The 57,671-nt window shown below is 69.8% G+C and carries 50 protein-coding genes (2 of these 50 cut by a window edge); 26 read left to right on the forward strand and 24 right to left on the reverse strand.

The features are described 5' to 3' along the window. The 3 genes in view from JCR33_RS22240 to JCR33_RS22250 are tightly spaced (at most 45 nt apart) and all read left to right on the forward strand, a layout consistent with a single transcriptional unit that may run on beyond the window. Positions 1–1,622 carry the 3' portion of a DNA/RNA non-specific endonuclease gene (locus tag JCR33_RS22240; RefSeq protein WP_198884337.1) on the forward strand. 331 nt of this gene lie to the left of the window's left edge, so the window shows 1,622 of its 1,953 coding nt (coding positions 332–1,953); its start codon lies beyond the left edge, outside the window; the stop codon is at positions 1,620–1,622. Positions 1,623–1,667: 45 nt separating this feature from the next. Beyond that, positions 1,668–3,776, forward strand: a complete 2,109-nt coding sequence (locus JCR33_RS22245) for a C1 family peptidase (protein WP_198884338.1) — start codon at positions 1,668–1,670, stop codon at positions 3,774–3,776. 11 nt (positions 3,777–3,787) lie between these two features. Then, the gene (locus tag JCR33_RS22250) at positions 3,788–5,248 is read left to right on the forward strand and encodes a hypothetical protein (protein WP_198884339.1); all 1,461 of its coding nucleotides are present in this window, start codon (positions 3,788–3,790) and stop codon (positions 5,246–5,248) included. Between the two features lie 22 nt (positions 5,249–5,270). Here the strand turns inward: JCR33_RS22250 and JCR33_RS22255 are convergent, their stop codons facing one another. Next, positions 5,271–7,751, reverse strand: coding sequence for a mechanosensitive ion channel family protein (locus tag JCR33_RS22255; protein WP_211110515.1), 2,481 nt, complete (start codon positions 7,749–7,751; stop codon positions 5,271–5,273). A 173-nt stretch (positions 7,752–7,924) separates the two neighbouring features. Here JCR33_RS22255 and JCR33_RS22260 point away from each other — a divergent pair, with 173 nt between their 5' ends. The 4 genes from JCR33_RS22260 (at position 7,925) to JCR33_RS22275 (ending at position 11,722) form a co-directional block, all read left to right on the forward strand. Beyond that, positions 7,925–8,662, forward strand: a complete 738-nt coding sequence (locus JCR33_RS22260; protein ID WP_198884340.1) for an MBL fold metallo-hydrolase — start codon at positions 7,925–7,927, stop codon at positions 8,660–8,662. Between the two features lie 201 nt (positions 8,663–8,863). Continuing rightward, positions 8,864–10,306, forward strand: a complete 1,443-nt coding sequence (locus JCR33_RS22265; RefSeq protein WP_198884341.1) for an ATPase domain-containing protein — start codon at positions 8,864–8,866, stop codon at positions 10,304–10,306. Then, a complete protein-coding gene (locus JCR33_RS25580) occupies positions 10,303–11,334 on the forward strand; it encodes a sensor histidine kinase (protein ID WP_198884342.1) in 1,032 nt (343 codons plus the stop codon). Before JCR33_RS22265 ends, JCR33_RS25580 begins: the two co-directional genes overlap by 4 nt. A 46-nt stretch (positions 11,335–11,380) precedes the next feature. Further along, complete coding sequence (locus JCR33_RS22275; RefSeq protein WP_198884343.1) at positions 11,381–11,722, forward strand: response regulator; 342 nt, start codon at positions 11,381–11,383, stop codon at positions 11,720–11,722. A 34-nt stretch (positions 11,723–11,756) separates the two neighbouring features. On the opposite strand, the gene JCR33_RS22280 is transcribed toward JCR33_RS22275, so the two are convergent. After that, a complete protein-coding gene (locus tag JCR33_RS22280; protein ID WP_198884344.1) occupies positions 11,757–12,683 on the reverse strand; it encodes a hypothetical protein in 927 nt (308 codons plus the stop codon). A 352-nt stretch (positions 12,684–13,035) separates the two neighbouring features. On the opposite strand from JCR33_RS22280, the gene JCR33_RS22285 reads away from it, so the two are divergent. From JCR33_RS22285 to JCR33_RS22330, 10 genes are all read left to right on the forward strand, one after another. Beyond that, on the forward strand, positions 13,036–13,755 hold the full coding sequence (locus JCR33_RS22285; protein WP_198884345.1) for a response regulator: 720 nt from the start codon (positions 13,036–13,038) through the stop codon (positions 13,753–13,755). Next, entirely contained in the window at positions 13,755–15,071 is a 1,317-nt protein-coding gene (locus JCR33_RS22290; protein ID WP_198884346.1) for an ATP-binding protein, read from the forward strand. The genes JCR33_RS22285 and JCR33_RS22290 overlap by 1 nt, the downstream gene beginning before the upstream one ends. A gap of 59 nt (positions 15,072–15,130) precedes the next feature. After that, entirely contained in the window at positions 15,131–15,469 is a 339-nt protein-coding gene (locus JCR33_RS22295) for an ArsR/SmtB family transcription factor (RefSeq protein WP_198884347.1), read from the forward strand. A gap of 132 nt (positions 15,470–15,601) precedes the next feature. Beyond that, positions 15,602–16,639, forward strand: a complete 1,038-nt coding sequence (arsB, locus tag JCR33_RS22300; protein WP_232372761.1) for an ACR3 family arsenite efflux transporter — start codon at positions 15,602–15,604, stop codon at positions 16,637–16,639. A 12-nt stretch (positions 16,640–16,651) separates the two neighbouring features. Then, positions 16,652–17,044, forward strand: coding sequence for an arsenate reductase (glutaredoxin) (gene arsC / locus JCR33_RS22305; RefSeq protein ID WP_198884348.1), 393 nt, complete (start codon positions 16,652–16,654; stop codon positions 17,042–17,044). A 66-nt stretch (positions 17,045–17,110) separates the two neighbouring features. Next, entirely contained in the window at positions 17,111–18,268 is a 1,158-nt protein-coding gene (locus JCR33_RS22310; RefSeq protein WP_198884349.1) for an iron-containing alcohol dehydrogenase, read from the forward strand. A gap of 93 nt (positions 18,269–18,361) precedes the next feature. Beyond that, complete coding sequence (locus JCR33_RS22315; protein WP_211110516.1) at positions 18,362–19,168, forward strand: putative hydro-lyase; 807 nt, start codon at positions 18,362–18,364, stop codon at positions 19,166–19,168. Positions 19,169–19,183: 15 nt separating this feature from the next. Beyond that, positions 19,184–20,221: a TRAP transporter substrate-binding protein gene (locus JCR33_RS22320; protein WP_198884350.1), complete on the forward strand. Its 1,038-nt coding sequence runs from the start codon at positions 19,184–19,186 to the stop codon at positions 20,219–20,221. Then, positions 20,222–20,752, forward strand: a complete 531-nt coding sequence (locus tag JCR33_RS22325) for a TRAP transporter small permease subunit (protein WP_198884351.1) — start codon at positions 20,222–20,224, stop codon at positions 20,750–20,752. Between the two features lie 3 nt (positions 20,753–20,755). Beyond that, a complete protein-coding gene (locus JCR33_RS22330) occupies positions 20,756–22,033 on the forward strand; it encodes a TRAP transporter large permease (protein WP_198884352.1) in 1,278 nt (425 codons plus the stop codon). Positions 22,034–22,046: 13 nt separating this feature from the next. On the opposite strand, the gene mmsB is transcribed toward JCR33_RS22330, so the two are convergent. The 7 genes from mmsB to efeU form a co-directional block, all read right to left on the reverse strand. Next, on the reverse strand, positions 22,047–22,961 hold the full coding sequence (mmsB, locus tag JCR33_RS22335) for a 3-hydroxyisobutyrate dehydrogenase (RefSeq protein WP_269751248.1): 915 nt from the start codon (positions 22,959–22,961) through the stop codon (positions 22,047–22,049). Between the two features lie 182 nt (positions 22,962–23,143). Further along, complete coding sequence (locus tag JCR33_RS22340) at positions 23,144–24,241, reverse strand: SufD family Fe-S cluster assembly protein (protein WP_198884354.1); 1,098 nt, start codon at positions 24,239–24,241, stop codon at positions 23,144–23,146. Between the two features lie 64 nt (positions 24,242–24,305). Then, complete coding sequence (locus JCR33_RS22345; protein ID WP_198884355.1) at positions 24,306–25,028, reverse strand: ABC transporter ATP-binding protein; 723 nt, start codon at positions 25,026–25,028, stop codon at positions 24,306–24,308. A 157-nt stretch (positions 25,029–25,185) separates the two neighbouring features. After that, positions 25,186–26,007 (reverse strand): iron uptake system protein EfeO, encoded by an 822-nt coding sequence (gene efeO / locus JCR33_RS22350; protein ID WP_198884356.1) that lies wholly within the window; start codon positions 26,005–26,007, stop codon positions 25,186–25,188. Between the two features lie 21 nt (positions 26,008–26,028). Then, positions 26,029–27,357 (reverse strand): iron uptake transporter deferrochelatase/peroxidase subunit, encoded by a 1,329-nt coding sequence (gene efeB / locus JCR33_RS22355; RefSeq protein ID WP_198884357.1) that lies wholly within the window; start codon positions 27,355–27,357, stop codon positions 26,029–26,031. 1 nt (position 27,358) lies between these two features. After that, positions 27,359–28,540, reverse strand: coding sequence for an iron uptake system protein EfeO (gene efeO / locus JCR33_RS22360; RefSeq protein ID WP_198884358.1), 1,182 nt, complete (start codon positions 28,538–28,540; stop codon positions 27,359–27,361). After that, positions 28,533–29,387, reverse strand: a complete 855-nt coding sequence (gene efeU / locus JCR33_RS22365) for an iron uptake transporter permease EfeU (protein ID WP_198884359.1) — start codon at positions 29,385–29,387, stop codon at positions 28,533–28,535. The genes efeO (JCR33_RS22360) and efeU overlap by 8 nt, the downstream gene beginning before the upstream one ends. Before the next feature lie 216 nt (positions 29,388–29,603). Between efeU and JCR33_RS22370 the strand changes: the two genes are divergently transcribed. Further along, positions 29,604–30,653 carry a linear amide C-N hydrolase gene (locus JCR33_RS22370; RefSeq protein ID WP_198884393.1) on the forward strand — a complete coding sequence of 350 codons (1,050 nt, stop codon included), beginning with the start codon at positions 29,604–29,606 and terminating at the stop codon, positions 30,651–30,653. A 3-nt stretch (positions 30,654–30,656) separates the two neighbouring features. Here JCR33_RS22370 and JCR33_RS22375 read toward each other — a convergent pair whose 3' ends face one another. The 8 genes from JCR33_RS22375 to JCR33_RS25585 all read right to left on the reverse strand — a co-directional run bounded on the left by JCR33_RS22375 (position 30,657) and on the right by JCR33_RS25585 (position 40,922). Then, a complete protein-coding gene (locus JCR33_RS22375; RefSeq protein ID WP_198884360.1) occupies positions 30,657–32,216 on the reverse strand; it encodes a TolC family protein in 1,560 nt (519 codons plus the stop codon). Further along, a complete protein-coding gene (locus JCR33_RS22380) occupies positions 32,217–34,103 on the reverse strand; it encodes an FUSC family protein (protein ID WP_198884361.1) in 1,887 nt (628 codons plus the stop codon). It abuts the gene before it with no gap. Further along, complete coding sequence (mdtN, locus tag JCR33_RS22385) at positions 34,087–35,133, reverse strand: multidrug transporter subunit MdtN (RefSeq protein WP_198884362.1); 1,047 nt, start codon at positions 35,131–35,133, stop codon at positions 34,087–34,089. Before mdtN ends, JCR33_RS22380 begins: the two co-directional genes overlap by 17 nt. 4 nt (positions 35,134–35,137) lie before the next feature. Beyond that, positions 35,138–35,383: a YtcA family lipoprotein gene (locus tag JCR33_RS22390; RefSeq protein ID WP_198884363.1), complete on the reverse strand. Its 246-nt coding sequence runs from the start codon at positions 35,381–35,383 to the stop codon at positions 35,138–35,140. A gap of 266 nt (positions 35,384–35,649) precedes the next feature. Then, positions 35,650–36,504: a hypothetical protein gene (locus tag JCR33_RS22395; protein ID WP_198884364.1), complete on the reverse strand. Its 855-nt coding sequence runs from the start codon at positions 36,502–36,504 to the stop codon at positions 35,650–35,652. Positions 36,505–36,552: 48 nt separating this feature from the next. Next, positions 36,553–37,947, reverse strand: a complete 1,395-nt coding sequence (locus JCR33_RS22400; RefSeq protein WP_198884365.1) for a glutamate decarboxylase — start codon at positions 37,945–37,947, stop codon at positions 36,553–36,555. Positions 37,948–38,042: 95 nt separating this feature from the next. Beyond that, positions 38,043–39,158: a linear amide C-N hydrolase gene (locus JCR33_RS22405; RefSeq protein ID WP_198884366.1), complete on the reverse strand. Its 1,116-nt coding sequence runs from the start codon at positions 39,156–39,158 to the stop codon at positions 38,043–38,045. Between the two features lie 225 nt (positions 39,159–39,383). After that, positions 39,384–40,922 carry an ATP-dependent DNA helicase gene (locus tag JCR33_RS25585; RefSeq protein WP_198884367.1) on the reverse strand — a complete coding sequence of 513 codons (1,539 nt, stop codon included), beginning with the start codon at positions 40,920–40,922 and terminating at the stop codon, positions 39,384–39,386. A 192-nt stretch (positions 40,923–41,114) separates the two neighbouring features. Here JCR33_RS25585 and clcA point away from each other — a divergent pair, with 192 nt between their 5' ends. Further along, on the forward strand, positions 41,115–42,458 hold the full coding sequence (gene clcA, locus JCR33_RS22415) for a H(+)/Cl(-) exchange transporter ClcA (RefSeq protein ID WP_198884368.1): 1,344 nt from the start codon (positions 41,115–41,117) through the stop codon (positions 42,456–42,458). 3 nt (positions 42,459–42,461) lie between these two features. Here clcA and JCR33_RS22420 read toward each other — a convergent pair whose 3' ends face one another. From JCR33_RS22420 to JCR33_RS22445, 6 genes are all read right to left on the reverse strand, one after another. Next, positions 42,462–43,238: an SDR family NAD(P)-dependent oxidoreductase gene (locus tag JCR33_RS22420; protein WP_198884369.1), complete on the reverse strand. Its 777-nt coding sequence runs from the start codon at positions 43,236–43,238 to the stop codon at positions 42,462–42,464. A 1-nt stretch (position 43,239) separates the two neighbouring features. Next, positions 43,240–44,304 (reverse strand): branched-chain amino acid ABC transporter permease, encoded by a 1,065-nt coding sequence (locus tag JCR33_RS22425; protein ID WP_198884370.1) that lies wholly within the window; start codon positions 44,302–44,304, stop codon positions 43,240–43,242. Continuing rightward, the gene (locus tag JCR33_RS22430; RefSeq protein ID WP_198884371.1) at positions 44,304–45,200 is read right to left on the reverse strand and encodes a branched-chain amino acid ABC transporter permease; all 897 of its coding nucleotides are present in this window, start codon (positions 45,198–45,200) and stop codon (positions 44,304–44,306) included. Before JCR33_RS22430 ends, JCR33_RS22425 begins: the two co-directional genes overlap by 1 nt. Positions 45,201–45,232: 32 nt before the next feature. Further along, positions 45,233–45,946 (reverse strand): ABC transporter ATP-binding protein, encoded by a 714-nt coding sequence (locus JCR33_RS22435; protein ID WP_198884372.1) that lies wholly within the window; start codon positions 45,944–45,946, stop codon positions 45,233–45,235. Next, positions 45,947–47,122, reverse strand: coding sequence for an ABC transporter substrate-binding protein (locus JCR33_RS22440; RefSeq protein WP_211110518.1), 1,176 nt, complete (start codon positions 47,120–47,122; stop codon positions 45,947–45,949). It abuts the gene before it with no gap. A gap of 99 nt (positions 47,123–47,221) precedes the next feature. Then, positions 47,222–48,013: an ABC transporter ATP-binding protein gene (locus tag JCR33_RS22445; protein ID WP_232372762.1), complete on the reverse strand. Its 792-nt coding sequence runs from the start codon at positions 48,011–48,013 to the stop codon at positions 47,222–47,224. 480 nt (positions 48,014–48,493) lie between these two features. On the opposite strand from JCR33_RS22445, the gene JCR33_RS22450 reads away from it, so the two are divergent. Genes JCR33_RS22450 through JCR33_RS22465 form a run of 4 tightly spaced genes read left to right on the forward strand, consistent with a single transcriptional unit; the run spans position 48,494 to position 52,387 of the window. Then, positions 48,494–49,837, forward strand: a complete 1,344-nt coding sequence (locus JCR33_RS22450; RefSeq protein WP_198884375.1) for an aminotransferase family protein — start codon at positions 48,494–48,496, stop codon at positions 49,835–49,837. 2 nt (positions 49,838–49,839) lie between these two features. Next, on the forward strand, positions 49,840–50,607 hold the full coding sequence (locus JCR33_RS22455; protein ID WP_198884376.1) for an SDR family NAD(P)-dependent oxidoreductase: 768 nt from the start codon (positions 49,840–49,842) through the stop codon (positions 50,605–50,607). After that, the gene (locus JCR33_RS22460) at positions 50,607–51,632 is read left to right on the forward strand and encodes a hypothetical protein (protein WP_198884377.1); all 1,026 of its coding nucleotides are present in this window, start codon (positions 50,607–50,609) and stop codon (positions 51,630–51,632) included. Before JCR33_RS22455 ends, JCR33_RS22460 begins: the two co-directional genes overlap by 1 nt. Continuing rightward, positions 51,629–52,387 carry a type 1 glutamine amidotransferase gene (locus tag JCR33_RS22465; RefSeq protein WP_198884378.1) on the forward strand — a complete coding sequence of 253 codons (759 nt, stop codon included), beginning with the start codon at positions 51,629–51,631 and terminating at the stop codon, positions 52,385–52,387. The genes JCR33_RS22460 and JCR33_RS22465 overlap by 4 nt, the downstream gene beginning before the upstream one ends. Here the strand turns inward: JCR33_RS22465 and ubiG are convergent. Further along, complete coding sequence (gene ubiG, locus JCR33_RS22470; RefSeq protein WP_198884379.1) at positions 52,362–53,096, reverse strand: bifunctional 2-polyprenyl-6-hydroxyphenol methylase/3-demethylubiquinol 3-O-methyltransferase UbiG; 735 nt, start codon at positions 53,094–53,096, stop codon at positions 52,362–52,364. The genes JCR33_RS22465 and ubiG overlap by 26 nt on opposite strands. A gap of 81 nt (positions 53,097–53,177) precedes the next feature. Here ubiG and JCR33_RS22475 point away from each other — a divergent pair, with 81 nt between their 5' ends. The 3 genes from JCR33_RS22475 to prfA form a co-directional block, all read left to right on the forward strand. Further along, a complete protein-coding gene (locus JCR33_RS22475; protein ID WP_198884380.1) occupies positions 53,178–54,416 on the forward strand; it encodes an aspartate kinase in 1,239 nt (412 codons plus the stop codon). A gap of 141 nt (positions 54,417–54,557) precedes the next feature. After that, complete coding sequence (gene ptsP / locus JCR33_RS22480; protein WP_198884381.1) at positions 54,558–56,822, forward strand: phosphoenolpyruvate--protein phosphotransferase; 2,265 nt, start codon at positions 54,558–54,560, stop codon at positions 56,820–56,822. An 8-nt stretch (positions 56,823–56,830) separates the two neighbouring features. Then, positions 56,831–57,671, forward strand: partial view of a peptide chain release factor 1 gene (gene prfA / locus JCR33_RS22485; protein WP_198884382.1) — the 5' portion only. Its footprint extends 218 nt past the window's final position; only the first 841 of its 1,059 coding nucleotides appear in the window; the start codon lies at positions 56,831–56,833; its stop codon lies off the right edge, out of view.

A 57,671-nucleotide genomic window follows, 5' to 3' on the forward strand; every position in this document is an offset into this window, starting at 1 on the left:
CCATCGCCGGCGTCGGCCGGGTGGAGGTCAGCGGCTTTCCCTACGGCAACTGGCTCGGCACCGGCTGGATGATCGACGAGGACATCGTCGTCACCAATCGCCATGTGGTGAAGGATCTCGCGGCCCGGCGCGGCAACACCATCGCCATCCACGCCGGCTACGGCATCGCGCTCGACTACAGGGAGGAGCACGGCAGCCCGCTCGCCGAGGAGATCGAGGTCAGCGAGGTGATCCACATCGACGATCGCGTCGACCTCGCGATGCTGCGCCTCGGACGGAGCGCGCTCGCCACCTTCGGGATCGCCCCCCTTCCCCTCGCCGCGACGGTCCCGACCGACGGCTACATCGCCGTGATCGGCTATCCCGCCTACGACCCGCGCAACTCGCCCGACGACCAGTCGCGCCTCTTCGACGACATCTACGAGAAGAAGCGCCTGTCCCCCGGCAAGGTGATCGCCGGCGGCGAGCGGGCGGACACCTTCTCGCACAACTGCACGACGCTCGGCGGCAACTCCGGCTCCTGCGTCATCGACGTGTCGTCCGGGAGGGTGGTGGGGCTCCACTATGGCGGGCGCGAGGGCGAGGAGAACAAGGCGGTGCGGGTGGAGGAGATCCGCGAGCGGGCGACGCGCCTCGGGATCCGGATCGGCCGCCCCGCTCAGTACAGCGCCGCCAACGACTCCCGCCGCGAGGACACCGCCGCGGCGGAGGCGCGCCCCCACCCGATCGAGTACTACAGCGACCGCGAGGGCTACGACACCGGCTTCCTCGGCGGCCCGTCCCTCGCCGTGCCGCTGCCGCGCCTCAACGCGCTGCAGGCGCGCGACGTCGCCCGGCTCGCCGACGGGTCCATCGACCTCAAATATCAGAACTTCTCGGTGGTGATGAACGCCGCCCGGCGGCTCGCCTTCTTCACTGCCGTCAACATCGACGCCACCGACCTCTGGAACAAGCCCCGCCCCGCCGACGTCTGGCGGCTCGACCCGCGGATCGACGACGCGGCGCAGGTGGGCGAGCCGCTCTACTACGCCAACGACTTCGACAAGGGCCATCTGGTGCGCCGCCTCGACCCGGTGTGGGGCGACAAGTCCAGCGCCGCGCGCGCGGAGGCCGACACCTACCACTTCACCAACGCCGCGCCGCAGCACCGCCGCCTCAACCAGGCGATCTGGCTGCGCCTCGAGGACCACATCCTCAAGCACGCGAGCGACAGCGACGCCAAGATCAGCGTTCTGTGCGGCCCGGTGTTCGGCTACGCCGATCCGCGCTCCCAGCGGGCGGATCTGGAGGAGGTCGGCGTTCCCCTCGGCTTCTGGAAGATCATCGCCTCGATCGGGCGCGATCGGCGCCAGAGGAGCCGCCTCGAAGCGCAGGGCTTCGTCATCTGGCAGCACGACTTCATCCGCCCGTCGGACTTCGAGGCGGTGTTCGGTGCCGGGTTCGAGACCTACCAGCTGCCGATCGCCGCGCTGGAGCGGCTGACCGGCCTCGACTTCGGCGCGGCGCTGCGCAAGGCCGACACGCTCGGCGAGGAGCCAATGCCGGCGGGCGACAGCGAGGCCGTGCGCAGCGCCGTCGACACCACGGTGGTGCGCCTTCGCCAGCTCGACGACATCGTCTGAAACCGGTCGGGCCGCCGCCCGGCCCGCTTTCGCCGGAGTGCCGCCATGCCGCTCAACGACGCTGGCCGCCCGCTCGACGCGATGCCGGATCCGCCCGACGCGCGCGATGCGATGTATGTGCCCTCGGTCCGCGCCCTGCGCCCCACGCTCGATCCGCGCAAGGCCGGCGGCTGGTGGTCGCCGGGCCTCGTCCGCGACCAGGGCCGCGACCCCTCGTGTACGGGTCACGCCGTGGCGGGCGCGACCGACCTTCTCCTCAACCGCGAGGCCGAGGACAACGGTCACGCCACGCCGCGCCACGGCTTCGCGGTCGGCGCGCCGTTCGCCAGCGCCATCATGATCTACGGCAACGCGCGGCTCCACGACGAGTGGCCGGGCGAATCCTACGCCGGATCGTCGCTGCGCGGCGCGCTCAAGGGGTTTCAGCACAACGGCGTGTGCTCCATCGTCGACGCCCGCACCACCGGCTGGCGCGAGGGGATCGGCGATCGCGCCGCCTGGCGCTGGCACGCGCGACGCGAGGTGCAGGAAGCCGCCTTCGAGACCATGCTCGGCAGCTATCGCCGGGTCGAGACCCGCCTCGACGATCTCCATGCCGCCCTCTCGGAGGTGGGGGTGGTGGTGGCGACGGCCGCCGTCCACGACGGCTGGTACGCCCCGCGCGGCGGGGTGATCGGCGCGCCCACGGCGACCGACCCCGCGGCGGCGGAGCGCCGGCACGCCTTCATCCTCATCGGCTTCACCGCCGACGGCTTCATCGTCCAGAATTCCTGGGGTCCCTCCTGGGGCGAGGGCGGCACCGCGCTGTGGCCCTACGACGACTGGGCCGCCACCATCTACGACGCATGGGTGCTGAAGCTCGGCGTGCGCGCGCCGAAGGCGTTCCGCCACTCCTTCGGCCCGCAGGGCTTCGCCGCCCTCGCCGAGGCGGAACGGGTGAAGGAGCAGCGACCTTCGCGCCTCGACGTTCTCGGCCACCTCGTGCCGGTGGAGAACCAGCGCCTTCTGGCACACGGGCGCTTCAACATCGACCGAGCCGAGATCGGCCAGATCGCCGAATATATCGCGGGCGAAGGCCTCCGGCCCGGCACGCCCGACACCGCGCGCTATCGCCACGTGGTGCTGTTCTTCATCGGCGGCTGCCGCTCGCTCGACGAGACCGCCCGGGCGGTGCGCTCCCGCCATCCCGAGTTCACGCGGGCCGGGATCTACCCGATCTTCATCACCTTCGAGGCGGTGATGTGCGGTGCGCTGCTGCGCGAGGTGAAGCACGCCGTCGCCGAGGTCCACCAGCAGGTCGGGCCGACCTCGGTACGCAACACCATGTCGGCCCGCCTCGTGGAGCAGGCCGTTTCCAACGTGCCGGCGCGCATCCGCCTCGCCCTGATCCGCTCGATCCCGGTCTTCCTCGGCACCGACGCCGATGCCGGGGCGGAGACGACCGACGGCGCCGCCCTCTTCCACATCCTCTTCCAGACGCTCGCGGCGCGCTATCTCTCCGGCAGCCTCTCCTTCCACATCGTCGCCTATGATCTCGGCGCCCGCCTCGCGGCCGAGTTCCTCTCCGCCGCGCTGCCGAACTGGCCGACGCCGATCTTCTCCACCGCCCACTTCGTGGCGCCGATGGTGTCGGCCCCGATGTTCGCCCGCACGGTGCTGCCGCTGGTGCGTCCGCGCGGCTCCGGCCCCGCCGGGCGCCATGCTCCGACCGATGCGCCGGCCATCGAGCGCGCCTTCCTCTACCACCTCGACGACCGCATCGCCGCCGGCGACCTCTTCGGCGAGGGCTACCCCCACTCCTGGCCCGATCTCTGGGCTCGCGCCGAAGCGACCATGGTCGCCGGCGAGGCCCACCCCGACGAGATCGACATTCTGCCCGGCAACGAGGGCCGCCGGGTGCGCAGTCTCGCCCTCGGCGCCTATCAGCGCGACCTCGCCGCCACGCCCGCCGCGAGCGCGGCCGACCTCACCGTCACCGCTCTCGGCGACCTCGACCAGGAGCGGCTCGAGGGCCTCACCCACTTCGACCTCCACTTCTGCGAGCGGCTGACGACCTGCGTCGTCGAGGAAATCGGCCGGACCGCGGCTCAGGAGGTGCCGCTCCGCCGCCCTCGACGATCAGCGAACGGCGCTCAGCCGTCGATCTTCACCTGAAAGGAAACGCCATGGATGACCGCCCCATCCCACCGCGCAGGAACAAGCGCACCCTCGCCGAGGCGACACCCCGCCGCCTCAGCGCCGACGAGCTGCAGTCGATGATGCTCGACGTCGACATTCCCGACAGCCAGATCCGCCCCTATCTGCAGCTCGACCTCGCGAGCTCCCGCGCCTTCGGCCCCGTCGTCCGCGTCGACCCGAGCACCATCACGGAGAGCGTCGAAGAAAGCGCCTTCGCCCTCGCCCAGCTCAACAGCATCGCCCGCTGGCGCCGCCATCGCGTCTATCGCCGCCGCATCGAGAACTGGAGCGGTCCGGTCGCCGTGTCCGAGGGCGACAGCTGGTTCCAGTTCCCCTTCCTGCTCGACGACGTCATCGACGTGCTCGGCATCGACTACCCGATCTTCTCGCTCGGGGCCGCCGGCGACCTCCTGTCGGAGATGGTGCAGCAGGACGAGCTCGTCGGCGCGATCAAGGCGGAGAATCCGGACATCGTGTTCCTCTCGGGCGGCGGCAACGACCTCCTGGGCGGCGGCCGGCTGGTGAACTATCTGCGCCGCTACCGCGAGGGGCGCCCGGCGTCGGAATATACGCGCAGCACCTTCGACACGCTGCTCAACCAGACGCTCGAGGAGTACGGCACGGTGTTCGAGGCGGCGCTGTCGGCCGGCGCGCCCCGCATCGTCTGCCACGCCTACGACAACGCCATCCCCGACGGCGGGCGCTGGCTCGGCCGCCCCTTCGCGGCGCTCGGGATCGTCGACCAGCCTCTGCAGCGCAGGATCATCGCCCACCTCATCGACCGCTTCCATCTCGGCCTGTCGGAGCTTTCCCGTCGCCAGGGCTTCGCGGGGCGGATCGTGGTGGCCGACGCCCGCGACGCCGTCGGCGAAAAGGACTGGTGGGACGAGCTGCACCCGAACGACGCCGGCTTCGCCCGCGTCGCCGCCGCGATCAAGCAATCGATCGCCGAGGCCGACGAGACCGAGACGCCGATCTTCCACACCGCCGCCGCGCTGCCGATCGCCCTCGCCCGCAGCGACGCCATGGCCTTCGCCGATCATGACGAGGCCGTGCTGATCGCCGAGCTCGGCCGCCGGGTGAAGCTGATGGGCGGATCGCCCGAGATCGCCGGGCTGATGAATGTCGAGGTCACGATCACCGAGGACGAAGGCCTCTTCGATCCGTTCTACCAGATCGGCCGGCGTATCCTGCGGCGCCTCCACCGGGAGCTGCACGACCTCATGTGCGGCACCGGCGAGGACGACGTCGCCGACCGCAAGAAGCTCGCCGACGCGTTCGGCCTCGGCGAGGCGGCGGTGACCGCGGCGATCGCCAGCGTGCTGGTGGGCAGCCTCGGCGTCGCCCCCTACGTCGCGCCGGTGGTGGCGGCGATCCTCTACAAGCGCGGCGTCAAGCCGACCATCGCCGAGGTGTGCGTGATCTGGGGCGAGGCGCTCGAGGCCTGAGCGGACGGCAGAAGAGCGGGGCCTACTCGCTCTTCTGCGCCTCGGCCTCCAGGATCGGCTGCACCGCGCCGAGGGCGGCCTGGCGCCGCTCCTCCGGGGTGTAGTTGTGGTGCGCGTCGGCGTCGTCGGCGATGCGCACCGTCACCTGGCGGCTGGCGAAGCGGATGCCCTCCTGCTCGAACAGCTCGTTGATGCGCATATAGACGTGCCGCCGGGTGACGAACTGGTCGCCCGGCCGGGTCATGAACTTCACCCGCAGGATCATCGCCGAGTCCTCCATCTGAACGACGCCCTGCGACTTCAGCGGCTGGAGGAACATCGGCCCCACCTCCGGATCCTCCAGGAGCTCCTGGCCGAGCTTCTTGATGAGCTTGCGCACCTGCTCCACGTCGGTGCCGTATTCGAGGCGCAGGGGCAGCTTCATCACCACCCAGTCGCGCGAATAGTTCGTCAGGCGCTTGATGTCGCCGAACGGCACGGTGTGCAGCGGGCCGTTCTGGTGGCGCAGCTGGAAGGAGCGGACGGAGATCTTCTCCACCGACCCCATGACGCCGCCGACGTCGATATACTCGCCCTTGCGGAAGGCGTCGTCGGCGAGGAAGAAGGCGCCGGAGAAGATGTCGCGGATCAGCGTCTGGGCGCCGAAGCCGACGGCGAGGCCCACCACGCCGGCACCGGCGAAGAGCGGCCCCACGTTCACCCCGAGCCCCGAGAGCACGATCATGCCGCCGATGGAGGCGATCGACACGAGGAGGAGATTGCGCAGGAGCGGCAGGAGCGTCGCGAGGCGGGTGGAGCCGGTGCCCATCCCGTCCTCCGACTGGCCGTGGCCGGGGCCGGGCTCCTCCTCCGCGATCTTCCCGTCGATCCAGGTGCGGACGATCTGGTAGAGGGCGTAGGTCGCGAACAGCACCGCGAGGTAGCCGACGAACTGCACCGTCCCCTCCCGCAGGGAGAGGCGGCCCCACACGGCGAGCAGCGTCATCACGCCGACGATCGCGGCGAGGATCGCCGCGAGATGCTCGCCGAGCCCCTTCCAGCGGAGCTGCCAGATGGTGACCGGGTTGACGAGGGGCGCCGCGGGGGTCTCGATCTCCTCGCCTTCCGCGAGCACCTCCGCGGGCGTCTCGGCGACGGGCGCGCTCTCGGCTTCCAGGACCTCCTCGGCGGCGGCCTCCTCTTCTTCCTCTTCGTCCTCGTCGTCCTCCATCATGGCGGCGGCCTCGGCGACGGCGGCCGCACGCTCGACCGCCGGCATCGGCAGCGCCTCGGGCGGCATCGCCGCCGTGCCGCCCGAGGCGCGGTGAAGGTCGGCCTGCTGGGCGCGGAAGCGCCGGTCGATCAGGATGACGCAGACGCCGAACAGCGCGATCGCCACCACGAACGCCACGATCGGGCCGAGGATCGGGCCGACCAGGAAGCCGCCGCGGAGCAGGATGGTGGCGATGTTCGACGCCGTCGTGGCCGCGAGATAGACGATCGCCAGGATATGCCAGGTGCCCGCCAGCACCTTGCGCAGCAGGCCCGGCCGCGGCGCATTGCCCCGGATCAGCACCGCGACCACCTTGCGATGGGACAGGACGTAGGCCCCCATCAGGATGCTCGCCACCAGCGACGCGACGATCCGCATCACCGCATGCGCGTCGGGGTCGATCTTGAACCAGGCGAAGCACACGCTGATGCCGACGAAGACAATCGAGACGGCGAACACCAGCAACAGCTCGCGCGTCATGTGCACGGCCGTCGCATCGTCGATCGGCAGGAGGCGCAGCTCGGGCGACTCCGGCTGGAAGACGTTCACCGTCAGGTCGCGCAGCACGAGGTAGAGCGTCATGCCGATCAGGAGCACCAGCGAGGTGGTACGGGTCGGGCCGAACTCCGGCGTGACCGCGATGACGATCACCGCACCGACCGCGAAGAACACCGCCGCCGAGACCCACAGGATGACGGTGCGCAGGAGGCCGTAGCTGATCCGTTCGGCCCGACGCAGCGTCACCCCCTGGTAGAGCGAGCGGAAGGGCTTGCGCAGCCAGCGCAGCAGCAGGCGTCGCGAGACGAGGCCCGCGGCCACCGACACCACGCCGAGCACCACCGACCAGACCATCCAGCCGAGCGAGCCGCTCGGATGGGCCGTGTAGAGGGCGGCGGCGACGGCCTCGGGCACCCGCGGCACGCTGGCAAGAATGTCGGTCATGCGGTTGCGCAAGGTGGTCGCGACATCGAGAGCGTCCGACGCGGAGACGCCGCCGCCTTCGGGCTGCGCCGCCGGGGCGCTCGGATCGATGACGACGACGGTGGCGCCGGCCTCCCGGGCGCTCGTCACGATCGACTCGATGGTCGGCGCGGTCTGGCCGCTCGCGGCGGGTGTGGCCTCGCTCTTGCTCGCCGCCCCCATCATGGCTTCCTCGGCGGCGATCTGCGCACCGACCGGTCCGGCGAGCACCATGAGGGTGAAGGTGATCGCCAACGTCGCCGCCAGCCTGTCGTAGAAGCGTTTCTTCATGATCCGTCTGCCTGCTGGTCTCGGTGGCGCGGCGAAGGGTCCGATGGGGGAGACCATCGCCCATAGCTTTTCAGACTACTTCTGCGGTGTTCGACAGTCGCCCGTCAAAGGCTTTCGTGGCGCCCGGTCGACCGCTCGGCTAGGCTTGTGGCAGAAATGAGCGGGAGGGGGCGATGGAGCGCGTCAGGGCCGAGGACTGGTACACCGTCCGCCGTCTCGACGACGACGTGACGCTGATCTACGAGCCCTACGTCATCCCGTTCGCGCGCTGCAACATCTGGCACGTGCGCGGCCGCGACGCCGACCTCCTCGTCGACAGCGGCAGCGGAGTGGTGAGCCTGCGCGAGCAGGTGCCGCTCCTGACCGAGAAGACCTGCCTTGCCGTGGCGAGCCACACCCACTTCGACCACATCGGCTGCCACCACGAGTTCGAGCACCGCCTGGTGCATGCCGCCGAGGCGGAGATCCTCGCCCACCCGGACAATCGCGCCACCCTCGCCGACCCCTATGTCGACGACAAGATGTTCATCAAGCTGCCCCCCGCGCCCTTCACCGCCGACGCCTACGGCATCAAGGGCCGCGCCGCGACGCGCATCCTCGCCGACGGCGACGTGGTGGACCTCGGCGACCGCAGCTTCGAGGTGATCCACACTCCCGGCCACTCCCCCGGCGGCATCGCGCTGTGGGAGGCGGCGACTGGGATCCTCTTCTCAGGCGACATCGTCTACGACGGGGAGCTCCTGGAGAACACCTACCACGCCAATGCGGCCGACTATCTCGCCAGCATGAAGCGGCTTCTGGAGGTGCCCGTGCGCGTCGTCCACGCCGGCCACTGCGCCAGTTACGGGCGGGAGCGGCATCGCCGGATCATCGGCGACTGGCTGGCGCAAAAGGAAGCCGCCGCCCACTAGACCTCGCGTCGGCGCGTTGCATCGGCCGCCGAGACGTGCCCATGGTGTCGCACGAAAGGACAATAGTCCTTTTCAACGGGTTGTGCGTCGACGGACCTTGCATCCGGAAGCAGCAAGCGGATCGCCCGATCCCGCCGACGCATCCGATCGGGCGGGATCGTGCCACCACCTGGGAACGCGGCGCACGATCGGAGGTCATCCATGCTGCCCGAACTCAAGTCCACCGGATCTCCCGGCCTCGACGAGGTGCTGCGGGGCGGCCTTCCCGATTCCAACCTCCACCTCGTGCAGGGCCCGCCGGGGTCGGGCAAGACCACCCTCGCCCTCCAGTTCCTGCGGGCGGGCCTCGCGATCGGCGAGAAGGCCCTCTACATCACCCTCAGCCAGACGAGGGACGAGCTCGCCCGGATCGCCGCGAGCCACGGCTGGGACCTCGACGGCATCGACGTGGTGGAGCTGCACGCCAGCAACGAGGGCGTTCCCGCCGAGCAATCGATCTTCCAGACGGCCGACCTGCGGCTCGACCAGACGCGGCGGGAGATCGAGCGGTCCATCGAGGCCCACGCCCCCTCGCGCGTCGTCTACGACTCGCTGCTGGAGGTCCGCCTCCTCACCCTCGACGACCCGCGCTTCCACCGCGAGCTGATCGGGCTGCGCACGGCGCTGAGCCGGCGCGGAATCACCGCCCTTCTTCTCGACACCGAGCCCTCGGCGACCGAGGCCGCCCTCGGCGCGCGCGACATGCAGGCCCGCGGGATCGTCCACGGCATCATCACGCTCGACAAGGTGCTGCCCAATTTCGGCCGCGCCCAGCGGCGCATCGAGGTGTCGAAGATGCGCGGCATCCCGGTCCACGACGGCTGGCACGACATGGACATCCGCGGCGGCGAAGGCCTCGCCGTGTTCCCCCGCCTGGTGCCGTCCGCCGGCCGCCTCTCGATGCACGCGGCGACGACGCCGGCCCCTCTCATCCGCTCGGGCGTCGAGCGGCTCGACGACCTCTTCGGCGGCGGCATGGAGCTCGGCACGACCACCATGGTGGTCGGCCAGGCCGGCACCGGCAAGTCGACCATCGCCTCGCTCTACGCGACGGCCGCGCTGGAGCGCGGGGAAAAGGTCTCCCTCTTCCTCTTCGAGGAGCGCCCCGAGACCCTCTTCCGCCGCTCCGAGGGACTCGGCATGAAGCTGCGCGAGCAGGCCGCCTCGGGTGCGCTGCGGATGTTCGACTTCAATCCCAACGAGATCACCGCCGGCGAGTTCTCCCAGATCGCCCAGCGCGAGGCCGACATCGACGGCGTCCGCACCATCGTGATCGACAGCTTCACCGGCTACATGGCCTCGGTTGCCAACGAGGCCCAGGCGCTGTTCGATATTCAAGCACTCCTGAAGTATCTTGCGCGAAAGGAGATCCTCACCATCCTGGTCGTTGCGCAGCGAGGGCTGCTCGGGGCAAACGACGAGGTCCGACTCGATCTCAGTTTCTTGGGTGACACGGTGCTATTGTTGCGGATGAAAGAGGACGGAGGCGTGGTGAAGCGGAGTCTCGTGCCGGTGAAGAAGCGTCACGGCCCCCATTCGATGGACATCTACGAGCTCATCATCGAGCCCGGCCGCGTCGAGGTCGGGATGGCGCGGCCGTCGTGAAACAGGAGGAGCGTCCGGCCGAGACGCTGCCGCAGATTCTGGTTGCGACGCCGCTCACGGCGGATGCGAACGTCATCATCGAGGCGCTGGGCGAGGCGGGCATCGACGCCCGCCGCATCGGCGACCACGAGCCCCTCGCGGTGGCCGGCGAGACCGCGGGCTGCCTGCTCGTGCCGCAAGAAGGCCTCACGCCCGCCTTCTCCCAGGCGATCGCCGATTTTCTGGCGAACCAGCCGCCCTGGTCGGAGCTTCCGGTGCTGATCCTCGTCGGCGAGCAGGCCGACCCCTTTGTGGTGCGCGACCAGCTCTTTTCCGACTGGCGCTCGCACAAGATCACCGTCCTCACCCGCCCGATCTCGCCGGTGACGCTGTTGACGGCCACCCAGTCGGCGCTGCGGGCGCGGCTGCGCCAGTTCCGCCTGCGCGATCAGCTCGAGCGCGAGCAGGAGCTTCGCCGCGAGCTGAACCACCGGGTGAAGAACATCCTGTCGACGGTGCAGGCGATGGCGCGCATGACGCAGCGCCTCGGCGGCTCCGACGGCTCCCGCTTCAACGACTTCGAGGCACGACTTGGTGCCCTCTCCACCGTCCATGCGATGCTGCAGGACGATCGGGGGGAGCCGGCCACGCTGCGCCACGTGGTGAGCGAGCTGATCGCCCCCTATGCGAACGGCGAGGAAGGCCGCGTCAGCGTCTCGGCGCCGACCCGACCGCTCGACCCCGAGGCGGCGAAGACCCTCGCCCTCTGCCTCCACGAGCTCGCGACCAACTCGGCGAAGTACGGCGCCTTCTCGACCGAGGCGGGACACGTCGACATCCGCCTCGCCCGGGACGGCGAGGGATGGGCGTTCTCCTGGACCGAGAGCGGTGGCCCGCCGGTGACGCCGCCGCAGCGCCAGGGCTACGGTACGCGCTACCTCAACGGCGCGCTGCAGAGCCTCTTCGGCCACTCGCCGGACTTCGACTATGCCGCCGACGGCTTCCGCCTCCGCGTCGGCGGCGCGCAACCGGTCCTCTTCGCCGATTGAACCACTTCGCCCTCCTCGCCGTTTACTGTGCCGAGGAGTTGGACCCGTGCCCATATTCGTTTGCGACGACAATGCCCTGATCGCCATGATGCTCGAGGATCTCATCGAAACCTTGGGACATCGCTGCTGCGGCGTGGCCAGCGCGTTCTCCCCGGCGCTCGAGGGCGCGGTGGAGAACGGGGCGACGCTCGCGCTCGTCGATCTCGACCTCGCCGACGGGGCCACCGGCCTCACCCTGGTGGGTGCGTTGGCCGAACACGACATCCCCTCGATCATCATCTCCGGTCAGGCACACTCGGTGCCGCCGGGTCACGGCGCCGTCGCTCTCTTCGAGAAGCCGGTGGACGAGGTCGCGCTCAGCGCCGCGATCCAGCGCGTCGTCGGCTGAGGCCCCTCCGGGCCGACGCCGAGGCGGGCGGCAGCTACTCGACCGCTTCGGCGACGGACGCCTCGTCCCCGACCCGCGTGCCGGCGCGCGACAAGGCGGCGAGGAGGCTCGTCTCCGCCGCCGCGAACTCCGCCTCCGACGCGTCGTCGCTGCGCACCGGCGGCAGCGCGTTGAAGCGGTCGCCCCGTTCCGCATTGAGCGCCGCCCGCTCCGCGACCGTCACGGCGATGCCGAAGGCGGCGAGCTTGTCGGCGAGATAGTCCTCCTCCCGGAAGCGCTCGGCCGTCAGCTCCAGGATGCGGGCACCGCACTCGCGCGCACGGGCCGCATAGGCCGCCTGCCGCGCCTCCGTCTCGAGGACGTGCCAGTAGCAGAGCTGGTAGTCGGAGCATCGGCGCCAGTCGGGCAGCGGCACGAGGACCGGATCGTCGGGCCCGACGAGGAACTGGAGGCCGTAGCGGCTGCGCCCGGGCACCCAGTCCATGCGCAGGAGAGAGCGGGCGACGGCCCGCCGGTCGCGGCGCAGCATCACGAGGTCCGGCATCACGCCGAGATGGTCCATCGCCTCGAAGAAGCCCTTGCCGAAGCCGTTGTGCCCCTCGAAGTAGGTGCCGCCCTCGGGGACGGCGGCGAAGACCACCGGCAGCTTGTCGTAGATCAGAAACTCCTCGGCGGTCGCCCGATCGCGCTGCACGGCGCGCACCATCCAGGCAAATTTCGGCTCCGGCTCGTGCACCGACTGCACGGCGGAGACGTGCGCCATCAGCGCGGCGAGCGCGCCCGAGCCCGACCGCCCGCTCGTGATGCAGAAGATCAGGCGGCGCGCAGCGGCCTCGCGCTTGGCCCGCTCGACCGCCGGCCCGCGCCGCCCCAGCGCATTGAGCGCCTTGTAGCGCCCCTTCATCCGCTGCGCCCGCATCGTGCGGCTGAACGAGGTGCGACTCGTCGGACAGAACGCCATCAGTCCGTCCCCCGCGCAGCGATCCGCTGCGCTCCCCACGGGCCGCCTCGCCTCGTGCCGTCCCGTCCGACGCGCACCGGCGGCACGGCGCACCCGCGCCACTCGTCACAACCAATTATCACGCTCGTCCTCGTCAGGGGATTTTGCCGCCCGGGCGGCCTTCAACCGGCTATTCTAGTCAAGCCGCAGTCCGTTCGCGGTCGATCGAATGGCCGCACCTCGCATTTTTTGCGCAAACTCGCCACCGTGATGCGGCAGATATGTAGGCGAGCCGGGGGATCTTCCGTTCAAGCGGCCCTCGCTTACCTATGTATGATCGGTCACATGATGCGGAGAGCGAACTAGAGAGCGCATGTCCAAGATCCCTCGCATTCTCGTCGTCGACGACGACGCCGAAATCCGCAACCTGCTCGACCGCTATCTGAGCGGACAGGGCTTCCGCGTCGCCACCGCCTCCGATCGCCACGACTGTACCGAGCGGATCGCCGAAACCGCGCCCGACCTCATCGTGCTCGACGTGATGCTGCCCGACGGCTCGGGGCTCGACATCTGCCGCGAGCTGACGGCGCGCCGCTCGCCGATCCCGGTGATCCTGCTGACCGCGCTCAAGGAGGACGTCGACCGCATCATCGGCCTGGAGCTCGGCGCCGACGACTATCTCGGCAAGCCCTTCAACCCGCGCGAGCTGACGGCTCGCATCCGGGCGGTGCTGCGCCGCTCGGCGCAGATCGACACCGTCGACGACGAGACGGTGATCCACCACTTCGCCAACCTCTGCGCCGAGCCGCGCCTGCGGCGCGTGACGCGCGACAACGGCGAGGAGATCATCCTCACCGGCGCCGAGTTCGACCTTCTGCGCACCTTCTTGGAGCGGCCGGGGCGGCTGCTCTCGCGCGACCAGCTCCTCGACCTCACCCAAGGGCGCGATCGCGACCCGATGGACCGGTCGATCGACGTTCTCATGAGCCGCCTGCGCCGCAAGCTCGGCGACAGCCCCGACGGTCCGTTCTTCAAGACCGTGCGCAACGGCGGCTATCAGCTCACCGTTCCGGTGCGCAGCGAGCGGACCTGATGCGGTCGTTTCGCGCCCGCATCATCGCTCTTCTCATCATCGCCATCGCGCTCGTCGTGACGCTGGCGACCATCGCGGCGCTGTCGGTGCTCGGCGCGCCCAAGCTGTCCAACATCATCGACCCCCTCGCGCAGGAGATCGCCGCGCTCGCGACGCTCGCCGAGCGCGATCCGGAGGGGATCGCCACCACCAAGCTCACCGTGCGCACCGCCCCGATCCGGGGGCGGCCGGACCCGCCGCTCTCCGACGCGCTGACGGCGGCGCTCGCGGAGCTCGGAAGCGCGCGGACGGCGAAGGTGAGCGAGGTCGATCCCGACGGCCCCCTCGTCGTCTCGGTGGAGCTTTCGCAGGGGCGCTGGCTGATCACCCCCATCCCCCGCCTCGGCCCGCCGCCCGGGGGCGGCATCGTCTTCGTCGGCTGGATGGCGCTGATCGTCATCGGCACGGCGGGGGTCGCGGCCTTCGCGGCGTCCAAGGTCACGCGGCCGCTCAAGATGATCGAGGCCGCCGTCGCGACCGTCAGTCCCGACGGCGTGCTGCCCCACGTCCCCGAGGCGGGGCCCTTGGAGCTGAGGGCCACGGCGCATGCGCTCAACCGCCTGTCGGCCCGGCTGAAGCTCGCCATGGAGAGCCGGGTTCGCCTCGTCGCCGCCGCCGGCCACGATCTCAGGACGCCGATGACGCGGATGCGGCTGCGCGCCGAGTTCCTGCCCGAGGAGGAGCGGCACAAGTGGCTCGCCGACCTCGAGGAGCTCGACCAGATCGCCGACAGCGCCATCCGCCTCGTGCGCGAGGAGGTGACGCAAGACGGCGCCGAGCCGGTGAGGATCGATCGGATCGTGGGTGAGATCGTGGAGGAGCTGACGATCCTCGGCATGCCGGTCGAGGCACCGATCCTGGAGCCCGCGAAGGTCGAGGCGCGGCCGCTGGCGCTGAAGCGGGCGCTGCGCAACCTCATCATCAATGCCGCCACCCACGGCCACGGCGCGACGGTGCGGGTGGAGCTCCACGGCACCCGCGCCGTGATGCTCGTGACCGACGAGGGCCCCGGCATTCCCGAAGCGATGATCGGGCAGGTGTTCGAGCCCTTCTTCCGGGCCGACCAGGGGCGGCGCAAGTCGATGCCGGGGGCCGGCCTCGGCATGGCGATCGCCAAGGAGATCGTGGAGCGTTTCGGCGGCGCGATCGGCGTCACCAACCGCTCGCCGCACGGGCTGATGCAGACGGTTTCCTTCCCCGCCGTCGACGTCGTGTCGGAGCCGGCGGTGCGCCGGACCGTCACCGCCCCCTTGGTCTGGCCCGCCCACACCGGCTGATACGCGCGATCGTCCGGACGGGGGTTGACTCGCTTCAATATATCTGGATATCAAGAATTATGGACGAGACAGAAATCACCCTCGCCTTCGCCGCGCTCAGCCAGCCGACACGCCTGCGCGTCTTCCGGGCGCTGATGCAGGCGGCGCCGGAGGGAATCGCCGCAGGCACGCTGTCGGACATGCTCGATGTGCGCCAGAACACCATGTCGACCAACCTCGCCGTGCTGCTCAACGCGGGCCTCATCCGGCGCGAGCGCCACGGCCGATCGATCTATTATTTCGCCGATCTCGCCGGCATCCGCGCTCTTCTGAGCTACCTGCTGCAGGACTGCTGCGGCAGCCGGCCGGAACTCTGCCAGCCCGTCATCGAGGCGCTGTCCGCCGACGGGTGCCGTTAGGGCCGCTTCCATGGGCACGCGACCGTCGACCCGCTTCCAGCACCGCTTCCGCTCGCGCATTCCGGGCGGAAAGCGGCCTCCCGTCTCCTGAATGCGCGCCGGCCCCGCCGACCTCATCCACACGGTATCGCCATGAGCCTTTCCGAACCCTCGCCGATGGGCATCTTCGAGCGCTGGCTCACCCTCTGGGTGGCGCTCGCCATCGTCGCCGGCCTCGTCGTCGGCAACCTCGCCCCCGGGCTCGTCGGGCTGATCGCGGCGACCGAGGTGGCGTCCATCAACCTCGTCGTCGCGATCCTCATCTGGGCGATGATCTACCCGATGATGGTGGGCGTGGACCTCGCCGCCGCCGTCGACGTGGCCCGCCGCCCTCGTGGCCTCGTCATCACCCTCGCGGTCAATTGGCTGATCAAGCCGTTCTCGATGGCGGCGCTCGCGGTGCTGTTCTTCGACCACGTGTTCGCCCCGCTCATCTCGCCGCAGGACGCCGCCCAATATATCGCCGGGCTGATCCTGCTCGGCGCGGCGCCGTGCACGGCGATGGTGTTCGTCTGGTCCCAGCTCACCCGCGGCGACGAGACCTACACGCTCGTGCAGGTGGCGGTGAACGACCTCATCATGGTGGTCGCCTTCGCCCCCATCGTCGCGCTGCTCCTCGGCGTGACCGACATCGCCGTGCCGTGGGAAACGCTCGTCCTCGCCACCGTGCTCTACGTGGTGCTGCCGCTCCTCGCCGGCCTCGCGACGCGGCGGGCGCTCGGCAGCGAGGCGGCCATCGCCCGCTTCACCCACCGCGTGAAGCCGCTGTCGATCGCCGGCCTCGTCGCCACCGTGGCGATCCTCTTCGCCCTCCAGGGCGCGGTGATCCTCGCCGAGCCGTTCCGCATCGTGCTCATCGCCGTGCCGATCGTCATCCAGAGCTATCTGATCTTCGCGGTCGCCTACGGCGCGGCCTATCTCCTCGCCGTGCCGCGGCGGATCGCGGCGCCGTGCGCGCTGATCGGCACCTCGAACTTCTTCGAGCTCGCGGTGGCGGTGGCGGTCAGCCTCTTCGGCCTCACCTCCGGCGCGGCGCTCGCCACGGTGGTGGGTGTGCTCGTGGAGGTGCCGGTCATGCTATCTCTCGTCGCTCTTGCCAATCGCACGGGCCATCGCTTCGCCGAGGCCTGAGGGAGAGGACCGATGGTCACGATCTACCACAACCCGAAGTGCGGCACCTCGCGCAACACGCTGGCGATGATCCGCCAGGCCGGCATCGAGCCGGAGGTGATCCTCTATCTGGAGACGCCACCGACCCGCGAGCGCCTCGTCGAGCTGATCGGCGCCATGGGCGTGCCGGTCCGCGAGGTGATCCGCGAGAAGGGCACGCCCTACGCCGAGCTCGGTCTCGACGACCCGGCGCTCTCCGACGACGCGCTGATCGACGCGATGGTCGCCCACCCGATCCTCATCAACCGGCCCATCGTGGTGTCGGAGAAGGGGGTGCGCCTGTGCCGCCCGTCGGAGAAGGTGCTCGACCTCCTCGACGCCGACATCGGCCCCTTCACCAAGGAGGACGGCGAGGTGGTGCGCTGAGGCGACCTTGAGAGACGCCGGCGGGCCGGCCACAGTGGCGCATCCGTCACCAGCGAAGGCCCGTCGATGACCCTGTCCGCCAACTGGAGCTACCCGACCGCGATCCGCTTCGGCGCCGGGCGCATCGCCGAGCTCGCCGGGGCCTGCCGCCGGGCCGGCATCTTGCGCCCCCTCTTCGTCACCGATCGCGGCCTCGCCGCGCTGGCGATGACGGGCGAGGCGATCGCTCTCCTCGAGGCCGAGGGCCTCGCCCCGGGCGTCTTCAGCGAGGTGCAGTCGAACCCCACGGACCGGAACCTTGCGGCCGGCCTCGCCGCCTACCGGGCGGGCGGGCACGACGGCGTGGTGGCCTTCGGCGGCGGCTCGGCGCTCGACCTCGGCAAGCTCGTGGCCTTCATGCCGGGCCAGACCCGGCCGGTGTGGGACTTCGAGGACGTCGACGACTGGTGGCGCCGGGCCGACGCCGACGCCATCGCACCCGTCGTCGCCGTGCCCACCACCGCCGGCACCGGCTCGGAGGTGGGCCGCGCCTCGGTGCTCACGAACACCGAGAGCCACGTGAAGAAGGTGATCTTCCACCCAGAGATGCTGCCGAAGGTGGTGATCGCCGACCCGGTGCTGACGGCGGCGATGCCGCGCCCGATCACCGTCGGCACCGGCATGGACGCCCTCGCCCACGCGCTGGAGGCCTACTCCTCGCCCTTCTTCCATCCGATGTCGGAGGGGATCGCTCTCGAGGGGATGCGCCTCGTCAAGGAGAACCTGCCCCGCGTCGCCGAGGCGCCGGACGACATCGAGGCGCGCGGCAAGATGCTCGCCGCGGCGATGATGGGCGCCGTCGCCTTCCAGAAGGGGCTCGGCGCGATCCATGCCATCTCCCACCCGATCGGCGCCCTCTACGACACCCATCACGGCATGACGAACGCCGTGGTGATGCCCTACGTGCTCGCCGCCAACCGTCCGGCGATCGAGGAGAAGATGACGCGCCTTGCCGCCTTCCTCGGCCTTGCCGGCGGGTTCGACGGGGTGCTGGGCTGGATCCTCGAACTGCGCGACCGGCTCGGCGTGCCCGCCACCCTCGCCGCGTTCGGCGTCGACGACGCCCGCTTCGCCGAGATGGCGGAGATGGCCGTGGCGGATCCCACCGCCGGCGGCAATCCGGTCCCCGTCACCGCCGCGAGCGCCGCCGCCCTCCTGCGCGCCGCCCACGACGGAACGCTCTGACCCGCCGCGGCCGGCGATCGGAGCGAAACGGTACGGATTGACGCACCGGGCAAACCGGCCTTTCCTCTCGGGCACCCAACCTCGGAGGAGACCATGGATCTTGCCCCCGCGATGGCGAAGCTCTCCAGCGTCGAGGCGCGCGCCGCGATCCGCTCCGGTCGCCACCGGCGCCACACGGCCGGCCTCGCGCCCGGCTGCCTCCAGGCGAACCTCGCGATCCTGCCGGAGGCCTACGCCCTCGACTTCCTCCGCTTCTGCCAGCGCAATCCCAAGCCGTGCCCGGTCGTCGGCATCACCGACACCGGCGATCCGATCTTCCGCACCCTCGGCGCCGAGGTCGACGTGCGCACCGACGTGCCACGCTACCGCGTCTTCCGCGACGGAGTGCTCGACGGCGAGGTCGACGATCTCCTCGGCCTCTGGCGCGACGATCTCGTCGCCGTGGCGCTCGGCTGCTCCTTCACCTTCGAGCACGCGCTGGCGGCCGCCGGCATCCCTATGCGCCACATCGACGAGGACATCACCGTGCCGATGTTCCGCACCGACATCGCCTGCGTCCCGGCAGGCCCCTTCGCGGGCACCATGGTGGTCTCAATGCGGCCGATTCCGGAGGACCGCGTGGACGAGGTGAAGGCGATCTGCGCCCGCTATCCGCTCGCCCACGGCGGGCCGGTGCACGTCGGCGATCCCGCCGCCATCGGCATCGCCGACATCGCGGCGCCCGATTTCGGCGACTCGCTGCCGCCCCGCGCCGGCGAGGTGCCCGTGTTCTGGGCCTGCGGCGTGACCCCGCAGAACGTCATCGTCAACGCGCGGCCCGATTTGTGCATCACCCACGCGCCGGGACACATGCTCATCACCGACGTGGACGAAGGGGCAGAGACCCCCATCACCAAATAGCAAGAGGGAGACCCGATGACCCGACTGATGACCGCCACCGCGCTCGCCGCCCTCCTCACCACACCGGCGCTCGCGGAGGAGCTGTCGGTGGTCGGCAGCTGGTCCGGCCTGCCGCTCCACAAGCAATACGAGGCCCCCTACTGGACCGAGACGCTGCCGGACGCCTCCGGCGGCGACATCACGGTCCAGCTCACCACCCACGACCAGATGGGTCTCGGCCTCGGCGACGTGTTCACCCTGCTCGGCCAGGGCGTCTACGATGTCGGCATGACGGTGGCCGACTACGCCGTCGCCGACGCGCCCGAGCTCGAAGGGCTCGACGTGCCGCTCGTCGCCCTCACCGCCGACAAGGCGAAGGCGATGGTCGACGCCGCCCGCCCGATGGTGGAGGACATCTTCCACGACCGCTTCAACTCCGAAGTGCTGGCGATCGCCCCCTATCCGCCGCAGGTGGTGTTCTGCAACGCCGACATCTCCGGCCTCGACGATCTCGCCGGCAAGAAGATCCGCGGCTCCGGCCGCATGACCACGAAGTTCCTGGAGGCGCTCGGCGCGGAGGGCATCAACGTGTCCTTCTCCGAGGTGCCGGGGGCGCTGCAGCGCGGCGTGATCGACTGCGCCGTGACGGGCGCGGGCTCCGGCTACTCCGCCGGCTGGTGGGAGGTCTCCACCCACCTCCTGCCGATCCCCCTCGGCGGCTGGGATTCGGTGGTGACGGCGATGAACCTCGACAAGTGGAACAGCCTGTCGTCGGAGACCCAGAGCCTCATCAAGGACACCATCAAGGCCGACTTCGAGGATCCCGCCTGGGCCTCCGCCCAGGGCGCTCTCGACAACGACATCGCCTGCCTCACCGGCGACGGCGAGTGCGCGTCGGGCGAGGCGCGGTCGATGACCCTCGTGGAGGCCACCCCAGAGGACATGGCGAAGGCGCGGGAGATCCTCGAGAGCGAGGTGCTGCCCGCCTGGGCCGAGCGCGCCGGGGCCGAGTGGGCGACCCGCTGGAACGACACCGTCGGCAAGACGGTGGGCGTGACGGTGCCCGTCAACTAGGTGGCGCTGCTCGCCACCTTGCGTCGACTGAACCGCGTCGTCGCGCTCGTCGCCGGCGGCGCGGTTCTCCTGTGCGCCCTCTTCATCCTGGTGGAAATCGTGCTGCGCCAGCTCGGCCACTCGCTCGGCGGCTCGGACGAGATCTCCGGTTACGTGATGGCCGGCGTCACCACCTGGGGCTTCGGCTTCGCGCTGGTGGATCGGGCGCACGTGCGCATCGACGTGGTGCGCGGCAGGCTGCCGGCGCCGGGGCGCGTGCTCTTCGACCTCCTGGCGCTGGTGGCGCTGTCGGCGGTGGCGGTGCTCGTCGCCTTCCGCGCCTGGCCGGTGCTCGCCCGCTCCATCGCCAACGCCTCGCGCGCCAACACGGTGCTCGAGACGCCGCTGTGGATCCCCCAGGCGATCTGGTTCGGCGGCCTCGTGTGGTTCGCCGTGATGGGCTGCCTCCTCGCCGTGGTCGGAGCGGGCCTCTTCCTGTCGAGCCAATTCGCCGAGGCGGAGGCCGCCATCGGCCCGCCGCACGAAGGATAGACGATGATCACAGCCGTCGCGGCCGGGCTCATCGGCCTCCTCGCCCTCTCGATCCCGGTCGGCGTCGTGCTGTTCCTGCTCGGCGTCGGCGTGTCGGAGTTCTACAGCGCCTTCCCGCTGCTGCGCGGCCTCGGGCAGATGGTGTGGTCGGCGATGAACTCGGCCACCCTCATCGCGATCCCCCTCTTCGTGCTCCTCGGCGAGATCCTGGTGCGCGGCGGCGTCGCGGCCCGCACCTATTCGGCGCTCGACCGGTGGGTCTCGTGGCTGCCCGGCGGCCTCGTCCACGCCAACATCGCGACGGCGACGATGTTCTCGGCCACCTCCGGCTCGTCCGTCGCGACGGCGGCGACGGTCGCCACCGTCGCGATGCCGCAAGCCGAGCGCCTCGGCTACGATCCGCGCCTGTTCTCCGGCGCCATCGCGGCGGGCGGCACGCTCGGCATCATGATCCCGCCGTCGATCAACCTCATCGTCTACGGCTTTCTCACCGAGACCTCGATCCCCCAGCTCTTCCTCGCCGGCCTCGTGCCGGGGCTCCTCCTCGCGGTGGGCTTCTCGGCGGTCACCGTGCTCCTGTGCCTGTGGCGGCCGGCGCTCGGCGGCGAGCGGCGCAGCTACGGCGGGGCCGAGCGGCTCCGGGCGCTCGTCGAGCTCCTCCCCATCATCCTGCTCTTCACCGCGGTGGTGGGCTCGATCTATGCCGGCATCGCGACGCCGACGGAGGCGGCGGCGGTGGGCGTCGCCGCGGCCTTCCTCATCGCCGGAGCGTTCGGCGGGGTCGACCTCGCGATGATCCGCGAGGCGCTCGTCGGCACCATCCGCATCACCGCCATGATCATGCTGGTGGTGACGGGCGCCGCCTTCCTCAACTTCACCCTCGCCGCCGCCGGCCTCGGCAACGAGCTGCGCGCCTTCATGACCGGGCTGGGGCTCGAGCCGCTCTCCACCCTCCTCGTCATCGTGGCGATCTACATCGTGCTCGGCTTCTTCATCGAGACGTTGTCGCTGATGGTCGTCACCATCCCGATCATGGTGCCGATCATCGTCGAGCTCGGCTACGACAAGGTGTGGTTCGGCATCCTCATGATCGTGCTCGTGGAGATGGCGCTGATCACCCCGCCCGTCGGCCTCAACCTCTACGTGGTGCAGGGGGCCCGCCGCTCCGGCTCGCTACGCGAGGTGATGGTGGGGTGCATCCCCTACGTCCTGGTGATGCTCGTGATGGTGGCCGCGCTCGTCGCCGTGCCCGACCTCGCCCTCGTCCTGAACGGTCGATAGGGGCGCCTCGACGTCACGAGACGTCGCGCGTCGCGGTCCTCAGATAGTCGATGATCGCCGAGAAGTCCCGGCCCGCGCCGCCGTGCTCCTCGAAGTACCGGTAGAGCGCCAGGGCGTGCGCGCCCATCGGGGTGGCCTGGCCCGCCTCCGCCGCCGCCTGCTGCGACAGGCCGAGATCCTTCAGCATGAGCTCGGTGGCGAAGCCCGGCTTGTAGCCGTTGTCGGCCGGGCTCTGCGGGCCGGTGCCAGGCACCGGGCAGTAGGTGTTGACCGACCAGCACGAGCCCGACGAGGTCGACATCACGTCGAACGCCGCCTGAGCGGAGAGGCCGAGCTTCTCGGCGAGGGCGAACGCCTCGCAGGTGCCGATCATCGAGATCCCCAGCAGCATGTTGTTGCAGATCTTGGCCGCCTGCCCCGCGCCGCCGTCGCCGCAATGGACGATCCGGCCGCCCATCTCGTCGAGGATCGGGCCGACCTTCTCGAACGCCTCGCGCGAGCCGCCGACCATGAATGTCAGCGTCCCCGCGCTCGCCCCGACGGTGCCGCCCGACACCGGCGCGTCGACCGCCAGGAGCCCCGCCGCCGCGGCGAGCTCATGGGCCTTCTTCGCGCTCGTGACGTCGACGGTCGAGCAGTCGACCGCGACGGCTCCCCGTCGCGCCGCCGGTATCATCTGCGCATAGACCGTCAGCACGATCGGGCCGTTCGGCAGCATGGTCACGACGAAGTCGGCATCGGCGACGGCCTCCGCCACGCTCGCCGCGGTGGCGATCCCTACCTCCCGCGCCGCCGCCATCGCCTCGGGCACGGCATCGAAGCCCGTCAACGCGTAGCCGGCGTTCTTGAGGTTGATCGCCATCGGCAAGCCCATGTTGCCGAGCCCGATGAATGCGACAGTGCTCATATGATGTCCTCCCCCCTTCAAGCGTCTCGTTTTGCGCACCGGAGCGCGGCGCGGGAGGGCCGGCCGAACCGCACGTCACCCGCGAGAGGGCACCCTACACCGGAGCGCACGCAAAGGGTCGCGCCACGGCGACGGGGTGTGAGGCCTGAGGAGGAATCCGCCGCGGGTGCTCTTGTGGCGAGCGCCCGCGGCGACGGGGGTGGTTACATCGAGCCCGACTTCGCGGCCTCGATCATCGCCTTCACGGAGCTGCGCACCTCGCTCGGCAGATCCTGCTCCTTGAGGTTCAGGAAGCCTTCCACGATCAGATCGCGGGCGAGATCCTCGCTCATTCCCGAGGACATCAGGTAGGCCATCTTCTCCTCGCTGATCATGCCGACCGAGGCTTCGTGCGAGAGCTGCGACTTCGAGTGGCGGGCGAGCAGCGCCGGAACCGAGAGGATCTCGCCCTCGTCCGTCATCTTCAGGCCGTCGCAGCCGAGGAAGCCGTAGGTGTCCGCCGCCTCGCCCACGAGCCGGGCCTCGTTGGTGATGCTGCCGCCGGCCGTCACCATCCGCGTCAGGCTTTCGGAGCGGGCGCCCTTGCCGTTGAGGTGGGTCTCGCTCCGCATGATCCGGTTGGCACCCGCCGGCGCGAACACGACGGAGTGGTCGTTCGCCACCGCGTTCTCGCCGAGGAAGCTGACGCTGTTCGAGGCGTGATGCTTCACCGGGGCGACGAGCACCTGGTTGCTGCTCACCCGCGCCCCCGCGCCCACCTTGGTGCGGTTGTAGCTGTGGATGTCCATGTCGACGCCCCACTGCTCGATGGTCAGCGAGCGGCACACGGCACCTTCGTGGATGTAGGCCTCGCCGATCGAGACGTGGTGGCCGGCGCGCACGCTCTCCGGCACCGCCGAGCCGGAGATCATCTCGACCTCGGCACCCTTCTCGATGACGGTGATGTCGTGGATGAACTGGCGACCCTGCGGCGTGCCGATGACGGAGAAGGTCTGCAGCGGGAGACGCACCTTGGCGCCCTCGCGGACACGGACGAAGTGCCCGACGGGGTCTTCGGTGCGCTCGGCGGCGAGCTTCACGTGCTCGTTCTCGTCGGGCGAGATGAGACCGAACATCAGGTCCTGCACCCAGCTATAGAGCCCGAGCGCATCCTTCAGCGGCATGATCTCGACCTGGGGATCCTCGCTGTGCACGTAGCGCACGCTCTGGTCGACGAGAATGCAGGTCCCGGAGCGCCGGGCATCATCTTCGTAGCCCACGGGCGCCAGGAAATTCCGCTCTTCGTTGCTTAGGGCGGGCATTGATTTTTCCGTCAGCATGACTGCCTCCAGTGGTGGGACGGATTATTGGGCAGAACTCAAGCCGTCATGGCTGCATCGTCTTGTAGCCATGCTTTTGAATGCTCTCGAATAGGGCACGTGGCTCACCGGAGCGTACGATGTGCCCGTCGATCATGACATGACCTACATCAGCCTCGATGTAGTCGAGAATGAACCCGGTATGGGTGATGATCAGCGCCGATCTCGCCTCCCCGGCCCGGTTCGGCGTGCGCATGAGACGGTTTATCGCATCCCCCACGGCCGAGATGTGCTCGAGGTCGACGCCGCTCTCGGGCTCGTCGAACAGCAGAAGGCGGGGATCTTGGAGGAAGAGCTTGAACACCTCCCAGCGTTTCACCTCGCCGCCGGAGAAGCCGACATTGATGTGCCGGGCGGCGAAGTCCGCGAGGTCCAGCGACGCCGCCTCGCGGTGCAGGATGTCCGCCGAGCCGAGCGTCTGACTGAAGTCCTCGACGGTGACGCCGTCGATCGCCGGCGGGCGCTGAAACGCCATGCCGATACCGCGGCGGGCGCGCTCGTCGATCGCGAGGCCGTCGATCCTCTCGCCGCCGAGACGGATCTCGCCGGCGCTCACGACGTAGGGCGGAAGCCCCATGATCGCGGACAGCAGCGTGGACTTGCCCGACCCGTTCGGACCGAAAAGGACGTGCACCTCGCCCGCGCCGATCTCCAAGTCGACGGCACGCAGAATGGGCACGCCCTTGGCCGCCACATCGAGACCACGGATCCCGAGAATTTGCTCGGCCACGACGCAACCTCCCTTCGTTCATTGGGATGGAAGTGTCACCATTCCATCCTATTGCGCGCAACAAATAGTCTGCAGTAACGCCGCGCCGACCATCCCGACCGCGTGAACCGGACGATCGGGACGGCCGTCGCAGCGCCACCGCGGCGGCCGGCTCGCCTCAGTCGAGGCCGAGCTTGCCGCGCAGCGTGGAGAGGTCTTCGGCCAGCGTGTTGACGCGGCTCGCGAGCAGCGCGCGGTCCGAGTCGGTCAGCTTCTCGTAGCTCTCGAAACCATGGTCGGTCTTGTACTTCGCCAGAGTCTCGTCGACCTGGTCGAAGTTCGCCTGGACCTTCGCCACGAAGTCCGGGTCCTGCTCGCTCACGATGGGCTTCAGCAGCTCGAAGATCTTCTCCGAACCGTCGAAGTTCGCCTGGAAGTCCCACAAATCGGTGCGGCTGTAGCGGTCTTCCTCGCCCGAGATCTTGGTCGCGGCGACCTCTTCCATCAGCGCCGCGGCACCGCCGACGACCACCTCCGGCGGGAAGGTCAGGCTGTTGATGCGGTCGTTGAGGTCGGTCACGTCGGCCTGGAGCTGATCGGCGTACTCGCCGAGCCCGTCGGTCGTGTTCTGCTCCCAGAGCACGTACTCGATGCGGTGGAAGCCGGTGAACTTCGGATCCTTCTCGCCCTGCTCGTAGTCGTCGGCGCGGGCGTCGATCGACACGTCGAGGTCACTGAACAGCTCGGCGATGGGCTCGACCGCCTCGTAGCTGGTGCGGGTCGGCGCGAACAGCGACTTCGCCTTCTCCACGTCGCCCGCCTTGATCGCGGCCACGAACTCCTCGGTGTCCTTCACAAGCTCTTCGGTATTCTCGGCCACGTAGATCTTGTACTCCGTGATCGGCTCGACGAGTTCGAGCGTCACATCGGCGGCAAGGGCCAGGCCGTATGCGGCGGTGGACGCCACGACGCTGGCTGCGACAACCGGGATCAGTCTCATGGTTGCGTTTCCTTTCTGGTCTCACGATGGAGAGGTTGCGCGGCGACGGACGGCCTCCACGAGGGAGCGTCCGAGGTAGTCGCCGGGATCACGCACGCCAGGCAGAGCGTAGAAGTAGCCGCCGCCGACGGGCTTGATGTATTCTTCGAGAGGCTCGCCGTTGAGGCGGTTCTGGACCGCGATGAACCCCTTCTCGAGGTCCGCCTGGTAGGCGATGAAGAGGAGCCCCTGATCGAGCTGACCGGACGAGGCGACGCCGTTCGAATAGTTGAAGGCGCGGCGCAGGATCAGGTTCTCCTCGCTCGCCCGCGTGCGCGGGTTGGCGAGGCGGATGTGGGCGTCGAGCGGGGTGATCGCGCCGTCCGGATCGCTCGCATAGTCGGGCGTGTCGTACTCGGTGGCGCCCGGTCCCGCGCCGAGCGGGGCCCCGGTCGCCTTGGCACGACCGAAGATCTCCTCCTGCTCCCGCAGCGGCGTGCGGTCCCACCGCTCCACGAAATTGCGAATGATGCGGACGGCCTGATAGGTGCCGCCGTGCGCCCACTCCGGCTCGTCGTTGTGAGGGCCGACCCAGACGATCTCGTTCATCAGCGCGGTGTCGGTGGAATTGGGGTTGGCCGAGCCGTCGTGAAAGCCGAGGAAGTTGCGCGCGGTCGGCTCGCGCCCGTCCTCCATCGGCGCGGCGACGGGCACGCTGCCCTCCTGGCTCCAGCGCAGCACCATGAATTGAGAGAGATTCTTCACGATGTCCCGCAAGGCGTGGATGTTGGTGTCCTGCAGGTTGGCGTTGAACTGGATCGCGAGGTCGCCGTGGCAGATGTCGCGGTCGAGCGCGTCGTTGGGGAACTGCGTCATCCGCACCAGTTGGCGCGGCTTGAGCGGGGCGAGCCACGGCCGCCCTTCGAACAGCGACGCGCCGAACGACACCGTGATGGTGAGGTTGTCCGGCTCGATGACGGGACCGAGGATGCCCGAATCCGGCGGCGGCAGCTTCGGATCGGCCGTTGGCGTTTCGCCGCCGTGCATCAGGAAGGAGATGCGCTCGGTGAGAAGGCGAAGCATCGTTTCCAGATCGTCCGGCGACTGCACGATCAGGTCGAAGGCGGTGACGAGCCCGGCGGCCGGGCGCGCCGTGGTGATGCCCGCCTGGTGGATGCCGTAGAAGGACTGGCGCTGCAGCTGATCCGCGTTGCCCTTTGGCGCGACCGCGACCTGTTCGTCGCCCTCGCTCCCGGCGAGGGCACGCCCGCCGGCGAGGGCGACGGCACCGGTGCCGAAGCCGACGAGGACCTGACGGCGGCTCGCGCCGCGGGGATGGTGTTTCGGTCGGGAGGGTTTGAATGTCGTCATGTCATCCAAGTCCGATCGCGTCAGGGATTTGGTTGAGTGCGGCGGCGAGGTTCTCGAACGCCTCGGTCAGCGCCTTGCGGGAGGCCTCGTCGACCGTGTCGTAGGGTGGGAAGCCGTCCGCCCCGCGGAGGCCGTCGAGCGCGGCACGCACGGCTTCGCGCTGTGCGCTCACCTTGGCGGCGAGCTCCGGCGCCGCCGGCTCCAGCACCGGGTTCAGGAGCTCGACGATGCGGTCGATGCCGTCGAGGTTCGCCTCGAGGTCGGTCAGGTCGGTGTGGGCGTAGTGGTCCTCGCCGGCCATGATGCGGCCCTGGGCGAGCTGATCGGCCATCGCGCCCGGGTTCTCGGTGAGGAAGGCCGGCGAGAGCTTGAGCTGGCGCAGCCGGTCCTTGAGCGTCGTGACGTCGGCGACGAGCTTGTCGGCAACGGCGTCGAGCCCGTCGAGGCTGTTCTCGGCGAAGAGGCCGTACTCGATGCGATGATAGCCGGTGAAGGCCGGATCCTCCTCGCGCTTGGCGAGGTAGTCGGCGACCGGATCGATGGCGTTCTCGAGGTCGGAGAAGCGGAAGACGGCGGGCTCGATGTGCTTGTAGGGCACGCGCGCGGGCTCGTAGAGGGCGCGCGCCTTGGCGAGATCGCCCGCCTTGATGGCGGCGGCCAGCGCCTCCGCCTGGTCGACCATCGCCCCGCTCTGGCGGATCAGATAGAACTTGTACTCCGACAGCGGGCCGAGGAGCTTGCGCAGCGTCGGCGTCGCCGCGGCCTCGGCCGCCTCGTCCGAGTGGGTCACGTGGAGGACGCCGCGCGGGTTGGACAGGAGCCCGCACGTCATCTCGTAGTCGCCCGGAGAGAGGCGCGCCGACAGCGTCTGGCGGAAGCCCGGGGCGATGTTCTCCCGCTCGGCGACCACCATCACGCCGTCGAGGATCTCCCATTCCACCGGCCGATCGGACTGGTTGAGGATCTCGAACGAGCGCTTGCCGGCCGGCACCGTCAGCTCGTTGGGCTCGCACGCCCGCGCGGTGACGGCGACGGTCGCGTCCTGCCCGCCCTGCGGGGCCTGCCGCCCCTGCGAGGCGAAGTAGAAGGCCGCCCCGCCGGCGATCGCGAGCAGCGCCGCCCCGGCGACGCCGGCCCGCAACAACCACGCGGAAGAGGTCGAGGTAGGGTCTTGGTCAGGCATGGGAATCGCTTTGGGTGGTGGAGTGCGTCAGGACCTCGCGTGATGGGGCCATCGGCCAGAGAAACAGCGTCAGCGTGGCGGCGAGGAAGCCGAGATAGATGATCACCTCGCCGACGGTCGGCGCCTCCTCGTAGGAGAAGACCCCCGACAGGATCGTGCCGATGAGGCTCGACACGGGCAGCACGGCGCTGAGGTCGAAGGCGTGCGTCTGGAGGCCGTTCCAGATCCCCGCCTCATGCAGGTGCTTGACCGAGCTCGACAACAGCCCCGCCGCGACGAAGAGGATGAAGATGCCGGTCCAGCGGAAGAAGCGGTGGAGGTTCAGCCGCACGCCGCCGGCGTAGATCGCGAGACCGACGCAGACCGCGACGGCGACGCCGAGCAGCGCGCCGATCGGCGCCGCGGGCCCGGTGCTCTGCTGGAAGATCGCGAGCAGGAAGAAGATCGACTCCAGGCCCTCGCGGGCGACGGCGAAGAAGACGATGCCGATCAGCGCCCAGGTGCCGCTCGAGTGCTTGGCGAGTGCCGCATCGATGGAATCGTGCAGCTCGGACTTGATGGATCGCGCCGCCTTGCGCATCCAAAACACCATCGAGACCAGCACGGCGACGGCGACCACGCCGACCAGCGCCTCGAAGAGTTCCTGCGTCTTCTGCGGAAACTCCGCGCTGACGAGCTGCAGGCCGGTGCCGACGAAGAGCGACATCGCCACCGCCAGGAAGACGCCGATCCACACCGCCGGCATCCACTGCGAACGGCCCGTCTGACGCAGATAGGTCGCGACGATGCCGGTGATCAGTGCCGCTTCGATGCCCTCGCGCAGCATGATGAGAAAGGGTGGGAGCATATCGGTTCACGTGTCGTAGCAACCTCCCCATCCCATAACTGGACTGTCGAAGTCAAATTAATATGTGGCTGAATCGGGACGACTTCGCCGACGTCGTCCGAGACCCGCCCCGTCGCGCGCGTCGCTATGAAATCCGATCCCCGTCCCCTATGGAGGCCGGAGCGAAACGATACGGAGGCTTCGATGTCCGCTCCCATCTCCGCCCGGCTGCGTCGCATGGCGAGCCTCGCGCTCGCCGGGGCCGTCGCCCTCACCAGCACGCTGGCGGCGGATCGAAGCCTCGCCTGCACCCGCTTCGTCTATCTCGGCGCCGGCGACACCGTGATCACCGGTCGCTCGATGGACTGGAAGACCGACGTCGGCACCAACCTCTGGGTCTTTCCCCGCGGCATGGAGCGCAGCGGCGAAGCCGGCGCCAATTCCATCACCTGGACGTCGAAATATGGCAGCGTGATCGCCGCCGCCTACGACATCGCCACGACCGACGGCATGAACGAGGCCGGCCTCGTCGCCAACGTGCTGTGGCTGGTGGAATCGGAATATCCGCCCGAGGACAGCGGCAAGCCCGGCCTCACCATCGCCGCCTGGGCGCAATATGTGCTCGACAACTTCGCCACCGTCGCGGAGGCCGTGGCGGCGCTCGAGGCCGAGCCGTTCGTCATCGTCACCGATCAGGTGCCGGGCGAGACGCGGCTTGCGACGCTGCACCTTTCGATCTCCGACGCCACCGGCGACAGCGCCATCGTCGAATATATCGACGGCAAGCAGGTCATCCACCACAGCCGGTCCTACCAGGTGATGACCAACTCCCCCGCCTTCGAGCGCCAGCTCGCCCTCGACGACTACTGGCAGACGATCGGCGGCACCATCTTCCTGCCCGGCACCAACCGCGCCGCCGACCGCTTCGCCCGCGCCTCCTTCTACACCAACGCCATCCCGAAGTTCGACGACCCGAACCTCGCGGTCGCGGGCGTCTTCTCCGTCATCCGCAACGTGTCGGTGCCCTACGGCATCGCCACGCCGAGCGAGCCCAACATCTCGTCCACCCGCTGGCGGACCGTCGCCGACCAGGCGCGCAAGCTCTACTTCTTCGAATCCGCTCTCACCCCCAACGTCTTCTGGGTGGATCTCAACGCCATCGACTTCGCGCCCGACACCGGCACCACGCTGAAGCTCGACCTCGGCCCGAACCAGACCAACACCTTCGCCGGCGACGCGACGGCCGACTTCGTGCCGGCCAAGCCTTTCAAGTTCCTGGGGAAATAGGCCTCAGCGGGACAGCTTGGCCGGGGCGTCGCGCGACGTCATCGCGCCCAAGGCGAAGCCCAGGGTGGAGGCGGCCACCAGCGCCGCCGCATGGGCATCCGCCTCGGCCACCCGGGCGTCGAGGAGGCCGCTGTTCGCGATCGTCGCGTCCGTGATGGTGCCGACGCCGCTTTGATAGGATTTCAGCGCGGCGTCGTAGGTCACGCCCGCTGCCGCGGTGAGCTCGCTCGCAGCCGCATGGGCGGCGAGCGCGGTGCGCAGCGTGTCGCTCGCGATGACGATCTCGCGCGCCGCCGCGTCCTGCGTCTCGACGAACGCCTCGCGGGCGGCATTGCTCAGCGAGCGCGCCTCCTGAAGCTGCGCCGCGCGCAGCCCGCCGGAGTAGATCGGCACGGTGATCCCCACGAGCACCCCGGCCGAGGTCGACTGCTGGCCGAGGCCCGGCAGCCCGCTCACCGAGAGGCTCGCCTTGTCGCTCGCCGCGATGGCGCTGAGGTAGATTTTCGGCCGGAACGACGCCTCGGCCGCGCGGATCCCCGCCTCGCTCGCCTGGAAGCGCGAGTAGGCCGCCAACACGTCCGGCCGCTGCGCCAGCGCCTCTTCGATCATCTTCACCGTCGGCTCGCCGAGGCGGCGCGGCAGGCGCCGAGCCGACACGTCGCTCACCTTCACCTTGGTCGTCGGCGACACGCCCATTGCGCCGAGGAGGCCCTGGTAGGCGTCGCGTCGCGCCCCCTCCGCCTCGACGAGGCGCAGCTTCGCCTGCGCCACCATCTGGCGCGCCTGCGCCACCTCCACGCTGGTGCCGATGCCGCGGGCCATCCGCGCATCGGCCGCATCGGCGATCCGCCGGCTGTTTGCGAGGGTGCGGCGGGCGGCCCTCTCCTGGCTCTCCGTCGCGCCGTAGCGGTAGTAGGCGACCGCGACGTTGTAGATCACCCGCTGATGCATGCCGTTGAAGGCGATGTTGGCGGCGAAGGCGTTGTGGCGGGCGAGGTCGGCGTTCGCCCGGCGCTGGCCGAAGTCGAACACCAGCCATTCCAGAACCAGCGCCGGCACCACCGCTTCGGCGGTGGTGGAAAAGGAGGAGCGGCCGGTCGCGTTGTCGGGCAGCGGCGTGCGCACCCGCTGGGCTCCGGCGATCACGTTGGCGCTGATCGACGGCAGAAAGGTCGCCTCCACCATCCCCACCGCGAGGGCGGCCTGGCGCGCCTCTTCCCAGGCGATACGCGTCTGCGGGTTGTTGCGGGCGGCAATGTCGATCAGCGCCGGCAGATCGTAGCTGCGGTCCGCCACGATCTGCGGCGGCGGCTGCAGGAGGCTCGCGGCCGGATTGGCGGGCACCACATAGTTCGCCGGTCCGGTCGGCTGCGGCGTTTCCGCGTCGGCCGCGGGCAGCAGCGAGGAGGTGGTCATCGCGTCGGACGGCGCCCAGGGCTCGGAGGCCGAGCCGGAGGCGAGCTTCACCGCGTTGGCGGCGCACCCCGCCATCGCGAGCGCCAGAAGCGCCGGCATCGCCGCACGGCGCCCCACACGGCGAAGATGCTGCTCGACGATCCCCATTCAGGTCACAACGAGGGTTTCGATGCGCGCCATCGGGCCCGCGATCTCGGCCGAAGGGATCGGAGGCACCGCTCCCGCCGCAGGGTGCGTGGCCGCCTCGCCGGGCTCGGACGCCTCCAGCGTCGCCGCATTTGCCTCGAGCGCGGCGGCGACGGGCTTAAGGCTTTCGGCCGACACCGCGACCGCCGGCGTCAATGCGCTCGCCGCGGTCACGAGACCGGCGAGCCGCTCCACCTCCGCCCGCGCCGGCTGATCGCGCCGCGGCTCGAACGGCAGCATGAACATCACCTCGCGCGCCCGGCCGAGGGCGACGGCCGCGCTCGCCACCTCCGCCGTCGCCACGGGCCGGTCCGACGGCGCCGTCGCCGCGAGCCGCGCCAGCGCCCGGAGCGCCGCCGCGAGCTGCCGGCGCACCTCCTCGGCCGCGCTGCGCGGCCAGATGCCGGTGAAGATCAGGTACATGATGGTGTTGCCGAGCAGGATACCGGCGATCCGATCCCAGGCGTTTTCCATGGAGGTGCTCGGCCCGAAGCCGTCGAGGATCGTGAGCAGGAAGGCGAGCCCCACCTGCACGCCGGCGTAGGAGACGCGCTCGTTGCCCGCCGCCACCCAGCCCGCCACCAGAATGCCGACGAACACCAGCACCATCAGCGCGCCCACCGATTCCACATGCGGGATGACGAAGAGGATCGACGCCACCCCCATCGCCGCCCCGACGAGGCAGCCGACGATGCGCAGGGCGAGCTTGTGCACCGTCTCCCCGGTGGTGCCGAGGGCGGTCACGTAGCAGGTGATCATCGCCGTATGGATCCCCTGCCAGCTGATCCCGGTATAGATCAAGTAGCAGATCATCGCCGCCGCCGTGGTCTTCAGCGCATAGCGCTGGTGCACCGGGCTCGTGAACGCATCGGCGGTGAGGAAGGGCGCCTTGGCGGGCGACGGATCGGCCCCGCCATTGGGCGCGGCGAGCCCCGTCAGGAGGCGCCACGCCTCCACCTCGGCGAGCGAGCCCGGCGCCTCGGCACGCTCCGGAGCGAGCGGCGCGTCGCCCGTCTCGATCCGCCGACGGGCCGCCCCGCAGGCCGCGGCGAGACGCCGGCGCGCCGCGGCCGCGCCGCGCGGCATCGCCGCCACGGCGACGAGCAGGCGATAGCTCGTCTCCGAGGCTCCGGCGAGCCACCCGGTGCGGGCGGTCGGCACGAGGTGGAGGAGCCGCGCCATCTTCACGCGCTTCAGGAGGTCGTCGTTGCCCTCGTGGAGACGCTCCAGGAGCTCTTCGTCGTCGTCGGCATCGGTCAGCGCGCGCTCTGCCGCCGCGAGCCGGCGGGCGATGGTCTCGGCCACCAGCCGCTGCGGCCCGCGCCCGCACACGAGCAGGAAGGCGACCATCAGCCCCATCGGCATCATGACCATCTGCCAGGCGTAGCTGAGCCCCTTGGTCGCGATGAACCCGTCGGGCACGCCGCCGATGAGCGACAGCACGAACGCGATCACGAGCCCGATGATCGCCCCGCTCTCCCCGAGCGTGCTCGCCGAGGCGAGATAGAGCGTGGCGAAGGTGGCGCCGGCCATGATGAGGAGGCGGGCGAAGGGCAGGTCCACCGTGGCGTTCGCCAACGGGACCATCGTCGCGACGATCACCGTCACGAGCACCATCAGCCCCACCGCCTGGCCGATCGTCTCGCTGGCGTCCGGCCGCATCAGGAAGATCACCAGGTAGCAGCTGATCGCCGACTCGGGGATCTCGTAGAGCATCGCCGTCGCCGCGACGAGCGCGCAGAGCGCCGCCATCCGCCAGGTGAGGTCGAAGCGGCCGGGAAAGGGGGCGAGGTCGCGCACCGTCTGCGCGTAGACCGCGGGCCAGGTGGCTTCAGCAACGGGTGTCATCGTGCACCGTGACGGTGGCCGACGCGCCGACGCGCATCAGCGCCTCGGGCGGATCCTCGAGGCGAATGCGCACCGGGAAGCGCTGGGCGACGCGCACCCAGTCGAGCGAGCGCGGCACGAGGGGCAGGTTGTAGGGAATGTTGACGGTCTGCTCGGAGACGACGCCCCAGCCGATCCCCTCCACGCGGCCGCGGATCGGCGTGCGCCGGTCCGACAGCACGAACACCGTGGCGCAGCGCCCCGCCGCGATGCGGTCGAGCTCGGTCTCGACGAACGTCGCGCTCGCATACCAGTCGGAAGTGTCGATCAGGGTGAAGATCGACTGTCCCGGCAGCACGAACTCGCCCGCCGCGATGGCGAGCCCCACCACGCGCCCGTCGTGGGGCGCACGCACGACGGTGCCGTCGAGCGCATGCTCGGCGATCGCGAGCGCCGCCTCGCGCGCCGTGACCAGCGCCTCGGCGGCCGCGGGATTGCCCACCAGCGCATCCGCCGCCGCGGCCTGGCGCTGCGCCTCGCGCAGGCTGATCTCGGCGTCGCGCTTGGCGGTCGCGGCGGTGTCGACCTCCTGGGCGCTGACATAGCCCTTGGGGCGCAGCGGCAGCAGGCGGTCGAGCGTCTGGGTGGCGAGGCTCAGATTCTCCACCGCCCGCGCCACCTGACTGGCCGCGATCGCCGCATTCTCCCGCTCGGCGCGGATCTCGCGGTGGCGATCGGCCAGCGCGGCCTGCGCCATCGCGAGATCGCTCGCCACCTGGTTCACCGCGAGCCGGTAGGGCTCGGGATCGACGCGGAAGAGAACGTCGCCCCGCTTCACGGCGGCGTTCTCCTTCACCGCGAGCTCCACGATGCGGCCCGACACGGTCGCGGCCACGTGCACCACCGGCGCGGTCAGCACGGCTTCCTGCGACAGCGGGTGGAGGCCCGCGATGCGCATGTGCCGCCAGCCGAGGAGACCCGCCGCCACCACGATCCCGATCGCCACGATGGCGCCGCCGACGCGGGCAGGATGGATGTGATGCGCGCTCATCGCCTCACCGCCCGAAGACGGCGATGGAGACGAGGAAGCCGACAGCCGCCGCGAGGCTCAGGTAGACGAGGAGACGCATCGGCAGCACGTCGTCGAGCCCGATGCGCACGAAGATCGCCCGCACCACGAGCGCCGCCGCGATGCCGGCGAAGCTCGACAAGAGCCATGAGGGAAAGTAGGCGCCGAGAAAGGGCACGGCCGGCGCCGCGGCAGGCGAGCAGCCGGCCAGCGCACAGGCGGCGACCGCCATGCCGCTCCATCGCCGCCACGCCACAAGGCGATCGACGAAGGCGCCGGCCGGCCTCCTTCGTTCCGACGCACCGCGAAGCCGATCCCCACACCGTCCCGAGAGCCTCTGTCTCCAACCCATCCACATCAGCGCCGTCTTCCCGCCCGCCGACGGACGACCGACCATCGCGGCCGCGCGCGACCTCGCCGAGGTCGATTGTCGATCGCGGCAACCCCCACGATGGTCACGCCGGCGCATTCGGGGTGCATTGTCTGCGAATCGTCTTTCTACTTCCTTGTCTTCAAGCGGCTTTCACGCATCAGGAGCACCGCTCCGACGAAGAAGCCGAGCGCGCCGATCCAGAGCTGGACGGTGGCGGCGACCGGCACCCAGCCGGCTTCGGGATGCCGCGGCACGTAGTCGAGAATTCCGGACGTCATGAAGAACACGCAGCCGACGAGGTTCACGAAGACGATCCACCAGTCGAGCGTCTTCGGCCGCCAGCTCCAGTAGGCGTGGCCCGCCTCGATGAAGGCGAGGTAGCCGGAGAACAGGAAGAGGGTGCAGCCGATTAGGTCCGGCAGCCAGATGACGAGGTTCTGCATCAGCCACCCGGCCGGCGGCCAGAGGGCGTCGAAGGTGTTGAAGTTGAACGCGATGGTGCCGATGAACTGGGTGAAGGTGCTGAGCCAGCCGGGATTGTGCGGCCGCCAGCCGATCAGCGCGATGCGGCGGGGCTGCGCCGCGTTGGGGTCGGTGCTGAACTCCCCGGCGTTCGCCGACTGGAAGTGCTGCAGATAGGCCGCCGTGGTGAACGGGATCGAGCCGGCGAAGAAGATTACCGCGATCCTGAACGCCGACGGCCCGCCGTCGCTCGCCGCCGTCAGCGTGTCGACGCATCCGAGCATGAAGAAGAAGGCGCCGATGGCGAACAGCGCCCCCGTCGCCCAGTTGTAGGCGGCGGTCTGCCAGACCGGGATCGCCTCGATGTCCACCGCCCCCACCGTGGGCAGCAGGCCCTTGCGGTGGTCGCGCGAGCGCCACACGAGCCGCCGCCCGTGGTGGGTGTAGTGGCGCAGCGTCACGAACGGCCACGGCCCCACGCTGTGGACGCCGAGACCGTGGGGGCGGGTCTGGTTCATGGAGGCCTCGCGCGACGACGGGAGAACGATGGAGAGGACGGGCGGGCGTCAGTGGTGGAAGCCCGACGCCTCCTCGCTGGTCAGCGGCGCCGCGATCGGATGCGCCTCGATGTGGGCGAGCGCCGCCTTCATGTCGTCGATCAGCAGCGAGCAGAGGTCGTGGCTCACCCCGTTGCGCACCAGGATGCGCTGGATCGCCTGATCCTCGCAGTGCGCCGGCAGCGTGTAGGCCGGCACCTGCCAGCCGCGCACCCGCAGCCGGTCGGCGAGGTCGAAGAGGGTGAAGCCCGGATCCTCCCCCGCCTTCAGCTGCCACGACACGGCCGGAATGCCGCGGCCCATGTCGCCGTCGAACACCACGTCGAACGGACCCATGGCGGCAATCTCGCCGGCGAGGTAGCGGGCGGAAGCGTAGCAGGCGGTGTGGACCTTGCGATAACCGCTCCGCCCGAGCCGAAGAAAGTTGTAGTACTGGCAGACGATCTGGCCGCCGGGGCGGGAGAAGTTCAGCGCGATGTCGCGCATGTTGCCGCCGAGATAGTTCACCCAGAACACCATCTCGTCGGGAAGATCCGTCTCCTCGCGCCACATCACCCAGCCGACGCCGAGCGGGGCAAGGCCGAACTTGTGGCCCGAGGCGTTGATCGAGCGCACCCGCGGCAGGCGGAAATCCCACTCCAGATCCGGAGCGCAGAAGGGGGCGAGGAAGCCGCCGCTCGCCCCGTCGACGTGGATCGGGATGTCGAGCCCGGTCTTGACCTCGAACGCGTCGAGCGCCTCGCTCACCGCCTTCACCGGCTCGTACTCGCCGGTGAAGGTCACGCCGAGGGTCGGCACCACGCCGATGGTGTTCTCGTCGCAGCGCGCGAGCACCTCCTCAGGCGTCATCAGGAGGCGGCCCTTCTCCATCGGGATCTCGCGATGCTCGATGTCCCAGTAGCGGGTGAATTTGTGCCAGCAGATCTGCACCGGGCCGGTGATGAGGTTGGGCCGGTCGGTGGGCTTGCCCTCGGCGCGCCGCCTCGCCTCCCAGCGGCGCTTCATGGCGAGGCCGCCGAGCATCGCCGCCTCGCTGGAGCCCGTGGTGGAGCAGCCCACCGCCGCCGCCCCCTTCGGCCCGTTCCACAGGTCGGCGAGCATCCGCACGCAGCGCGCCTCGATCTCGGCGGTCTGCGGATACTCGTCCTTGTCGACCATGTTCTTGTCGATGCAGTCGTCCATCAGCTGATGGACCTCCGGCTCCTCCCAGGTCTGGCAGAAGGTCGCGAGGTTCTGCCGCGAGTTGCCGTCGAGCATCAGCTCGTCGCGCACGGCGGCGTAGATCCGCCGCGGATCACGCTCGCCGTCGGGGAACGACGCCTTCGGCAGCACGGTGGAGAGCTCCGCCGCCCCGTAGGTCTCGTCGTCGACGCCGTCGTCCGTTCCGGAAAGATCGCGAGTCATCTCAATCCCCTCGTTTCTTCTTGATCGTGACGCGGGGCCTGCGCGGCCCCCGGTGGCCCGTTCATCGCCTCGTCGCCGGCGGCGTCGCCGACCGCTCAGGCGTGCGTTGCCGCGATCAGCATCGCCGAGGCGTCGAAGGCGGCCGTCCCGAGATGGCTGAGCGGCAGGACGCAGGGCGTCGACGCTGCCGCCAGCGCACCGAGATCAAAGGAGGTGAAGTTGAGGCTCTTGTAGTCGCGCACGAAGAACAGCCGCCGGGAGAGATCCGACAGGTTGGTCCACGAGGTGTACTCGGTCGCGTAGGCCGTGGCGCTGTCGGAGGAGAGACCGGCGACCTCCATGTGACCGCCGCCCTCCGAGGGATAGTCGATGGTCACGCCCCGCGGCCGGTCGAAGTTGTTCATGATGTGGGCGAGCGTCTTCACCGCGAGATCCGGCGTCGTCGCCTTCTCGGCATATTGGGCGTAGAAGGCGGCCCGCACGAAGCGCCCCACCGAGGTGTTCGAGGCCGGCAGCCCGGCCGTCGCGATGCCCGAGTCGGGCTGCGCGGCCTGGTAGGTCCCGAAGGTCGCGCTCGACCGATCCACGTTGGTGAGGAAGGTGTAGTTGTTGAGATTGGTGAGATGCCACGGGAAGTCCGGCCCGTTGGTCATCACCCCGACCGGATTGTCGTAGAGGTGCATCTCGCCCTCGTGGAACTCGATGACGAGCGCGGCGCCGGAGGGATCGTGCACGACGTAGTGGAAGGGTGATTCCACGCCGCCGAGAAGGGCGAGCGCCTCGAGCATCACCGGCTGTGCGCCGAGCCCCGCCTTCACCTCCGCCACGGTGGCGAACAGGCTCAGCGCCCAGCTGCCGAGGTCGGAGGCCGACAGCACCGCCTGCGTCATCTCGGCCGAGCGATGCCCGCCGCTCGCCGCCGGGTAGGAGAGGAGGCTGAAGGTCAGACCCTTGTCGTTGAGCCCTTCGAGCGCCTTGAGGTCGGTCGGCCCGAGCGGCGCGTCCGCCGTCGGCATCCGCCCCGGCATCGTCACCGCGACGAAGGCGTGGCGTGCGGTGTAGGCGAGCGCCGGATGCCCCTTCAATTCGGAGGAGAAGGCGAAGCCGGCTGGGAAGTAGGCCACCTGATAGGGCAGGTCGACCGTCAGCTCGAGCGTCCGGCCGAAATAGACGTTGTCGGCGGTGTCACGGTAGGCGAGAGAGGTGCACATTCGATCCGGGTCTCTTGCTGTTTCGCGGCTTTCGGTCCGTGGTGCCGTCGATGCCGACCCGCGTCGACCGGCTCGCGGATCGACGGCGAGGATCGACCGGCCGCACGCGCGTACTGATGGGCAAAGGCCGCTGTAACTCGCCCGGCGTACGGGGTGAATCGAACATCAATGGCCTAAAATATTGTTTCCAATGCGGATCATTCCTGGAACCACTCGCACTCTACGTCACCCGGTGACGATCCCCTCCCCGGCGAACAGGGATTGCTCGGGCGATGCGGTCACCCCGGCGAGATCATCGACGGTGAGCGGCGCGGCAGGGCGCGACAGGCGCGGCTGGCGCACCCAGAGAAGGCGGTGCTGCGCCCGCGTCAGCGCCACGTAGGCGAGCCGCTTCCACAGCGGCACGCCCGCCTCGGCGAGGCCGGAGCGGGCGGCGGCCCAGAGGTCCGGCGCGAACACCTGCACGTCCTCCCACTGCGAGCCCTGCGCCTTGTGGATCGTCAGCGCCGCCCCGTGCACGAACGTCGCCCCCATGTTGGCGACGAAGGGCAGAAAGGCTTCCTCCTCGTCGGGCGACTCGATGCGCACGATCGCCCGGCAGCTCACCACCGGGTCCTCGGAGCCGACCACGAACACGCGCGCGAAGCCGGCTCGCCGCCCCGGCCCGAGATAGACGGTCTGCGCCCCGCGGATGAGGCCGCGCGCCTCGAGCTCCACCCGCCGGCTCTGCATCTTCGCCGGCAACTCCAGGCCGTCGCACACCAGCGGCTCGCCCGGCAGCAGCCGGTTCGGCGGCGCGTCGAAGGCGGTGCGGAAGGCGCGGATCAGCCGCATCCGCGTCTGGTTGCGCCAGACGAGCACCGGCGAGCGAGGCATCAGCGCAGCGTCGACCCGGCCCGCCACCACCACGCGCTCGTCCCGCTCCGCCGCCTGCTCCACCAGGCGCTCGAACTCGCCGAAGCCGAGATCGGGGTCGCCCAGCGCATGGGCGAGGTCGAGGATCGGGCTGTCGGCGGCCTGCCGATGCACCCGCGACAGGCTGACGCGCTCGCCGTCGGGCAGCGCGTCGAACACCATCGCCCCGCCCTTCACCGGGGCGAGCTGGGCCGGGTCGCCGAACAGCACCAGCGTCGGAAACAGCGTGGCGAGGTCCTCCAGATGATGCTCGCCCAGCATCGAGGCCTCGTCCACGAAGCCGATGTCGAGCGGGTCCTTGCGGGCGGTCCAGCCGGCGATGAAGTCGCTGCCGCGCATCCCCGCCATCGCGAGGGCGACCACCACCGACTTGTGGGCGGCGTAGGCGGCCTTGGCGCGCAGGAGCAGCGCCGGTTCCATCGCCGGCTCGTCGCTGCGCTCGCCCGTCAGCCACTCCACCAGATGCTGATAGTCGGGATGGAAGTTCGGCCGGTAGAGCATGCGGTGGAGCGTCGTCGCCGGCACGCCGCGCTGGCGCAGCACGCTCGCCGCCTTGTTGGTGGGCGTCACGACGGCGAGGGTGCGCCGGCCGGGCCGCGTCTTGCCCTCCTCCGGGGCGGCGATCTTGACGCCCGACGCCTCGAGATCCTTCACCAGGCGGGCGAGCAGATGCGTCTTGCCGGAGCCGGCCTTGCCGAGCACCGCCACCTTGGCCCCCGCCCCCTCGGCGCGCCCGGCGACGCCGGCCGCAAGGTCCACCCCGCGCGCCCCGATCGCCGCCGCCACGCGCGACCAGGCCGCCGCCTGATCGTCGGAGAAGTCCACATGCGGGCAGGCGGGAAGGGTCACGGCGAAAGGCGCTCCTCGGCGGGTCTCCGACACTGTGCCCGCGGGTCCGTTAAGGCGGGCTCAACCCTATGGCCGAAGGGCTCGGCCATCCAGCGCCCGCCTCTCCGTGCGGCAACTGCCACCTTGCGCCGCGTGGCGCGCCATCGCAGGAGTGGCCCGCCCGCAACCCGTTGAACGACCGAGCACCGCGCGATGACCGAAGGCGTCCCCACGCCCACCCCCGCCCCGGCGGAGGAGACCGACGACGGCGGCAGCTACCTGCCGCTGATGCTGCTCGCCCCCGTCGGCGGCGCCATCGCCGGCCTCGTGTGCGCCCTCTTCCGCCTCGTCCTCACCGAGGCCGACGATTGGCGCGTCGCCACCGTCACGGGCCTCAAGGGCGACGGCTCCAACGGCCTTCTCCTCGTGGTCGGCGCGTCGGCGGCGGCCGCCGGCCTCGCCACCTGGCTCGTCCGGCGCTACGCCATCGAGGCCGGCGGCAGCGGCATTCCTCACGTCGAAGCGGTGCTGCGCGGCGAGTTGAAGGCGTCGGGCCTCCTCCTCGTGCCGGTGAAGTTCGTCGGCGGCCTGCTCGCCATCGGCTCCGGCCTCGCCCTCGGCCGCGAGGGTCCGAGCGTGCAGATGGGCGCCACCATCTCCGAGGCGCTCGGCCGGCTCTACAATCTGAGCCGCGCCGACTGCCGCGTCCTCCTCGCCGCGGGCGCGGGCGCGGGCCTCGCCACCGCCTTCAACGCACCGATGGGAGGCGCCATCTTCGTGCTCGAGGAGCTCGTCCGCCGCTTCGAGACCCGCATCGCCATCGCCGCGCTCGCCGCGTCCGCGTCCGCCATCATCGTCTCGCACGCGATCCTCGGCTCGGCGCCCGACTTCCGCTTCCCGGCCGTCACCGTCCCGGAGCCCACCGACATGTGGCTCTATGTCGTGCTCGGCACGCTCGCCGGGTTCGCGGCGGTCGCCTACAACAAGGCCGTGCTCGGCGCCCTTGCCCTCAACGACAGCCTCGCCGCCGTGCCCGCCTCGGCGAAGGCGGCCGTCATCGGCGGCGTCGTCGGCGTGATCGGCTGGTACGCGCCGCGCCTCATCGGAGGCGGCGACACCCTCACCCAGAGCGCCCTCCTCGGTGAGGGGATGATCCTGTCGCTCGCCCTTCTCTTCCTCGCCCGCTTCGCCCTCGGCGCCCTCTCCTACGCGGCGGGCACGCCGGGCGGCCTGTTCGCCCCGCTCCTGGTGCTCGGCGCCCAGCTCGGCCTCGTGGTCGGCGTCGCCTTCGACACGATGATGCCCGCCGCCGCCCTCGAGAAGGCGGGCTTCGCCGTGGTCGGCATGGCCGCCCTCTTCGCCGGCGTGGTGCGCGCTCCCCTCACCGGCATCGCCCTGGTGCTCGAGATGACGGCGAGCGCCACCATGCTCCTGCCGGTGCTCGCCGCCTGCTTCATGGCGATGCTGGTGCCGACGGCGCTGCGCAACCCGCCGATCTACGATTCGCTCGGCCTGCGCACGGCGCGCCTCGCCGCCCGCCAGCGGGGGTCGAGGTGAGGCTCAGTCGGTCGGGCAGAGATAGGCGGCCGTCATGCCGCCGTCGACGGAGAGCGCCTGGCCGGTGATGTAGCTCGCCTCGTCGCTGCACAGATAGGCCGCGGCGTCGGCGATCTCGGAGGGCTCGGCGAGGCGGCCCATGGGCATGTGAGCGCGGCGGAAGGCGAAGCCTGCGGCGTCCTTCACGATCGCCTCGCCCATCGCGGTGCGGGTCACGCCAGGGAGCAGCGCGTTGGCGCGAATGCCCTGCCGCGCGTAGGCGACGGCGATCTCCCGCGTCATCGCCACGACGCCCCCCTTGGAAGCGGTGTAGGCGATCTGCGAGGGCGTCGAGCCCATCAGCGCCACGATGGAGGCGGTGTTGAGGATCACCCCGCCGCCGCGCGCGACGAGCGCCGGCACCTCGAGCTGGCAGGCGAGGAACACGCCGGTGAGGTTCACCGCCATCGTCTTCGCCCAGGCCTCGAGCGGCGTCGTCGCGATGTCGCCGTCCGCCGGATGGACGATGCCGGCGTTGTTGAAATAGACGTCCGCCCCGCCGAGGCGCGCGTCCACCGCCGCGATCATCGCCGCGAGGCTGTCGGCGGAGGCGACGTCGACGCCGACGGCGATCGCCTCGCCGCCGGCGGCCGCGATCGCCGCCGCCGTCCGCTCCGCCGCGGCGAGGGCGATGTCGGCGCACGCCACCCGCGCCCCGTTCCTCGCGAAGGTCAGCGCCGCCGCCTCGCCGATGCCGTTGCCGGCGCCGGTGACGACGGCCGTCTTGCCGCCGAGCCGCATCTCAGCGCTCGTCGAGCGCGGCGGCCGGCGCCTTGTCGCGCCGCAGCCTGCGGGTCATGTCGTCCCAGATGTCCTCGAACTCCTCGCCCGCGAGGATCCCTTCCCGCCGGAACGCCATCACCAGCACGATCACCGCGCCGAGGAAGAAGCCCGTGAGCCCGAACATCTCCGGAAAGTCGATGCCGAGGAGGACCGGCCCGCTCTCCAGCGTGCGCGTGATCTCCGAGCCGAGCGCGATGACGATCGTGCCGCACACCGCCCCGGACACGCTGCGCATGCCGCCCAGAAGCAGCATCGCCATCATCAGGAAGGTCTGGTTGAAGTAGAACGAGGTGGGCGCGATCGTGCCGAGATTGGTGGCGAGGAGCACGCCGCCCGCCCCCACCACGATGCCCGACAGCGTCCAGGCGATGAGCCGCAGCCGGTCCACCGGCACCCCCATCGCCTTCGCCGCCAGCATGTTGTCGGACGAGGCGCGAAGCTGCACCCCGTACTTGGAGTCGCGGAACAGCTTGGCGACGAACACCGCGATGATCGACGCCCCGAGCCCCCACCACAGATTGGAGATGATGGGGATGCCGTAGAACGCCCGCGGTCCGCGGAAGAGCTCGATCCAGTTGGTGAACACCACGTGCACGATCACCAGGAAGGCGAGCGTGCCGATCTCCGCCCCGACGCCCTTCAGCCGGCTGATCGCGAGGCCGACCACGTAGGCGACCACGCCCGTCACCAACAGCGCCAGGATGATCGAGGGAATCGGGCCGAGCACCACCTGGTCGAGGTTGAACGGCGCGTCGGGGATCAGCGTGCGCTTCAGCATCAGCGGCGTCATGAGGATCGCCACCGTGTAGGCGGCGATCCCCGAGAAGGCGGCGTGGCCGAAGCTCGCGGTGCCGGAGTTGCCCATGAAGATCTGCAGCCCCACCACCATGGTGAGGTTGATGAAGAACACGTAGCCGACGCGGATCTGGTAGGGCTGGCCGTAGCGCATCACCAGGATGGCGATGGCGACGAGGATCGCCGCCGGGATCAGCGTGCGCAAAAGGGTCTGGCGGACGAGATCCATTATTCCTTGTCTCCGAGTTCGGCGCGGGTGCCGAGGAGGCCGGTGGGCCGCCAGATGAGCGCGGCGCCGACGAGCAGGAAGACGATGGCGTCGCGGAAGCCGGCGACGTCGGACGGCAAGGTGGCCTGGAGCACCACCTCCAGGATGCCGAGGACGAGCCCGCCCGCCGCCGCGCCGAGGAGCGAGCCGAAGCCGCCGAGGACGCAGGCGACGAACGCCTTCAACACCGGGGTGAAGCCCATCAGCGGGTCGACCGCGCCGCGGCGGGCGAGGATGAACACCGCCGCGAGCCCGGCGAGGAAGCCCGACACCGCGAAGGCGCCGAGGATCACCCGGTTCGCCTGGATGCCCATCAGGCGCACCACGGTGAAGTCCTTCGCCGCCGCGCGCATCGCGAGGCCGAGATTGGTGCGGGTCAGGAGGAGCACCAGGCCGGCGACGGCGCACACCGTGGCGCCGGTCTCGAGGATCTGCACCACCGGCAGGTTGAAGCCGCCGAAGCTCATCGTCCCCTGCATCCAGGAGGGCACCGGCACCGGCTTGGGCCGCGTCGCGACGAAGATCACCAGCGCGTTCTGGATCACGATCGACACGCCGAAGGCCGTCAGAAGCCCCGTCGTGGCGGGGGCGTTGCGCACCGGGCGGAAGGCGATGCGCTCGAACAGCATCGCCGCCACCACCGCTGTCAGGACGCAGATCGGCAGGAGGAGCACGGGGTTGCCGACGAACGTCGCCGCCGCGAAGAACATCGCATAGCCGCCGAGGGTGATTAGCTCGCCGTGGGCGAAGTTCACGAGGTTCATGATCGAGAAGACGATCGCGAGCCCCAGCGCCAGGAGCGCATACTCGCCGCCGACGCTGAGCGCGTTGATCGCCTGCTGGATGACGTATTCCATCTCTATGCCTTGTTCGGAAGCGACCCGCGGCCCTAGGCGACGCCCGTGCCGAGATAGGCCTCCATGAGCTGATCGGAGGCGGCGAGGTCCTTGGCGGCGCCCTCGTAGACGACGCTGCCGGAGGCAAGGACGTAGGCGCGGTCGGAGAAGGCGAGCGCCTCGGAGGCGTTCTGCTCCACCACGAGCATGGTGAGGCCGGACTTCTTCATTTCCAGCATCAATTCGAAGATCCGGTCGACGATGCGCGGGGCGAGGCCGAGCGAGGGCTCGTCGAGCATCAGCATCGTCGGGGCCGACATCAGCGCGCGGGCGATCGCCAGCATCTGCTGCTCGCCGCCCGACAGGGTGGACGCCGTCTGGTGGTAGCGCTCCTTCAGGATCGGGAACATGTCGAGATAGGTGTTGAGGTCCCGCTCCGTGGCGACGGGGTCCTTCCGCGTCGCCGCCCCGAGCCGCAGATTCTCGGCGACCGACAGGCCGGCGAACACCCGCCGTCCCTCCGGGGTGAGGGTCAGGCCGCGCGCGACGATCCCCTCCACCGGCACGCGGGTGATGTCCTCGCCCTTGAAGGTGACGCGGCCGCCCGACACCGGGACGATGCCCACGACGGACGACACGAGGCTCGTCTTGCCCGCTCCGTTGGGGCCGAGAAGGGCGACGATCTCGCCCTCCTCCACGTTGAGGCTGACGCCGCGGACGGCCTGGATGACCCCGTAGTTGACCGAGACGTCGCTCAGGCTGAGCATTCAGGGCGCCGGGATGTAGTCGGGCATCACCTTCTTGATGAGGGTGAACTTGCCGTCCTTGATCTCGACCATCGCCATGTTGCGCAGGGGCACGCCGCCGCGGTCCTTGTAGGTGATGGAATCGGTGGTGATGCCTTCGAGATCGGCGATTTCCTTGATGGCGTCGTTGATCGCCGAGGGCTCGGCCGAGCCCGCCGCCTCGATGGCGGTGGCGATGATCGTCACGGAATCGCCGGCGAGGCCGAAGAAGATGTTCTCGATCTGATAGCCGCGCGCCTTGCAGTCGGCGTAGAACTCGGCGAGCGCCGATCCCTCGGTCGGGAAGCCGTGGGTGGTGAACTTCACGAGCTCGGCGCCCGCGCCGCCGATGTCGATGACGCCCGGATCGTCGAGCCCGTCGGTGCCGAAGATCGGGATCTCGAGGCCCGCCGCCTGCATCTGGCGCGGGAACACGCCCGCTTCGGGCACGATGAAGGCGCCGAACACCACATCGGGCTTCGGATCCATGTTCTGGATCTCGGCGACCTGGGCCGAATAGTCGGAGAGGCCGGAGTTGTAGTTGATCTTGCCGAGCACTTTGCCGCCGAGATGCTCGAAGGCGTCACCGAAATATTCCGGCGTCACCAGCGAGTAGGAGCCGACGTCGTGGGAGACCATCAGCACGGTGGTCTTGTAGCCCATGTCGATGGCGAGCTGGGCGGCGGCCGCCGCCGCGGCGTTGTCGCCGTAGGGGACCAGATAGGCGTTCATCGGCATCGCCATCGGGAAGGCGGGCTGGGTCGAGGCGACGGTCAGCACCGGGGTGCCCGTCGGCATCGCCAGCGCGGCGATGGGGATCGACATGTCGTCCGTCGGCGGCGACAGGATGGCGGAGACGCCGAGGTCGAGAAGCTCCTGACCGGCGGTCGCCGACAGCGCGCTGTCGGACTTCATGTCGCGCAGCTCAAGGCGGAGCTTGCGGCCGCCGAGGAGTCCGCCCGCCTCGTTGATCTGATCGATGCGGCAGCGCACTCCGTCGGGGCTGTCGTAGGGGGCCAGCGCGCCGGTGACGGCGGCGGCGTAGCCGATGACGATGTCGTCGTCCTGTGCCAGCGCGGGTGCGGCGGCCGACAGCGCCATCGCCGAGGCGGCGAGCACCGCGACGGCCCCGCGGCGGGTCCTCGTCATGTCGTTCATGATGTCCATTCCCTCTCTCGCGATGGGTCCCGCCGCCGTCATGCCGTTGGCAGCCGCGCGGGGGTCGCCCCCCACCGCGGCCCGGGCCGGACCGGTTGTTCAACTCACGGCAGATTTCGTCCCGAGATAGACCTCGATGACCTCTTTGTTGACGCGCACCTCGTCCGGCGTTCCCGAGGCGATCAGCTCGCCCATGTGCATCACGTTGATGCGTTCGGAGACGCGCATGATGAACTTGAGGTCGTGGTCGATGACGACGACGCCGCAGCCGAACTGGTCGCGGATCGCCCGCACCGAATCGATAAGGCCGACGGATTCGGCTTCGTTCATGCCCGCGGCCGGCTCGTCGAGGAGCAGGATGTCGGGCGCGAGCGCCAGCGCCCGGGCGATCTCCACGCGCCGCTGCTTGCCGTAGGGGAGCGTGCCGGCCTTGAGGTCGCCGTCGCCGGCGAGGCCGATCAGCTCCATGATCTCCTCGATCGACCGCGACGCCCGCTTGTGCGCCCGGTGGCGCAGATAGGTGGTGTAGGCCACCTCGATATTCTGGCGCACCGTCAGGCGGTGGAAGACGCGGATATTCTGGAAGGTGCGGGCGATGCCGGCGATGGCGCAATCGGCCGGCGACGCGCCGTTGAGCGACACCCCGCCGAGGCTGATGTCGCCCTGGTCGGGCGTCAGCGTGCCGGAGATGAGGTTCATCAGCGTGGTCTTGCCGGCGCCGTTGGGGCCGATCAGTCCCACGATCTCCCCTTCCGAGCAGGTGAGCGACACGTCGCGCACGGCGTAGACGCCGCCGAAGTGCTTCGACACGCCCTCGATCGCGAGCGTCGCCGGCAGGGCCGCGACGCCGGCGCGCGCCGGATCCGGGGTGGTATGCGGGATGGCCGCCAAGCCTGCACTCCGTTTGGTCATGCCGCTCAAACCAGCATGGTCTACAAATCAGACCAAATTGCCGTCACTTGTCAACCGCGCCCATCGCGACCCGGCCGCCTCCACAGACAGCCCGACGCTTGGCCAATCTGGTCGATATATCAATGAACTCATAGCACTACACTAAAACTCGACACATTCGTACGCCGCAACGTGCCCGGTAATTCGGACCGGTTCGGCGTGCGGGCGGAGACGCGACGTCACCGCCTCGATCGCACGCCGATTGACCTGCCGAGGCCATGCAAAATAGCAGCCAATCGCCCGCAGGGCATGTCGATTTCATCGCAAAAACTCGCGATTTCAATATCTTAGCCGCGAGCGCGAAAGTGCTGCCTCCCGCCGCCGGCGCGAGTGATGGATTGACAGTGGCCGACAATTGGTCTGTCCTTCAAACCAATGATCCGGACCGGATCAGGCCTCCCGCAATCACGGAGCCCGTCGATGCTCAGCAACAGCCTGGCACAGAGCGCCCTCGACCACTGCATCTTCCCGATGATCGATGCCGCCGAGGTCCACCGCACCGGGCCGATGGTGTTCCTGGAAGGCAAGGGCCTCTCCCTCACCACCGCCGAGGGCAAGACCATCAAGGACATGATCTCCTCCCACACCCGCGCCAACTCGCTCGGCTACGGCAACACGGAGATCGCCGAGGCCTACGCCACCCAGGCGGCCAAGATGCACTATGGCGGCACCGCCAACTTCACCTCCGAGCCGATGATCCGCCTCGCCGAGACGATCGCCGATCTCGCCCCCGGCGACCTCTCGCGCGTCTTCTTCGTGAGCGGCGGATCGGAAGCGGTGGAGTCGGCCCTCAAGATCGCCAAGCAGTACCAGCAGGGCAGCGGCAACAAGCCCAAGGCCTACAAGGTCATCTCCCGCTGGAACGCCTATCACGGCGCCACCATGGGGGCGCTCTCGGTCACCGACTGGCTCTCCGTCGCCGACGTCTCCGACCCGCGCGTGCCGGGCGCGAGCTTCATCCCGAACCCGCAGTGCTACCGCAACGAGTTCGGCATGGACCCCGACGCCTATTTCGATCTCTGCGCCGACTATCTGGAAGCCCAGATCAAGTTCGAGGACCCCGACCTCGTCGCCGCCTTCATCGCCGAGCCCGTGATGCAGGCGAACGGCGTGCAGATCGCCCCCAAGCGCTATTTCGAGCGGGTGCGCGAGATCTGCACCAAATACGGCGTCCTCCTCATCATCGACGAGGTGATCTGCGGCTTCGGGCGCACCGGCAAGTGGTTCGCCAACCGCCACTATGATGTCGAGCCCGACATCATGACGACGGCGAAGGCGCTGACCGCGGGCTACGCCCCGATGGGCGCGGTGGTGACGACGCCGGCGATCGCCGACGCCATCGCCCACTTCCGCCACGTGCACACCTTCTCCGGCCACGCCGCCTGTGCCGCGGCCGCGCTCGCCGTCATCGCCATCAAGCAGCGCGAGGGGCTCGTCGACAAGGCGCTCGCCAACGGCGTCTATTTCCAGGACGCGCTGAAGAAGACAATTCTGCCGCTGCCGATCGTCGGCGACGTGCGCGGGCTCGGCCACTGGCACGCCGTCGACTTCACCACCGACAAGGCGACCAAGGCCGCCTTCGCCGACGGCACGGTGAAGGCCGTCGCCGACCGCATGTTCGAGCTCGGCGTGCTCGTCGGCATCGCCGGCACCGCGATCGAGATCGCCCCGCCGCTGATCGCCACTCCCGCCGACATCGACGAGACGGTGGCGGTGATGGAAACCGCCATCAACGACGTCGTCGCCCGCCGGAATCTCGCCTGACGATGCGCTTTCGCGACCGCGTCGCCATTGTCACCGGCGGTGGCGGCGGGATCGGCCTCGCCGTAGCCGAGGGCCTCCTCGCCGAGGGCGCGAAGGTCGCCGTCATCGACGTTAAGCCCCGCCCCGCCGCCTACGACGACCACGGCGACGCCATCCTCTACGCCGAAGCCGACCTCGCCGATCCGGCCGCGATCGCCCGCATCGTCGCCGACGCGACGGCGCGCTTCGGCCCGGTGAACCACCTCGCCAACGTCGCCGGCGTCGCGATGTGGGGCCGCGACGGCTCGGTGGTCGACATGGACCTCGCCCACTGGCGCACGACGCTCGACATCAACCTCGATGCCATCGTCCACCTGGTGCGCGCCGTGGTGCCGTCGATGCGGGGGGCCACGCCCGCCTCGATGGTGCACGTCGCGAGCGTCGTCGGCGTGCGCTCGATGGACAACGCCATGGTCGACGGCCCGCTCGACGCCTACCAGGTGTCGAAAGCCTCGGTGATCTCCCTCTCGCGCAGCCTCGCCATCTCGCTCGGCGCGGACCGGATCCGCTCCAACACCGTCTCCCCCGGCTCGATCTGGACGCCGATGACCGACGGCATCTACGCCGACCCCGCCCGCGTCGAGAGGATGGCCGCCCGCACCCCGCTCCACCGCGTCGGCCGGCCCGAGGACGTCGCCGACGCGTGCCTCTTCCTCCTGTCGGATGCCGCCGACTTCATCACCGGCGTCGACCTGCCCGTCGATGGCGGCCTTCTCGCCAAGCTCGTCTGATGCCCCTCTTCCGCCGCGACGAGGCGCTCGGCCTCACCTTCCGCGCCGGCGATCTCGCCGAGCTGCAGCGCTCCACCCACGAGCTCGCCATCGAGGCGGTCGGCGACGGCCGCTTCGAGGACGCCGCCGCCCTCGCCGCCTACCTCCTCGAGGAGGCGTTGGAGCCGCAGGAGGCCTTCACCGAGTGGGCCGCGATGCTGCCGGCCTTCCTCCTCGAGCGCGGCGCCGCCCCTGAGAAGGTGGCGGCGGAGGAGATACGCATCCACCGCCTCGTCGCCGGCACCGAGCGCTTCGACTTCGCGGCGGGATGGGCGCGCTATCGGGGCGAGGTGGAGGAGATCCGCCGCCTCTGCGCCGCCCGCGACGGGGCCGCCGCGGACCTCGTCGCCACCGCCGCGCGCCACTGGCGCGAGGACCACGACATCAAGTGCGACATCGTGTGCGAGCTCCTCGCCCTCGTGCCCCGCTTCCTCTCGGAGCAGGCCGTGGTGGACTTCTGGGACCGGGCGATGGCGGTCTGGTATCCGAACTATCGCCGCTTCGCCCTCGCCGCGCAGCCTTGGGAGGTCTCCCGCGGCCAGCTCGTCGACATGGCGGTGCTCGCCCTGCGCGGCCACATGCCGGGGGCAGGGCGCGGCGGCGCCATCGCGATCCGAGACGAGGGGGACGCCATCGCCCTCGAGTTCGCCCCCTGCGGCTCGGGCGGGCGCACCTTCGACACCGCGCCCGACGGGACGCCGCCGCGCGTCGAGCCGCCCTACGGCCACCGCCTCGTGGAGGGGCGGCACGACTGGGCCTGGAACCGGCCCGGCGTGTGCCTCTACTGCACCCACTGCTGCCGCCTCGGCCAGCAGAAGGCGATCGAGGTGATGGGCTTCCCCGCCCGCGTCGTCACCCCGCCGGTGTGGCCGCAGGACCGCGACAAGGCGGTCTGCACCTGGCGCATCTACAAGGACCCTTCCGCGGTGCCGCAATCGGCCTATAGGGACGTGGGCGCCACGCCGCCGGAGAACGACGAGCCATGACCACCATCCTCGCGCTTGCGAGCGCCTACCACATGGAGACCTTCGAGGCCGGCTCCATCGGTCGGGCCGTGGAGGCCGCCGGCGGCCGCTTCGAGTGGCGCAACCGGCGCCTCGGCGAGGCGATGCCCGACAGCCACGAGGGCTACGACGGCATCGTCGTCTTCGGCGGCGAGATGGCCGTCTACGAGGCTGAATACCGCCCGTATTTCAGCCACATGGAAGAGCTCGTGCGGAGCTTTCACGCCGCCGGCAAGCCGGTCCTCGGCTCCTGTCTCGGCGCCCAGGTCATCGCCCACGCCTTCGGCGCAAAGGTCTACCGGGCGGGCGTCTTCGAGTGCGGCTTCACCCCGCTCGTGCCGACCGCCGCGGCGGCCGACGACCCGCTCCTCGCCGGCACGCCCTCCCCCGTCCACCTCTTCGAGATGCACGGCGACACCTTCGACCTGCCCGACGGCGCCGTCCCCCTCCTCGCCGGCGGCGTGGTCGCCAACCAGGCCTTCCGCCTCGGCGCGGCGACCTACGCCTTCCAGTGCCACCACGAGGTGACACCGGAGATCGTCGGCGCCTGGAACGCGCGCATCGACGAGCACAACCCCACCTTCTTCGCCGACCTCGGCGGTCCGGACCCGCGCGCGCGCCAGCCCGCCGACTTCGCCCGCTACCAGGCGGCGCAGGAGGCGTTCGCCCTCAAGGTGACCGCCGCCTGGATGGACAAGGTGAAGGCGCGCCTCAGCCTTCCGGCCGAACCGCGATGATCATGTAGTTGACGTCGGCGTCGCCCGAGAGGCCCCACTCGTCCTTCAGCGGGTTGAACACCACGCCCACCGGGTCGTGCGCCATCAGCGCGTTGGCCTCGAACGCCTCGCGCAGCTCCTCCGGCCGCACCAGCTTGTCGAACTGATGGGTGCCCTTCGGCAGCCAGCGCAGCACATATTCGGCGCCGACGATGGCGAGCGCGAACGCCTTCAGCGTGCGGTTGATCGAGGCGAACACCGTGATGCCGCCCGGCCGCACCATCGCGGAGCAGGCCGCGACGAACTCCGGCACGCTCGCCACGTGCTCCACGATCTCCATCGCGAGCACCACGTCGAAGGTCTCGCCGGCCTCCGCCAGCGCCTCGGCGGTGGTGGCGCGATAGTCGACGCTCACCCCCGTCATCGCGGCGTGGCGCTTGGCGACCTCGACGTTGGTGGGCGCGGCGTCCGCCCCCACGACGTCGGCGCCCATCCGCGCCAGAGGCTCCGCGAGGAGCCCGCCGCCGCAGCCGATGTCGAGCACCCGCAGGCCCTCGAGCGGGGCTTCGAGCCGCGGCTCGCGCTCGAAATGGCGGCACAGCGTCTGGCGCAGGAAGGTGAGGCGGACCGGGTTGAATTTGTGCAGCGGCCTGAACTTGCCGTTGGGGTTCCACCACTCCGCGGCGAGGCGGTCGAACTTGTCGACTTCCGCCTGATCGATCGTTGCCATGTCGGACCTTGGTTGTTTGCGAGCCTTACCCCTGCTAGCTAGCAGCCTTCCACCGCGTCGCAACGCACAAGATCCTTTTCCATGTCCCGTATCGTCATGAAGTTCGGCGGCACCTCCGTCGCCGACATCGCCCGCATCCGCCACGTCGCCGCGCACGTGAAGCGCGAGGTCGAGGCTGGCCATCAGGTGGCCGTGGTCGTGTCCGCCATGGCGGGGGAGACCAATCGCCTCGTCGCGCTCTGCCGCGAGGCGGCCCCGCTCCACGACGCCCGCGAGTACGACGCCGTCGTCTCCTCCGGCGAGAACGTCACCTCCGGCCTTCTCGCCATCGTGCTGCAGTCGATGGGCATCGAGGCCCGCTCCTGGCAAGGCTGGCAGATCCCGCTGAAAACCGACGAGGCCCACGGCGGCGCCCGCATCGCCGACATCAACGGCGCGGCGCTCATCGAGCGCTTCGAGCGTGGTCAGGTCGCCGTCATCGCCGGCTTCCAGGGGATTTCGCCGCTCAACCGCATCGCGACCCTCGGCCGCGGCGGCTCCGACACCACGGCCGTCGCCATCGCCGCCGCCATCAAGGCCGACCGCTGCGACATCTACACCGACGTCGACGGCGTCTACACGACCGACCCGCGGATCGTGAAGAGCGCCCGCCGGCTACCGAGAATCTCCCACGAAGAGATGCTGGAGATGGCCTCTCTCGGCGCCAAGGTCCTGCACGTGCGCTCCGTCGAGCTCGCGATGGTCTACGATGTGCCGCTGATGGTCCGCTCCAGCTTCGCCGACCCCGTCATCGCACCGCCCGGCACCCTCATCACCGGCGAGGATACCGACATGGAATCAGAAACCGTCACTTCGATCGCCTACTCCCGCGACGAGGCGCAGATCACCCTGCGCGACGTCCCCGACGCGCCCGGCGTCGCCCACCGCGTGTTCGGCCCCCTCGCCGAGGCCAACATCAACGTCGACATGATCGTCCAGAACATCTCCGAGGACGGGTCGACCACCGACATCACCTTCACCATCCCCCAGTCGGAGTACGAGCGGGCGATGAGCGTGCTCGAGACGGCGCGCGACACCATCCGCTTCGCCAAGATGGTCGGCGACACCGAGGTGGTGAAGGTCTCCGTCATCGGCGTCGGCATGCGCTCGCACGCCGGCGTCGCCGCCACCGCCTTCCAGGCGCTCGGCGAAAAGTCGATCAACATCCGCGCCATCACCACCTCGGAAATCAAGATTTCCGTGCTGATCGACGCCGCCTACACCGAGCTTGCCGTGCGCACGCTGCACGGCGTCTATGGTCTCGACAAACTCACTCACTAAATTGCATCACGTGGGCGTGCGGATCGGCCGCGGCAGGACCGCACGCCCAAACTTTGATTTATTTCGCTGCACGGCTGGGACGTGTATGCTTCAACCGGCTGTGGACCAATGGTTGAACGCCCCCTTAGCGCGGGAGGACCGATGCGCGACACGCTCGCCGGCCCCAGGCAGCTCATCAAGCAATTGCACGCCGTCATGGCGGCGCCGATGGAGGCGCAGGCCCGGCTCGACCAGATCGTGCGTATCATCGCCGACAACATGGTCGCCGAGGTCTCTTCGCTCTACATCCTGCGCCAGGACGACGTTCTGGAGCTCTATGCCACCCACGGGCTGAACCCGACGGCGGTGCACCGCGCCGGGCTGCGGCTCGGCGAGGGCCTCGTCGGCCGCGTGGCGAAGACCGCCCAGCCGCTCAACATCATCAACCCGCGCTCGCACCCCTCCTTCGCCTACCTGCCGGAGACCAACGAGGAGGACTACAACACCTTCCTCGGCGTTCCGGTCCTGCGGGCCGGGCGCCTCCTCGGCGTGCTGACGGTGCAGAACCGCACCCCCCGCCGCTACGACAACGAGGAGGTGGAGGCGCTGCAGACGACGGCGATGGTGATCGCGGAGATCGCCGGCACCGGCGACCTCGACAAGATCCCCCAGCCGACGGCCGCCCTCGACATCCGCCGTCAGATCCACGTCTCCGGCGTGACGCTCAACGAGGGGGTCGGCCTCGGCCGCGTGGTGCTGCACGAGCCGCGCGTCGTCGTCACCCGCCTCCTCAACGATGATGTCGAGCACGAGTTGAACCGGCTCGAGACGGCGCTCGAGAAGGTGCGCGGCACGCTCGTCGCCCACCTCTCGCGCGACGACGTCGCCGCCTCCGGCGCCTCGCGCGACGTGCTCGAAGCCTTCCTGATGATCGCCCAGGACCGCGGCTGGGCGCGCAAGATGGCCGACGTGGTGCGCTCCGGCCTCACCGCCGAGGCCGCGGTGGAGCGGGTACAGACCGACAACCGCGCCCGTCTGATGCGCTCCACCGACCGCATGGTGCGCGAGCGCCTGCACGACCTCGACGATCTCGCCAACCGCCTCCTGCGCGAACTGATGGGCCGCTCCTCCACCTCGCTCGCCTCGGTCACGGGGGATGCGATCCTCGTCGCCCGCTCGATGGGCGCGGCGGAGCTTCTCGACTACGACCGGGCCCGTATCCGCGGCCTCGTCCTCGAGGAGGGCACGCCGGCGAGCCACGTCACCCTCATCGCCCGCGCCCTCGGCATTCCGACCGTCGGCCAGGTCGCCGAGGTCACCTCGCTGGTTGAATCGGGCGAGGCGATCATCGTCGACGCGGACGGCGGCGACATCCACATCCGCCCCTCGGCCGAGGTGGAGAACGTCTTCGCCGAGAAGGTGCGCTTCCGCGCCCGCCGCCAGGCCCAATATCGGCGCCTGCGCCATCTGCCGGCGGCGAGCCGGGACGGCATCGAGGTCACCCTGTCGATGAACGCCGGCATGCTCGCCGACATGGACCACCTCAAGGAGTCCGGGGCGGCCGGCGTCGGCCTGTTCCGCACCGAGGTGCTCTTCATGGTGGCCCCGTCGCTGCCGCGGATGCACGCCCAGGAGCAGCTCTACCGCAAGATCAACGAGATGGCGGGGGGCCTGCCGGTCACCTACCGCTCGCTCGACATCGGCGGCGACAAGATCCTGCCCTACCTGCGCAACGTCGACGAGGAGAACCCGGCGATGGGGTGGCGCGCCATCCGCCTCGGCCTCGACCGACCGGGGCTGCTGCGCACCCAGATCCGCGCCCTCCTCATCGCCGCCGGCGGGCGCGAGCTGAAGCTCATGTTCCCGATGGTCACCACCGTCGCCGAGTTCAACGCCGCCCGCACCCTCGTCGATCGCGAGCGCAAGTTCCTGCACCAGCACGGCTACACGCTGCCGGAGGCGACCAAGCTCGGCGTGATGCTGGAGACCCCCTCGCTGCTCTTCGAGCTCGAGGAGCTGCTCGCTGTCGCCGATTTCGTGTCCGTCGGCACCAACGACCTCTACCAGTTCTCGATGGCGGCCGACCGCTCGAACATGCGCGTGTCGGGCCGGTTCGACATTCTGAGCCAGTCCTTCGTGCGGATGCTGAAGCACATCGCCGACAAGTGCGACGCCGCCAACGTGCCGGTCACCGTGTGCGGCGACGTGGCGAGCCGACCGCTCGAGGCACTGTGCCTCGTCGGCCTCGGCTACACCCATCTGTCGATGCCGCCGGCCGCCATCGGACCCGTCAAGGCGGCCATCCGAGCGACCGATTTTGGACGATTGCGCGCACGATTGTGGCCAAGGCTTGAAGCCGGCCGCGGAAACGACGACATTCGTCACATCCTGTCGCGTTTCGTGGATGCGAACGACATTCCAGTCTAGGACCTTTGATGATGTTGCGTCAGCGGCTCGACGAAGTGGTCGACCGCTTCAATATCTTAGAACAGCGTATGGCCGCCGGCCCCAAGGCCGACGAGTACGTGGAGCTTTCGCGCGAATATGCCGAGCTCGAACCGCTCGTGCGCAGCGTCTCGGCGCTGCGCGAGGCGGAGAAGGAGCTCGCCGGGATCGACGAGCTGCTGAGGTCGGGCGACGAGCTCGCCGAGCTCGCCGAGGCCGAGCGCCCCATCGTGGTCGAGACGATCGACCGGCTCGCCGACGAGATCCGCGTCGCCCTGCTGCCGAAGGACGAGGCCGATTCCAAGAGCGCCATCCTCGAGGTGCGCGCCGGCACCGGCGGCCAGGAGGCCGCCCTCTTCGCCGGCGATCTCTTTCGCATGTACGAGCGCTACGCCGGCGAGCACGGCTGGAAGGTCGAGGTGATGTCGATGTCGGAGGGCGAGGCCGGCGGCTTCAAGGAGATCATCGCCGCCGTGCGGGGCGAGGGCGTCTTCGCCCGCCTGAAATACGAATCGGGCGTCCATCGCGTGCAGCGCGTGCCGGTCACCGAATCGGGCGGGCGCATCCACACGTCGGCCGCCACCGTCGCCGTGCTGCCCGAGGCCAAGGACGTCGACATCGACATTCCCGCGAACGACATCCGCATCGATACGATGCGCGCCTCCGGGGCCGGCGGTCAGCACGTCAACACCACCGACTCGGCCGTGCGCATCACCCACCTACCGACCGGCATCGTCGTCACTTCCTCGGAGAAGTCGCAGCACCAGAACCGCGCCCGTGCCATGGAGGTTCTGCGCGCCCGCCTCTACGACATGAAGCGCCAGGCGGCGG

Source organism: Acuticoccus mangrovi, from assembly GCF_016411865.1.
GTDB lineage: Bacteria > Pseudomonadota > Alphaproteobacteria > Rhizobiales > Amorphaceae > Acuticoccus > Acuticoccus mangrovi.

Excerpts from the sequence above, each read along its gene's own strand:
- arsB (WP_232372761.1), top strand. The coding sequence starts at position 15,602 with ATGAGCCTTTCCGAACCCTCGCCGATGGGCATCTTCGAGCGCTGGCTC.
- JCR33_RS22465 (WP_198884378.1), top strand. The coding sequence starts at position 51,629 with ATGACCACCATCCTCGCGCTTGCGAGCGCCTACCACATGGAGACCTTC.
- clcA (WP_198884368.1), top strand. The coding sequence starts at position 41,115 with ATGACCGAAGGCGTCCCCACGCCCACCCCCGCCCCGGCGGAGGAGACC.
- ubiG (WP_198884379.1), bottom strand. The coding sequence starts at position 53,096 with ATGGCAACGATCGATCAGGCGGAAGTCGACAAGTTCGACCGCCTCGCC.
- JCR33_RS22295 (WP_198884347.1), top strand. The coding sequence starts at position 15,131 with ATGGACGAGACAGAAATCACCCTCGCCTTCGCCGCGCTCAGCCAGCCG.
- efeU (WP_198884359.1), bottom strand. The coding sequence starts at position 29,387 with ATGCTCCCACCCTTTCTCATCATGCTGCGCGAGGGCATCGAAGCGGCA.
- JCR33_RS22440 (WP_211110518.1), bottom strand. The coding sequence starts at position 47,122 with ATGAACGACATGACGAGGACCCGCCGCGGGGCCGTCGCGGTGCTCGCC.
- JCR33_RS22420 (WP_198884369.1), bottom strand. The coding sequence starts at position 43,238 with ATGCGGCTCGGCGGCAAGACGGCCGTCGTCACCGGCGCCGGCAACGGC.
- JCR33_RS22285 (WP_198884345.1), top strand. The coding sequence starts at position 13,036 with ATGTCCAAGATCCCTCGCATTCTCGTCGTCGACGACGACGCCGAAATC.
- efeO (WP_198884356.1), bottom strand. The coding sequence starts at position 26,007 with ATGAGACTGATCCCGGTTGTCGCAGCCAGCGTCGTGGCGTCCACCGCC.
- JCR33_RS22260 (WP_198884340.1), top strand. The coding sequence starts at position 7,925 with ATGGAGCGCGTCAGGGCCGAGGACTGGTACACCGTCCGCCGTCTCGAC.
- JCR33_RS22455 (WP_198884376.1), top strand. The coding sequence starts at position 49,840 with ATGCGCTTTCGCGACCGCGTCGCCATTGTCACCGGCGGTGGCGGCGGG.
- JCR33_RS22460 (WP_198884377.1), top strand. The coding sequence starts at position 50,607 with ATGCCCCTCTTCCGCCGCGACGAGGCGCTCGGCCTCACCTTCCGCGCC.
- JCR33_RS22320 (WP_198884350.1), top strand. The coding sequence starts at position 19,184 with ATGACCCGACTGATGACCGCCACCGCGCTCGCCGCCCTCCTCACCACA.
- JCR33_RS22430 (WP_198884371.1), bottom strand. The coding sequence starts at position 45,200 with ATGGAATACGTCATCCAGCAGGCGATCAACGCGCTCAGCGTCGGCGGC.
- JCR33_RS22340 (WP_198884354.1), bottom strand. The coding sequence starts at position 24,241 with ATGCCCGCCCTAAGCAACGAAGAGCGGAATTTCCTGGCGCCCGTGGGC.
- JCR33_RS22255 (WP_211110515.1), bottom strand. The coding sequence starts at position 7,751 with ATGAAGAAACGCTTCTACGACAGGCTGGCGGCGACGTTGGCGATCACC.
- JCR33_RS22380 (WP_198884361.1), bottom strand. The coding sequence starts at position 34,103 with ATGACACCCGTTGCTGAAGCCACCTGGCCCGCGGTCTACGCGCAGACG.
- efeO (WP_198884358.1), bottom strand. The coding sequence starts at position 28,540 with ATGCCTGACCAAGACCCTACCTCGACCTCTTCCGCGTGGTTGTTGCGG.
- arsC (WP_198884348.1), top strand. The coding sequence starts at position 16,652 with ATGGTCACGATCTACCACAACCCGAAGTGCGGCACCTCGCGCAACACG.
- JCR33_RS22280 (WP_198884344.1), bottom strand. The coding sequence starts at position 12,683 with ATGGCGTTCTGTCCGACGAGTCGCACCTCGTTCAGCCGCACGATGCGG.
- JCR33_RS22395 (WP_198884364.1), bottom strand. The coding sequence starts at position 36,504 with ATGAACCAGACCCGCCCCCACGGTCTCGGCGTCCACAGCGTGGGGCCG.
- JCR33_RS22475 (WP_198884380.1), top strand. The coding sequence starts at position 53,178 with ATGTCCCGTATCGTCATGAAGTTCGGCGGCACCTCCGTCGCCGACATC.
- JCR33_RS22405 (WP_198884366.1), bottom strand. The coding sequence starts at position 39,158 with ATGTGCACCTCTCTCGCCTACCGTGACACCGCCGACAACGTCTATTTC.
- JCR33_RS22315 (WP_211110516.1), top strand. The coding sequence starts at position 18,362 with ATGGATCTTGCCCCCGCGATGGCGAAGCTCTCCAGCGTCGAGGCGCGC.
- JCR33_RS22330 (WP_198884352.1), top strand. The coding sequence starts at position 20,756 with ATGATCACAGCCGTCGCGGCCGGGCTCATCGGCCTCCTCGCCCTCTCG.
- JCR33_RS22250 (WP_198884339.1), top strand. The coding sequence starts at position 3,788 with ATGGATGACCGCCCCATCCCACCGCGCAGGAACAAGCGCACCCTCGCC.
- JCR33_RS22450 (WP_198884375.1), top strand. The coding sequence starts at position 48,494 with ATGCTCAGCAACAGCCTGGCACAGAGCGCCCTCGACCACTGCATCTTC.
- JCR33_RS22370 (WP_198884393.1), top strand. The coding sequence starts at position 29,604 with ATGGCGAGCCTCGCGCTCGCCGGGGCCGTCGCCCTCACCAGCACGCTG.
- JCR33_RS22375 (WP_198884360.1), bottom strand. The coding sequence starts at position 32,216 with ATGGGGATCGTCGAGCAGCATCTTCGCCGTGTGGGGCGCCGTGCGGCG.
- JCR33_RS22400 (WP_198884365.1), bottom strand. The coding sequence starts at position 37,947 with ATGACTCGCGATCTTTCCGGAACGGACGACGGCGTCGACGACGAGACC.
- JCR33_RS22265 (WP_198884341.1), top strand. The coding sequence starts at position 8,864 with ATGCTGCCCGAACTCAAGTCCACCGGATCTCCCGGCCTCGACGAGGTG.
- JCR33_RS22425 (WP_198884370.1), bottom strand. The coding sequence starts at position 44,304 with ATGGATCTCGTCCGCCAGACCCTTTTGCGCACGCTGATCCCGGCGGCG.
- mdtN (WP_198884362.1), bottom strand. The coding sequence starts at position 35,133 with ATGAGCGCGCATCACATCCATCCTGCCCGCGTCGGCGGCGCCATCGTG.
- ptsP (WP_198884381.1), top strand. The coding sequence starts at position 54,558 with ATGCGCGACACGCTCGCCGGCCCCAGGCAGCTCATCAAGCAATTGCAC.
- JCR33_RS22435 (WP_198884372.1), bottom strand. The coding sequence starts at position 45,946 with ATGCTCAGCCTGAGCGACGTCTCGGTCAACTACGGGGTCATCCAGGCC.
- efeB (WP_198884357.1), bottom strand. The coding sequence starts at position 27,357 with ATGACGACATTCAAACCCTCCCGACCGAAACACCATCCCCGCGGCGCG.
- JCR33_RS22390 (WP_198884363.1), bottom strand. The coding sequence starts at position 35,383 with ATGGCGGTCGCCGCCTGTGCGCTGGCCGGCTGCTCGCCTGCCGCGGCG.
- JCR33_RS22310 (WP_198884349.1), top strand. The coding sequence starts at position 17,111 with ATGACCCTGTCCGCCAACTGGAGCTACCCGACCGCGATCCGCTTCGGC.
- JCR33_RS22245 (WP_198884338.1), top strand. The coding sequence starts at position 1,668 with ATGCCGCTCAACGACGCTGGCCGCCCGCTCGACGCGATGCCGGATCCG.
- JCR33_RS22290 (WP_198884346.1), top strand. The coding sequence starts at position 13,755 with ATGCGGTCGTTTCGCGCCCGCATCATCGCTCTTCTCATCATCGCCATC.